General features: G+C 74.9%; 34 protein-coding genes (1 of these 34 running past the window's edge). 5 read left to right on the forward strand and 29 right to left on the reverse strand.

The annotated features are described in order from the left end of the window. The 6 genes from ACF1AK_RS34185 to ACF1AK_RS34210 all read right to left on the reverse strand — a co-directional run. Nucleotides 1-11783 (reverse strand): amino acid adenylation domain-containing protein (locus ACF1AK_RS34185; protein ID WP_391502718.1); only part of this gene is annotated, 11783 nt, incomplete at its 3' end. Further along, nucleotides 11780-16498, reverse strand: coding sequence for an amino acid adenylation domain-containing protein (locus tag ACF1AK_RS34190; RefSeq protein WP_391502719.1), 4719 nt, complete (start codon nucleotides 16496-16498; stop codon nucleotides 11780-11782). The genes ACF1AK_RS34190 and ACF1AK_RS34185, both read right to left, overlap by 4 nt. A gap of 106 nt (nucleotides 16499-16604) precedes the next feature. Continuing rightward, nucleotides 16605-16823: an MbtH family protein gene (locus ACF1AK_RS34195; RefSeq protein WP_391502720.1), complete on the reverse strand. Its 219-nt coding sequence runs from the start codon at nucleotides 16821-16823 to the stop codon at nucleotides 16605-16607. Between the two features lie 232 nt (nucleotides 16824-17055). After that, nucleotides 17056-17832: a DUF4097 family beta strand repeat-containing protein gene (locus ACF1AK_RS34200; RefSeq protein WP_391502721.1), complete on the reverse strand. Its 777-nt coding sequence runs from the start codon at nucleotides 17830-17832 to the stop codon at nucleotides 17056-17058. A 10-nt stretch (nucleotides 17833-17842) separates the two neighbouring features. Then, on the reverse strand, nucleotides 17843-18484 hold the full coding sequence (locus ACF1AK_RS34205; RefSeq protein WP_391502722.1) for a response regulator: 642 nt from the start codon (nucleotides 18482-18484) through the stop codon (nucleotides 17843-17845). Then, nucleotides 18472-19782, reverse strand: a complete 1311-nt coding sequence (locus tag ACF1AK_RS34210) for a sensor histidine kinase (RefSeq protein ID WP_391502723.1) — start codon at nucleotides 19780-19782, stop codon at nucleotides 18472-18474. The genes ACF1AK_RS34205 and ACF1AK_RS34210 overlap by 13 nt, the downstream gene beginning before the upstream one ends. 312 nt (nucleotides 19783-20094) lie before the next feature. Between ACF1AK_RS34210 and ACF1AK_RS34215 the strand changes: the two genes are divergently transcribed. Then, nucleotides 20095-21057 (forward strand): TauD/TfdA family dioxygenase, encoded by a 963-nt coding sequence (locus ACF1AK_RS34215; RefSeq protein ID WP_391502724.1) that lies wholly within the window; start codon nucleotides 20095-20097, stop codon nucleotides 21055-21057. 66 nt (nucleotides 21058-21123) lie between these two features. Beyond that, complete coding sequence (locus tag ACF1AK_RS34220; protein ID WP_391502725.1) at nucleotides 21124-21672, forward strand: cysteine dioxygenase; 549 nt, start codon at nucleotides 21124-21126, stop codon at nucleotides 21670-21672. A gap of 89 nt (nucleotides 21673-21761) precedes the next feature. Here ACF1AK_RS34220 and ACF1AK_RS34225 read toward each other — a convergent pair whose 3' ends face one another. The 22 genes from ACF1AK_RS34225 to ACF1AK_RS34330 form a co-directional block, all read right to left on the reverse strand. Further along, a complete protein-coding gene (locus ACF1AK_RS34225; RefSeq protein WP_391502726.1) occupies nucleotides 21762-22544 on the reverse strand; it encodes a BTAD domain-containing putative transcriptional regulator in 783 nt (260 codons plus the stop codon). A gap of 400 nt (nucleotides 22545-22944) precedes the next feature. Beyond that, a complete protein-coding gene (locus ACF1AK_RS34230; protein ID WP_391502727.1) occupies nucleotides 22945-23148 on the reverse strand; it encodes a hypothetical protein in 204 nt (67 codons plus the stop codon). Nucleotides 23149-23247: 99 nt separating this feature from the next. Continuing rightward, nucleotides 23248-24693: a DUF6519 domain-containing protein gene (locus ACF1AK_RS34235; RefSeq protein WP_391502728.1), complete on the reverse strand. Its 1446-nt coding sequence runs from the start codon at nucleotides 24691-24693 to the stop codon at nucleotides 23248-23250. A 34-nt stretch (nucleotides 24694-24727) separates the two neighbouring features. Continuing rightward, nucleotides 24728-26959 carry a hypothetical protein gene (locus ACF1AK_RS34240; protein WP_391502729.1) on the reverse strand — a complete coding sequence of 744 codons (2232 nt, stop codon included), beginning with the start codon at nucleotides 26957-26959 and terminating at the stop codon, nucleotides 24728-24730. Further along, complete coding sequence (locus tag ACF1AK_RS34245) at nucleotides 26956-30741, reverse strand: putative baseplate assembly protein (RefSeq protein WP_391502730.1); 3786 nt, start codon at nucleotides 30739-30741, stop codon at nucleotides 26956-26958. Before ACF1AK_RS34245 ends, ACF1AK_RS34240 begins: the two co-directional genes overlap by 4 nt. Further along, complete coding sequence (locus ACF1AK_RS34250; RefSeq protein ID WP_391502731.1) at nucleotides 30738-33941, reverse strand: putative baseplate assembly protein; 3204 nt, start codon at nucleotides 33939-33941, stop codon at nucleotides 30738-30740. The genes ACF1AK_RS34245 and ACF1AK_RS34250 overlap by 4 nt, the downstream gene beginning before the upstream one ends. Further along, the gene (locus tag ACF1AK_RS34255) at nucleotides 33938-34345 is read right to left on the reverse strand and encodes a GPW/gp25 family protein (RefSeq protein WP_391502732.1); all 408 of its coding nucleotides are present in this window, start codon (nucleotides 34343-34345) and stop codon (nucleotides 33938-33940) included. Before ACF1AK_RS34255 ends, ACF1AK_RS34250 begins: the two co-directional genes overlap by 4 nt. Next, entirely contained in the window at nucleotides 34342-34674 is a 333-nt protein-coding gene (locus tag ACF1AK_RS34260) for a hypothetical protein (RefSeq protein WP_391502733.1), read from the reverse strand. Before ACF1AK_RS34260 ends, ACF1AK_RS34255 begins: the two co-directional genes overlap by 4 nt. A gap of 13 nt (nucleotides 34675-34687) precedes the next feature. Beyond that, nucleotides 34688-35197, reverse strand: a complete 510-nt coding sequence (locus ACF1AK_RS34265; RefSeq protein WP_391502734.1) for a phage baseplate assembly protein V — start codon at nucleotides 35195-35197, stop codon at nucleotides 34688-34690. A 24-nt stretch (nucleotides 35198-35221) separates the two neighbouring features. After that, nucleotides 35222-36379, reverse strand: a complete 1158-nt coding sequence (locus tag ACF1AK_RS34270; RefSeq protein ID WP_391502735.1) for a hypothetical protein — start codon at nucleotides 36377-36379, stop codon at nucleotides 35222-35224. After that, the gene (locus ACF1AK_RS34275) at nucleotides 36372-36725 is read right to left on the reverse strand and encodes a hypothetical protein (protein ID WP_391502736.1); all 354 of its coding nucleotides are present in this window, start codon (nucleotides 36723-36725) and stop codon (nucleotides 36372-36374) included. The genes ACF1AK_RS34270 and ACF1AK_RS34275 overlap by 8 nt, the downstream gene beginning before the upstream one ends. Continuing rightward, nucleotides 36722-37369 carry a hypothetical protein gene (locus ACF1AK_RS34280; protein WP_391502755.1) on the reverse strand — a complete coding sequence of 216 codons (648 nt, stop codon included), beginning with the start codon at nucleotides 37367-37369 and terminating at the stop codon, nucleotides 36722-36724. The genes ACF1AK_RS34275 and ACF1AK_RS34280 overlap by 4 nt, the downstream gene beginning before the upstream one ends. Continuing rightward, a complete protein-coding gene (locus ACF1AK_RS34285; protein ID WP_391502737.1) occupies nucleotides 37366-38001 on the reverse strand; it encodes a HEAT repeat domain-containing protein in 636 nt (211 codons plus the stop codon). Before ACF1AK_RS34285 ends, ACF1AK_RS34280 begins: the two co-directional genes overlap by 4 nt. A gap of 14 nt (nucleotides 38002-38015) precedes the next feature. After that, nucleotides 38016-44030, reverse strand: coding sequence for a DUF4157 domain-containing protein (locus tag ACF1AK_RS34290; protein WP_391502738.1), 6015 nt, complete (start codon nucleotides 44028-44030; stop codon nucleotides 38016-38018). Next, on the reverse strand, nucleotides 44027-44353 hold the full coding sequence (locus tag ACF1AK_RS34295; RefSeq protein ID WP_391502739.1) for a hypothetical protein: 327 nt from the start codon (nucleotides 44351-44353) through the stop codon (nucleotides 44027-44029). Before ACF1AK_RS34295 ends, ACF1AK_RS34290 begins: the two co-directional genes overlap by 4 nt. Next, entirely contained in the window at nucleotides 44344-46314 is a 1971-nt protein-coding gene (locus ACF1AK_RS34300) for an ATP-binding protein (protein ID WP_391502740.1), read from the reverse strand. The genes ACF1AK_RS34295 and ACF1AK_RS34300 overlap by 10 nt, the downstream gene beginning before the upstream one ends. A 17-nt stretch (nucleotides 46315-46331) precedes the next feature. Beyond that, nucleotides 46332-47600, reverse strand: coding sequence for a Pvc16 family protein (locus tag ACF1AK_RS34305; RefSeq protein ID WP_391502741.1), 1269 nt, complete (start codon nucleotides 47598-47600; stop codon nucleotides 46332-46334). Between the two features lie 16 nt (nucleotides 47601-47616). Next, nucleotides 47617-48306 (reverse strand): hypothetical protein, encoded by a 690-nt coding sequence (locus tag ACF1AK_RS34310; RefSeq protein WP_391502742.1) that lies wholly within the window; start codon nucleotides 48304-48306, stop codon nucleotides 47617-47619. Next, on the reverse strand, nucleotides 48299-49003 hold the full coding sequence (locus ACF1AK_RS34315; protein WP_391502743.1) for a hypothetical protein: 705 nt from the start codon (nucleotides 49001-49003) through the stop codon (nucleotides 48299-48301). Before ACF1AK_RS34315 ends, ACF1AK_RS34310 begins: the two co-directional genes overlap by 8 nt. Nucleotides 49004-49041: 38 nt before the next feature. Continuing rightward, nucleotides 49042-49566 (reverse strand): phage tail protein, encoded by a 525-nt coding sequence (locus tag ACF1AK_RS34320; protein ID WP_350550005.1) that lies wholly within the window; start codon nucleotides 49564-49566, stop codon nucleotides 49042-49044. A gap of 7 nt (nucleotides 49567-49573) precedes the next feature. Further along, nucleotides 49574-51421 carry a phage tail sheath family protein gene (locus ACF1AK_RS34325; protein WP_391502744.1) on the reverse strand — a complete coding sequence of 616 codons (1848 nt, stop codon included), beginning with the start codon at nucleotides 51419-51421 and terminating at the stop codon, nucleotides 49574-49576. Nucleotides 51422-51634: 213 nt separating this feature from the next. Beyond that, nucleotides 51635-51919, reverse strand: a complete 285-nt coding sequence (locus ACF1AK_RS34330) for a hypothetical protein (RefSeq protein WP_391502745.1) — start codon at nucleotides 51917-51919, stop codon at nucleotides 51635-51637. Between the two features lie 206 nt (nucleotides 51920-52125). Here ACF1AK_RS34330 and ACF1AK_RS34335 point away from each other — a divergent pair, with 206 nt between their 5' ends. Further along, nucleotides 52126-52410 carry a DUF6355 family natural product biosynthesis protein gene (locus ACF1AK_RS34335; protein WP_391502746.1) on the forward strand — a complete coding sequence of 95 codons (285 nt, stop codon included), beginning with the start codon at nucleotides 52126-52128 and terminating at the stop codon, nucleotides 52408-52410. 179 nt (nucleotides 52411-52589) lie between these two features. Beyond that, the gene (locus ACF1AK_RS34340; RefSeq protein WP_391502747.1) at nucleotides 52590-52874 is read left to right on the forward strand and encodes a DUF6355 family natural product biosynthesis protein; all 285 of its coding nucleotides are present in this window, start codon (nucleotides 52590-52592) and stop codon (nucleotides 52872-52874) included. Nucleotides 52875-52959: 85 nt separating this feature from the next. On the opposite strand, the gene ACF1AK_RS34345 is transcribed toward ACF1AK_RS34340, so the two are convergent. Then, entirely contained in the window at nucleotides 52960-55863 is a 2904-nt protein-coding gene (locus ACF1AK_RS34345; protein WP_391502748.1) for an N-acetylmuramoyl-L-alanine amidase, read from the reverse strand. Between the two features lie 424 nt (nucleotides 55864-56287). Between ACF1AK_RS34345 and ACF1AK_RS34350 the strand changes: the two genes are divergently transcribed. Further along, nucleotides 56288-57671, forward strand: the 5' portion of a protein-coding gene (locus ACF1AK_RS34350; protein ID WP_391502749.1) for a serine/threonine-protein kinase. It continues 398 nt past the right edge of the window; 1384 of the gene's 1782 nt are visible here — the first part of the coding sequence; the start codon lies at nucleotides 56288-56290; the stop codon falls past the right edge of the window.

Raw genomic sequence — 57671 nt, forward strand, 5'->3', positions numbered from 1 at the left:
AGAGCACCCCACATCTCCCAGACGGACACGTCGAAGGCGTAGGAGTGGAACAGCGTCCACACGTCGTCCGCTCCGAAGGCGAACTGCTCGCGCACGGAGGCCAGCAGACGCCACACGTTCGCGTGGGTGAGCGTGACGCCCTTCGGCGTACCGGTGGAACCCGACGTGTAGATGACGTAGATCAGGTTGTCCGGGCGGACGTCGACCGACGGGTTGGTGATCGGCTGAGCGTTGATCGCGGCGGCGTCCTGGTCTTGGTCGAGGACGACCGTGCGGCCCTGGTGGATGCCGGTGATCAGATCGGTGTGCTGGTGCTGGGTGACGACGATCTGTGCGCGGGCGTGGTTCAGGATGTAGCCGAGGCGCTCGACCGGGTTGGACGGGTCGAGCGGGAGGTAGCCGGCGCCGGACTTCAGCACGCCCAGGATGGTGGGGATGAGGTCGATGCCGCGCTCCAGGCAGACCGCGACCAGGGTCTCGGGCCGGGCGCCCTGCTCGATGAGGTGGTGGGCGATCCGGTTCGCGCGCTCGTTGAGCTCGCGGTAGGTGAGGTGGGTGTCCTCGAAGGTCAGCGCGAGGGCATCCGGGGTCTCGGTGGCCTGGCGCTCGAAGGCGTGGTGGACACACTCCTCCCCGGGAATCGTGGCGGCCCGGTTCCACTCCTCCAGGAGCTGGGTGGTCTCCGCTTCGGGCAGGTAGCTCGCGCGGGCGTCGCCGGACGGGTCGGCGGCCATCGCCTCCAGCACCCGCCGGTACATGCCTGCCAGCCGCTCGCCGTTCGCCCGGCTGAGGACATCGGTGGCGCTGTTGATGTTGATGCTGCCGCCGGCAGCGATGATGTTGAGCGCGAAGTCGTTGACCGCGCCGCCCGAGCCGAACTGGTCCTCCACCAAGGCGGTGTCGACCTGGTGGAAGTTCAGGTACTCGAAGAGAACCGTGAGGATGCGCTCGTTGGAACCGGAGTCCCGCTGGATGGCGGGCAGCGGGTAGCGGCGGTGGCCCCAGATGGCGGTCTCCTGGTCGAAGACCTGCTCGACCAGCTCGCGCCAGGTGCGGGCGCTGCGGTCCGCCGGGAACGGGACGGTGTTGAGGTGCATGCCGAGCACCCGGTCGCCGCCGGTGGCCTCCAGGCGGCCGTGAGCCACCAGACCGGTGTGGTAGGCGGGTTCGGTGGTGAGCATGCCGAGGACCTTGACGTGCGCCGCGAGCAGCACGCTCTTCAGCGACGTCCGGGCGGCGGCAGCCAGCCCACGCAGCCCCGACTCCAGGTCGCTGTAAGGGACTTCGAGTCGGTAGTTCTCCCCGGTCGCGTCGGTGTCCTCCCAGTGCGCGGGTACGACCATGGGCATGTGGGTGCTGGTCACCTCGCGCCAGAAGGCGCGGTCGTCCTCGTTGTCGAGGGACTCCAGCTCGGCCGCGACGAAGTCCGCGTAGCGGACGGCCGGCGGCTGGGCGGACAGCGCGGACGACGCCCCGTCCAGGACCGCGCGGTAGGTGTCCAGCAGCTCCATCAGCAGGGAGTTGATGCTCCAGCCGTCCGTGACGGCGTGGCTGTGCGTGATGGTGAGCCGCCAGGAGTGGTCGGACTCCAGGTGCACGTTGAGGCGGATCAGGGGTGCGGTGGTGAGGTCGAACAGGGTGGCGCGCTCCTGGTGAAGGAGTTCGATCTCGTTGGCGCGCTGCTGGTCGGCGGTGAGCTCGCGCAGGTCGTGGACGGTGAGCGGGATCTCCACCTCGGCGTGCACCAGCTGGAGCGGCTGCGAGTATCCGGTCAGCTGCACCGAGGTGCGCAGGATGTCGTGGCGCCCGGCGACGGCGTCGAGAGCCGTCCGGAACTCCGGTGCAGAGAAGTCGAACTGATCGGCGATCACATAGCTGTTGACGTTGTGGTAGGTGTTCTGGCCGTCGCCGGCGAGCATCTCGACGAGCATGCCGGTCTGGATCTGCGAGAGCGGGTAGGCGTCGACGACGTCGGTGGGGAGGAGGGTCCGGTCCTCGTCGCTGATCAGTGTGAACGGTGCCACCGGCTCGGGTGCGGTTGCCGGGGTGCTCTCGGTGGCCAGGACGGCGAGTGCGGCGATGGTGCGGTGGTGGAAGATCTGCTGGATGCTGAGGTCGTAGCCGGTCTGGCGCAGGGCGCCGGAGAGCTGGACGGCGCGGATGGAGTCGCCGCCGAGGTCGAAGAAGCTGTCTTCGACGCTGACCTGGTCGGTGGGCAGGTCGAGGACCTGGGCCCAGACGGCGGTGATGCGCTCTTCGACGGGGGTGCGGGGGGCGATGTGGGTGGTGGTGGCGAAGGCGGAGCGCTCGGGGGCGGGCAGGGCTCGGTGGTCGAGCTTGCCGTTGGGGGTGAGCGGGATCGCGTCGATGGTCACGAAGGCGGCGGGGACCATGTAGTCCGGCAGCGTGAGGGACAGGTGGGTGCGCAGTTCGGCCGGGTCCGGGGTGCGGTCGTCGGTGGGGACGAGGTAGGCGACGAGCTGCTTTCCGCTGTCCGTGTCGTGCGCGGTGACGACGGCGTCGCGGACGTCGGGGTGTTCGGTGAGCTTGGCCTGGATTTCGCCGAGTTCGATGCGGTAGCCGCGGATCTTGACCTGGGTGTCGATGCGGCCGAGGAATTCGAGGGTGCCGTCGGGCAGGCGCCGGGCGAGGTCGCCGGAGCGGTACATGCGGGCACCGGCGGGGCCCCAGGGGTTGGGGATGAAGCGTTCGGCGGTGAGGTCGGGGCGGTTGAGGTAGCCGCGGGCGACGCCGGGTCCGGCGACGTGGATCTCGCCGGGGATGCCGACGGGCACCAGGTGGCCGCGCTCGTCCAGCAGGTGAATGCCGAGGTCGGCGAGGGGGCTGCCGATCGGGTTGCGGTGGGGGTTGGCGAGGTCGGCCGCCGTGACCTGGTGGTAGGTCGAGTGCACGGTCGTCTCGGTGATGCCGTACATGTTGACCAGGGCCGGCATTTCGGCGCCGAGGCGGTCGGTCCAGGGCGCGAGGTCGCCGATCTCCAGCTTCTCACCGGCGAAGACGACGGCTCGCAGGGCGAGTTCGTCGATGCGCGGGTCGCCGTCGGCGGCGAGGGTGGTGAGGGAGCGGAAGGCGGTGGGGGTCTGGCAGAGGATGGTGGCGCGCTGGGCGATCATGAGGTCGAGGAAGTCGTGCGGCGAGCGCAGGACCTCGAACGGCGCCACCACCAGGCGCCCGCCGTGGAGCAGGGCGCCCCACATCTCCCAGACGGACACGTCGAAGGCGTAGGAGTGGAACAGCGTCCACACGTCGTCCGCTCCGAAGGCGAACTGCTCGCGCACCGAGGCCAGCAGACGCCACACGTTCGCGTGGGTGAGCGTGACACCCTTCGGCGTACCGGTGGAACCGGACGTGTAGATGACGTAGATCAGGTTGTCCGGGCGGACGTCGACCGACGGGTTGTCCGTGGAGCGGCCCTCGATCGTCGCCGCGTCCTCGATCGAGTCCAGGACGACCGTGCGGCCCTGGTGGATGGTGCTCACGAGGTCGGTGTGCTGGTGCTGGGTGACGACGATCTGTGCGCGGGCGTGGTTCAGGATGTAGCCGAGGCGCTCGACCGGGTTGGACGGGTCGAGCGGGAGGTAGCCGGCGCCGGACTTGAGAACGCCCAGGATGGTCGGGATGAGGTCGATGCCGCGCTCCAGGCACACCGCGACCAGGGTCTCGGACCGGGCGCCCTGCTCGATGAGGTGGTGGGCGATCCGGTTCGCGCGCTCGTTGAGCTCGCGGTAGGTGAGGTGGGTGTCCTCGAAGGTCAGCGCGAGGGCATCCGGGGTCTGGGCGGCCTGGCGCTCGAAGGCGTGGTGGACACACTCCTCCCCGGGAATCGTGACGGCCCGGTTCCACTCCTCCAGGAGCTTCGTGGTTTCCGCTTCGGGCAGGTAGGTCGCGCGGGCGTCGCCGGACGGGTCGGCGGCCATCGCCTCCAGCACCCGCCGGTACATGCCTGCCAGCCGCTCGCCGTTCGCCCGGCTGACGAGGCTGGTCGAGCTGACGAGGGTCAGCCGGCCGGCCTGGGCGAGGACGCTGAAGCCGAACTCCGTCGGCGCGTCGTGGAAGGAATCCCCCAGGTCCACCGAGTCGGAGTCGACCTGGTGGAAGTCCTGGTAGTCGAACATCACGTCGAGCAGTCGCTCCGGGCTGCCCGTGGTGCGCTGGATGGCGGGCAGCGGGTAGCGGCGGTGGCCCCAGATGGCGGTCTCCTGGTCGAAGACCTGCTCGACCAGCTCGCGCCAGGTGCGGGCGCTGCGGTCCGCCGGGAACGGGACGGTGTTGAGGTGCATGCCGAGCACCCGGTCGCCGCCGGTGGCCTCCAGGCGGCCGTGGGCCACCAGACCGGTGTGGAAGGCCGGCTCGGGGGTCAGCATGCCGAGGACCTTGACGTGCGCCGCGAGCAGCACGCTCTTCAGCGACGTCCGGGCGGCGGCAGCCAGCCCACGCAGCCCCGACTCCAGATCCCCGTACGGCACCCAGAGGTGCAGGCGCTCGGGTTCCGTTCCGGACGGCTCGTCCCCCCAGCCGGCCGGAAGCATCAGCGGTGCGTGCGTGTCGGTGATGTGCTGCCAGTAGGCGCGGTCCTCTTCGCTGTCGAGGGATTCCAGTTCGGCCGCGATGAAGTCGGCGTAGCGGACGGCCGGGGGCTGCGGGAGCGTGAGGGGCACCTCGTCGCGCAGGCAGCGGTAGGCCTCCAGCAGCTCCATGAGGAGGGTGTGGTAGCTCCAGCCCTCGGTGATGGCATGAGTCTGAGTGAACGTCAGGCGCCAGGAGCCGTCGGACTCCAGGTGCACGTTGAGGCGGATCAGGGGTGCGGTGGTGAGGTCGAACAGGGTGGCGCGCTCCTGGTGGAGCAGTTCGATCTCGTTGGTGCGCTGCTGGTCGGCGGTGAGGCCGCGCAGGTCGTGGACGGTGAGCGGGATCTCCACCTCGGCGTGCACCAGCTGGAGCGGCTGCGAGTAGCCGGTGAGGTGCATGGAGGTGCGGAGCATGTCGTGACGGGCCGAGACCAGGCGGACGGCCTCGCGCAGAGCGGCCTCCGAGAAGGGCTGCTCGTCCGGGATCCGGAAAGTGTTGACGTTGTGGTAGATGTTGCGGCCGTCGCCGGCCAGCATCTCCACGAGCATGCCGGTCTGGACCTGGGAGAGCGGGTAGGCGTCGACGACGTCGGCGGGCAGCGCGGCCCGGTCCTCGTCCGTGATGAGGGCGAAGGGTGCGACCGGTTCGGTGTTCGTCACCGGTCCGCTGTGGGCGGCGTGCTGGGCCAGTGCGGCGATGGTGCGGTGGTGGAAGATCTGCTGGATGCTGAGGTCGTAGCCGGCTTGGCGCAGGGCGCCGGAGAGCTGGACGGCGCGGATGGAGTCGCCGCCGAGGTCGAAGAAGCTGTCTTCGACGCTGACCTGGTCGGTGGGCAGGTCGAGGACCTGGGCCCAGACGGCGGTGATGCGCTCTTCGACGGGGGTGCGGGGGGCGATGTGGGTGGTGGTGGCGAAGGCGGAGCGTTCGGGGGTGGGCAGGGCTCGGTGGTCGAGCTTGCCGTTGGGGGTGAGGGGGATCGCGTCGATGGTCACGAAGGCGGCGGGGACCATGTAGTCCGGCAGCGTGAGGGACAGGTGGGTGCGCAGTTCGGCCGGGTCCGGGGTGCGGTCGTCGGTGGGGACGAGGTAGGCGACGAGTTGCTTTCCGTTGTCCGTGTCGTGCGCGGTGACGACGGCGTCGCGGACGTCGGCGTGCTCGGTGAGCTTGGCCTGGATTTCGCCGAGTTCGATGCGGTAGCCGCGGACCTTGACCTGGGTGTCGATGCGGCCGAGGAATTCGAGGGTGCCGTCGGGCAGGCGCCGGGCGAGGTCGCCGGAGCGGTACATCCGCGAGCTGGCGGGTCCGTACGGGTTGGGGATGAAGCGTTCGGCGGTGAGGTCGGGGCGGTTGAGGTAGCCGCGGGCGACGCCGGGTCCGGCGACGTGGATCTCGCCGGGGATGCCGACGGGCACGAGGTGGCCCCGTTCGTCGAGGAGGTGGATGGCGAGGTCGGCGAGGGGGCTGCCGATCGGGTTGCGGTGCGGGTTGGCGAGGTCGGTGTCGGTCACCTGGTGGTAGGTCGAGTGCACGGTGGTTTCGGTGATGCCGTACATGTTGACCAGGGCCGGCATTTCGGCGCCGAGGCGGTCGGTCCAGGGCGCGAGGTCGCCGATCTCCAGCTTCTCACCGGCGAAGACGACGGCTCGCAGGGCGAGTTCGTCGATGCGGGGGTCGCCGTCGGCGGCGAGGGTGGTGAGGGAGCGGAAGGCGGTGGGGGTCTGGCAGAGGATGGTGGCGCGCTGGGCGATCATGAGGTCGAGGAAGTCGTGCGGCGAGCGCAGGACGTCGAACGGCGCGACCACCAGGCGCCCGCCGTGGAGCAGGGCGCCCCACATCTCCCAGACGGACACGTCGAAGGCGTAGGAGTGGAACAGCGTCCACACGTCGTCCGCTCCGAAGGCGAACTGCTCGCGCACCGAGGCCAGCAGACGCCACACGTTGGCGTGGGTGAGCGTGACACCCTTGGGGGTGCCGGTGGAACCCGACGTGTAGATGACGTAGATCAGATTGTCGGCACGGACATCGACGGTCGGATCGGTGGCCGGCCGGGCGCCGATGACGGCAGCGTCCACGTCCGAGTCCAGGACGACCGTCTGGCCCTCGTGGATGCTGCTCACGAGGTCGGTGTGCCGCTGCTGGGTGACGACGACGGAAGCGCGCGCGTCGGCCAGGATGTAGCCGAGGCGCTCGACGGGGTTGGACGGGTCGAGCGGGAGGTAGCCGGCGCCGGACTTCAGCACGCCCAGGATGGTGGGGATGAGGTCGATGCCGCGCTCCAGGCAGACCGCGACCAGGGTCTCGGGCCGGGCGCCCTGCTCGATGAGGTGGTGGGCGATCCGGTTCGCGCGCTCGTTGAGCTCGCGGTAGGTGAGGTGGGTGTCCTCGAAGGTCAGCGCGAGGGCGTCGGGCGTCTCGGCGGCCTGGCGCTCGAAGGCACGGTGGACACACTCCTCCCCGGGAATCGTGACGGCCCGGTTCCACTCCTCCAGCAGCAGAAGCGCCTCGGCCTCCGGGAGGTAGCTCGCGCGGGCGTCACCCGACGGGTCGGCGGCCATCGCCTCCAGCACCCGCCGGTACATCCCCACCAGCCGCTCGCCGTTCGCCCCGCTGAACACGTCGCTCGGGCAGGTCAGCGTGATGTTCCCGCCCGAGGCGTTCACGTGCAGGCCGAACTCGGTGAAGCCGTCACCGAGGGTCGCCTCCAGGTCCACCGAGTCGGTGTCGACCTGGTGGAAGTCCTGGTAGTCGAACATCACGTCGAGCAGTCGCTCCGAGCCGCCCGTGGTGCGCTGGATGGCGGGCAGCGGGTAGCGGCGGTGGCCCCAGACGGCGGTCTCCTGGTCGAAGACCTGCTCGACCAGCTCGCGCCAGGTGCGGGCGCTGCGGTCCGCCGGGAACGGGACGGTGTTGAGGTGCATGCCGAGCACCCGGTCGCCGCCGGTGGCCTCCAGGCGGCCGTGGGCCACCAGACCGGTGTGGAAGGCCGGCTCGGGGGTCAGCATGCCGAGGACCTTGACGTGCGCCGCGAGCAGCACGCTCTTCAGCGACGTCCGGGCGGCGGCAGCCAGCCCACGCAGGCCCGACTCCAGATCCCCGTACGGCACCTGGAACCGGTGGTGCTCACGCGGCCCCTCCGTGCCCCAGCCGGTCGGCAGCACCACCGGCCTGTGGGTGTCGGTGATGTGCTGCCAGTAGGCGCGGTCGTCCTCGTTGTCGAGGGACTCCAGCTCGGCCGCGACGAAGTCGGCGTAGCGGACGGCCGGCGGCTGCGGGAGCGTGAGGGGCACCTCGTCGCGCAGGCAGCGGTAGGCCTCCAGCAGCTCCATCAGCAGCGAGGTGAGGCTCCAGCCGTCCGTGATGACGTGGCACTGGGCGAAGGTCAGCCGCCACGCGTGGTCGGACTCCAGGTGCACATGGAGGCGCAGCAGCGGGGCCCGGGCCGGGTCGAAGGCGGCCGCGCGCTCCCGGCGGAGCAGCTCGGCCGCGTGGTCGCGCTGCTGGTCGGCGGTGAGGTCGCGCAGGTCGTGGACGGTGAGCGGGATCTCCACCTCGGCGTGCACCAGCTGCAGCGGCTGCGAGTAGCCGGCGAGGTGCACGGAGGTGCGCAGGACGTCGTGCCGGCCGGTGACGACGGCGAGGGCCTCGGTCAGCGCCGCCGACGAGAAGGGCCGGTCGTCGGGGATCCGGAAGGAGTTGACGTTGTGGTAGGTGTTCCGGTCGCCGTCGGCGAGCATCTCGACGATCATGCCGGTCTGGATCTGGGAGAGCGGATAGGCGTCGACGACGTCGGCGGGCAGCGCGGCCCGGTCCTCGTCGCCGATCAGCGCGAACGGCGCCACCGGCTCGACCGCCGCGACCGGGCCACCCGTCGCGGCCGCCGCGGCCAGGGCGGCGACGGTCCGGTGCTCGAAGATCTGCCGGATGCTGAGGTCGTGGCCGGCCTCGCGCAGCGCCGCGCTGAGGCGGACGGCGCGGATGGAGTCGCCGCCGAGGTCGAAGAAGCCGTCCTCCACGCCGACCTGCTCGACCGGGAGGCCGAGGACCTCGGCCCAGACGGCGGCGATCCGCTCCTCGACGGGGGTGCGCGGGGCGATGTGCGCGTCGGTGGCGAGGGCGGAGCGCTCGGGGGCCGGCAGCGCGCGGTGGTCGAGCTTGCCGTTGGCGGAGAGCGGCAGGGCGTCGAGCCGCACCAGGGCGGTCGGCACCATGTACTCGGGCAGGCGCTCCCGGATCGCGGCGCGCAGCCGCTCGGGGTCGGCGTCGCCGACGACGTAGGCCACCAGGTGCTGGTCCCGGTCGTCGTCCTCGCGGACGACGACCGCGGCGTCGCGCACCTGGGGCTGCTCGCGCAGGGCCGTCTCGATCTCGCCCAGCTCGATGCGCAGGCCGCGCAGCTTGACCTGGGTGTCGATGCGGCCGAGGAAGTCGAGGGTGCCGTCCGGCCGCCAGCGGGCGAGGTCGCCGGTGGCGTACATCCGGTCGCCGGGGTCGCCGAACGGGTCCGGCAGGAAGCGGTCGGCGGTCAGGGCGGGGCGGCCGAGGTAGCCGCGGGCCACGCCGACGCCGCAGATGTACAGCTGGCCGGGGACGCCGATCGGCGCGGGGCGCAGCCGGTCGTCGAGGACGAGCAGGCGGATGTTGTCGATCGGGCCGCCGATCGGGACGCGGGCGAGCCCGGCGAGCCCCTCGGGGGTGCAGTGCCACGCGGTGACGTCGACGGCCGCCTCGGTGGGGCCGTACAGGTTGTGCAGCCGGGCGGGCAGGGTGGCGAGGGCGCGGGCGGCGACCTGGGTGGGCAGGGCCTCGCCGCTGCACAGGACGAGCCGCAGCGACGGACAGAGCCGGCCGGTTCCGGCGGCGCTCCCGCCGTCGGTCCCGGTCCCCGCCCCGGTCCCGGCCTTGGCCCCGGCCTCGGTCCCGGTCTCGGCCTCGGTCTCGGCGAGGAAGAGGGAGAGCACGGACGGCACGAAGTGCGCGACGGTGACGCCGGCCCGGTCGATCAGCTCCCGCAGGTAGGCCGGGTCGCGGTGACCGCCGGGCAGCGCGATCTCCAGGCGGGCGCCGGCGATCAGCGGCCAGAAGAACTCCCAGACGGACACGTCGAAGCCGGCCGGCGTCTTCTGCAGGACGGTGTCGGCGGCGGTGAGCCCGTAGGTGTTCTGCATCCAGTGCAGCCGGTTGACGATGGCGCGGTGGGTGGTGACCACGCCCTTCGGCCGGCCCGTGGAGCCCGAGGTGTAGATGACGTAGGCCGCGTTCTCCGGGCCCGCGGTCCGCTCGGGGTTGTCGGTCGACTGCCCGGCCCACTCGGCGGGGTCGTCCAGGGTGAGCACCCGCACGGTGCCGTCCGGGCGGCGGCGGCCGAGCTGGTCGCGGGTGGTGAGCAGGATCGGGGCGGCGCTGTCGGCGAGCATGAAGTCCAGCCGCGCGTCCGGGTGTCCGGGGTCGAGCGGCAGGTAGGCGGCGCCGGCCTTGACCACGCCGTGGATCGCGACGGCGAGGTCGAGCGAGCGCTCGGCGCAGACGGCGACGACCGTCTCCGGGCCGGCGCCGAGCGCGATGAGCCGGTGGGCGACCTGGTTGGCCCGGGCGTTGAAGGCCGCGTGGTCGAGGGTCAGGCCGTCGAAGGATACGGCGGGCGCGTCCGGGGTGCGGGCGGCCTGCTCCTCGACCAGGTCGGCGAGCGTGCTGGTGTGCGGGAACCCGGCGTCGGTGGCGTTGAAGGCGGTGAGGATCTGCTCCTGCTCGGCGGCCGGGAGCAGGTTCAGCGCCCCGACCGGGAGCTCCGGGTGTTCCGTGACGGCCCGCAGCAGCGTCTCGTAGTGTCCGGCCAGCCGCTCGACGGTGGCGTGGTCGAACAGCGCCTCGGCGTAGGTGAAGCGGGCGTCCAGCGAGCCGTCGGCGGCCTCCTGGAGCTCCAGGGTGAGGTCGAACTTGGCGATCCGGTCGCCGTCCAGCGCCTCGACGGTCAGGCCGGGCAGGTCGAACGCCCCGGTGCGGTCCTCCTGGAGGACGAAGTCCACCTGGAACAGCGGGGTGCGGGACATGTCGCGCTCCGGCTGCAGCTCGTCGACGAGCCGGGCGAACGGGACGGCCTGGTGGTCGAACGCCTCCAGCAGGGTGTCGCGGCTGTCGTCGACGAGCCGGGCGAAGGACGGGTCGCCCTGCCACCGGCCGCGGGCGACCAGGGTGTTGATGCCGTAGCCGACGATCTGCTGAAGCTCGGGGTGGTTGCGGCCGGAGATGGTCACGCCGACCGGGATGTCGGTGGTTCCGGCGTAGCGGGAGAGCAGCAGCTGCCACCCGGTGAGCAGGGTGGTGAACAGGGTGGTGCCGTGCTGCGTGCTGAGGGCCCGGGCCCGCGCGGCCAGCTCGGCGGGGATCGTGCGGCGCACGGTGCGGCCGGCCCAGCCGCGGACGGCGGGCCGCCGGCGGTCGGTCGGCAGTTCCAGCGGCAGCACGCCGGCCAGCCGCTCGCGCCAGTAGGAGAGTTCCTTCTCCAGGCGGGGGCCGGCCAGCTGGTCGCGCTGCCAGGCGGCGAAGTCGGCGTACTGGACGGGCAGCGGGGCGAGCCGGGCGGGCGCGCCGCCGGCCTCGGCGCGGTAGAGGGCGCTGAGTTCGCCGGTGAGCAGCCGGACCGACCAGGCGTCGCAGGCGATGTGGTGGAAGGTCACCACCAGCAGGTGCTCGTCCTCGTGCAGCTTCAGCAGCGAGGCCCGGACCGGCCAGTGCCGTTCAAGGTCGAAGGGGGTGGCGAAGTCCGCCTCGGCGAGCTCCCGGGCCCGCCGGTCGCGCTCGTCGGCGGGGACGTCGCTGAGGTCGGTCACCGTCCACTGCGGGGCGGCCGGGGCGTCGACGACCTGTCGCGGCTCCTCGCCCACCAGCAGGTAGCGGGTGCGCAGGATCTCGTGGCGGGCGACCACCTGCTCCCAGGCGGCGCGCAGGGCCTCGGTGTCGAGCGCGCCGCGCAGCCGGACCGCCAGCGGCACGTGGTACTCGGCGCTCTGCGGGTCGAGGCGGTGCAGGAACCACATCTGCTGCTGGCCGAAGGACAGCGGCATCGGCCGGCCGCGGTCGACGCGCGGGATCTCCGTGCGCCGTCCGGTCGCGGTTCCGGCCAGCCGGCGGCGGAGCACCTCCTCGCGCAGTCGCGCCAGCTCCATGTCGGACACGGGGGTACTGTCGATGCTCATGCCTGGTGCTCCCTTGCCTTCGCCTCAAGAAGTTCTGCCGCGGTCATCTGCTCGATCTCGGCCCTGATCAGGGCCTCCACCACCTGGGCGAGCGATCGGACGGTGGGGTTTTCGAGGACGCTCCGGACGGAGAGGTCAATGTCGAATTCGTCCCGCAGGGACGAGGTCATGCGGATCGCCAGGATGGAGTGGCCGCCCAGCGCGAAGAAGTCGTCGTCGACGCCGATCCGCTCCCGTTCCAGGAGCGTCGCCCAGACTCCGGCGATCCGCTCCTCGATGGGGGTCTCCGGCGGGCGGTGGGCGTCGGTGGACGCGTGGACCGCGGGTAGTGCGCGGTGGTCGAGCTTGCCGTTGGACGTCAGCGGCACCGCCTCGATGACGGTGAACGACGCCGGGACCATGTACTCCGGCAGCGCGTCGGACAGCCGCTGCCGGACCGGTCCGGGGTCGAACCCGTGGCCGGGCCGGGGGACGACGTACGCCGCCAGGGACTTCTCGCCGGGCCGGGCCTCGTGGATGACCACGACGGCCTCGCGGATCCCGGGCTCGGCGGTGAGGCGGGCCTCGATCTCGCCGAGCTCGATCCGGTAGCCGCGGATCTTGACCTGGGTGTCGATCCGGCCGAGGAAGTCGATGCTGCCGTCGGGCAGCCGGCGGACCAGGTCACCGGTCCGGTAGAGCCGTGAGCCGGGCGGGCCGTACGGGTCGGGGACGAACTGCGCGGCGGTCTGCCCGGGGCGGCCGAGGTAGCCGCGGGCCACGCCCTCGCCGCCGATGTGCAGCTCGCCCGGCACGCCGACGGGGACGGGCCGGCCGGTGGCGTCCAGCACGTACGCCGTCACATTGGGCAGCGGTCCGCCCAGCGGGACCACCGCGTCGGCCGTCCTGTCGACGGGGAAGACGGTGCTGCCGATCGAGGCCTCGGTCGGGCCGTACTCGTTGACCAGGCGGCCGGGGCCCAGTGCGTCCAGCCAGTGGTTGGCCGTCCGGGCGGGCAGTGCCTCGCCGGCGACCAGCACCACGCCGGCCAGCCGGTCGAGCTGCTGCGGGGTGAGCTGGTGGGTGAGCAGCTCCAGGTGGCCGGGGGTGAGTTTGACGAAGGAGAACGGGCCGGCCTCGGCGAGTTCGGCGCCGAGCCGTCCGAGGTCGAGGTCGGCGGGCAGCAGGTGGACGGGGCGGCCGGTGAGCAGCGGGGCGTAGAGGTTGGTCGCCGGGAGGTCGAAGGCGACGGAGGAGAACAGCGGGGCGCCGCCCTCGCCGTGCACCAGGTCGCGGGCCGCCCACCGGAGGTGGTTGGCCAGGCCCCGGTGGCTGACCATGACGCCCTTCGGCCGCCCGGTCGAGCCCGAGGTGTAGATGACGTAGGCCAGCTGCTCCGGGTCGGTGTGCCGCGGCGGCGGGCCGGCTGGCAGGTCGGCGGCTGCGGCCTCGCGGTCGAGGAGCAGCCGGGTGCCGGTGAACCCCTCGGTGGCCGGGGTCAGCGTGGAGTCGCTGATCAGGACGCCGGCGCCGCTGTCGGCGAGGATGTGCTTCAGCCGCTCCGGCGGGTTGTCCGGGTCGAGCGGGACGTAGGCCGCGCCGGCCTTCCACACGCCGAGCAGCGCCTGGACGAGGCCGGGCCCGCGCCGCAGGCAGACGCCGACCAGGCGGTCCGGGCCGGCTCCCAGGGCCACCAGCCGGTGGGCGATCCGGTCGGCCGCTTGGTCCAGTTCCCGGTAGCGGATCCGCTCCGGGCCGGCGATCAGGGCGGTCGCGTCGGGGGTCGCGGCGGCCTGGGCCTCGATCAGGTCGATCACCGAGCCGGCCGGCCAGGCGGTCCGCGTGCCGTTCCAGCCGCCGAGCAGGTCCGCGCGCTCCTGGGCCGAGAGGATCTCCAGGTCGCGCAGTCCGGTGCCGGGGGCGGCGGCCGCCGAGGCGAGCAGCTGGACGAAGTGCCCGGCCAGGCGCTCGACGGTGGCGTGCTCGAAGACGGCGCTCGCGTACTCGAAGACGCCGTTCAGCGTGCCGTCGGCCTCCCGGCGCAGGTACAGGGTGAGGTCGGTCTTGGCGACCCGGCGGGAGCCGAGGAAGAGCGCGTGGTCGGCCTCGCCCGGCATGCCGCCGGTGACCTGCTCGTCGTTGTAGTTGAAGGCGACCTGGTAGAGCGGCGTCCGGGACGGGTCGCGCTCCGGGCGGAGCTCCTCGACCAGCCGGTCGAACGACACGTCCTGGTGGGCGAACGCGGCGAGGCCGGTGGCACGGACGCAGTCCAGGGCGTCGGCGAAGCCCCGGGCGGGGTCGAGGCGGCAGCGCAGGACCAGGGAGTTCAGGAAGAAGCCCACGACGGGCTCGACCTCCGGCCGGTCCCGCCCGGCGACCGGGACGCCCACGCCGACGTCCCACTGCCCGGTGTAGCGGGCGAGCAGGGCGGCGAAGCCGGCCAGCAGGGTCAGGAAGGGGCTGGCCTCGTGGCGCTGGCCGAGCGCGAGCAGCTCGTCCGCCAGCGGGGCCGGGACCGTGACGGCCACCATGCCGCCGCGGGGGTCGCGTTCGGCCGGGCGCGGGTGGTCGGCGGGCAGTTCCAGGACGGTCATCCCGTCGAGCTCGCTCCGCCAGAACTCGATTCCGGCCCGGTGGCCCTCCTCGTCGGCGGAGCGCTGCTGCCAGACCGCGTAGTCCGCGTACTGGACGACGGGGGCGGGCAGCTCGGGCGTGCGGCCGGCGTGCAGCGCGTCGCAGATCTCCCGGAACTCGCGCTCCAGCACGGTGGCCGACCAGCCGTCACAGGCGATGTGGTGGGCGGTGATGAACAGCAGCTGGTCGCGGCCGTCCTCGCGGAGCAGCAGGGCCCGCCACAGCCGCCCGGCCTCCAGGTCGAACTCCTTCTCGAACCCGGCGAGGACTGCGGCGCCGAGGTCGTGCGGGGGACAGTCGAGGACCGTCAGCTCGACCGGCGAGGGCGGCTGGACGAGCTGCGCGGGCTCGCCGTCCTGGATCAGGTAGCGGGTGCGCAGCGACTCGTGCCGCTCGCCGAGCAGGTCCAGGGCCCGGCGCACGGTGTCCGCGGTGACGTCCGCGGGCAGACGCAGGAAGAGCGGGACGATCCACTCGGCGCTGCCGGGCTTGGCCCGGTCCAGGTACCACAGCCGCCGCTGGCCGGAGGAGAGCGGGAGCGCTCCGTCCCGGGCGACGGGTTCGACCGGGCGCCCGGCGGCGGGGGCGTCGCGGAGCAGCGCGGCCTGCTGTTCCACCGTCATCGCGGTGTAGAGGCCGGACAGGTCGAGCAGCTTGCCGGTGCTCCGGTGCAGGCGCTCGATCAGCCGGGTGAGCAGCAGGGAGTAGCCGCCCAGCTGGAAGAAGTCGTCGTGGGCGCCGATGTCGTCGATGCCGAGCAGCTCGGACCAGACGGCGGCGACCGCCCGCTCCTCCGCGGTCCGCGGCTCGACGTACGGCGGGTGGTCGTCGTCCAGCAGCAGGGCCGGTGCGGTGGGCGGCTCCTGGTCCGGGGCGTCGGCGAGCCGGCCCAGGTGCTCCAGGGTGCCGTCGTTGCGCCGGCGGACGAGTTCCCCGGTGCGGTGGATCCGCTCGCCGGGCTTCCCGTACGGGTCCGGGAGGAAGCACTCCGCGGTGAGGGCCGGGCGGCGGTGGAAGCCGAGCGCGGTGCCGGTGCCGGTGAGGTGGAGCTCGCCGGGGACGCCGGGCGGCACCGGTTCGCCGGACTCGTCCAGGACCACGGTGCGTACCTCGCCGGTCAGCCGGTCGAGCGGTACGGGGGTGGCCTCGGCACCGGGCTCATGGCCGAAGGCGGCGACCGGGAGACCGCGGCCGGCGGCGCCGTGCAGGCTCTGGACGGCGGCCGGGGTGCGTCCGGCCAGCAGCCGGCACACCTCGTGGGCCGCCGTGGGGTCCGGCCCGGGGGTGTGGCACACCACGAGCCGCAGCTCGGTGGGCTCGGCCCAGGCGGCGAGGTCCGCCGCCGGGCGCAGGGCGTCGGGGGTGGTGGTGAGCACGGTGGCGCCCAGTGCGGCGGCGGTGCGCGGCAGCGCCTCGGGCCCGGCCGCCGGGTCGGCGGGCGGCGCGGTCACCACGGTGGCGCCGGTGGTCAGGGCGGCGAACAGGACGCCGTGCAGGTCGAGGTCGTCGACCGGGCCGGCCAGCAGCAGGACGTCGGAGGCGGCGAGGCCGTAGTGCTCCGCGAGCCGGCCGGCGTGCCGGGCCGCGTCGCCGGCGTCCAGCACCCACCCGGTGCCGGTGCGGCCGTAGCCGATCAGGGCGGGGGAGGCGGCCTCGTCGGCCGGCTCCACGAACTGCGGGGGCTCCACCGGCTCGGCGGGGCCGGCGAGGCGCTCCGGCCAGCCGGGCTCCAGCCGGAGGTGTTCCGTGCCGGGCGGCACGGGCAGCGCCGTTCCGGCGGTGATCACCGCGTCGGGCCGGGCGTCCTCCAGGAGGAGGGCCAGGCGCTCGGTGGGGGCGTCCGGGTCCGCCAGGACGGCGGCGGCTCCGGTCCGGTGCACCGCCAGCAGGGCGGTGGCCAGGGTGGAGCCGGGGGGCAGACCGAGGGCCACGGTCCTGCCCGCCCGTACGCCGTGATCCCGCAGGAGGCTCGCCAGGCGCCCGGCATTCACCTCCAGTTCCCCGTAGCCGACCTGCCGGCCGTTCTCGATGAACGCCACGGCGTCGGGGGATTGCGCCGCGCGCTGCGCGACGATGTGGTGCAGAAGCGAATGCCGGGCCACACGGACTCCTGTGATCGACAGTGAAAAGGCAAGCCGAAACGGCATGGCTGGACGGAGCGGCCGGGATCTTTCCCGGCAGCTCCAGGGGGGATCGGGTGGGAATTCCCTAGCGGGCGAGTTCCCCGGCCATCCGCTCGCGCAGGCTCAGCGGGCGCATGTCGGTCCACACCTCGGAGATGCGGGTGAGGCACTCCTCGCGGGTTCCCTCGGTGCCCTCGGCCCGCCAGCCGGCCGGCAGGGCGCGGTCCGCGGCCCAGATCGAATACTGCTCCTCGTCATTGAGGACCACACAGAAGATGTCCTGGTTGGACGTGTTCTCAGACATTGCCACTCCTCGCGATTCGGGTCCGTACCGGCGTGGAATCCGCTGGGCACGTCGGCGCGACGCCATGACGTCCTGCGCCGTACTCCGGGAAGTCTGTGCGGGTGGGCTATATCTGTTCTATCGGGCAGCTATACAGTGCGGACGCGACGAGGCCCCGGTGCGCGGCGGCCTCGTGGGCCGCCCCGCACCGGGGCCTCGCATACCGTCCGACGTGCTGTTCTCCGGCCTGCGGTCAGGCGGAGCGGACGCTGACGTCACCGGCGTCGGAGTGCGCGGTGATCGTGCCCGGCCCGGCCGGGGCCTGGGCGACGTCGACGTCCTTGCGGCCGGCCTTGGTGTCGGCCTCCACCTTGTACTGCTGCCCGTCGCGCGGCACCGTCACCTTGACGTTCCCGGCCTGCGAGCGGGCGGTCACCTGGGACGGCGCCTTGACGAACCCCAGGTTCAGGTTGCCCGACTGGGTGTCGGCCGAGGCGACCCCGGAGCTGAGGCCGCCGGCGGAGATGTTGCCCGCCTTGGTGGACACGGAGAGCCGGCCCGCGGCGTCGGACACCTTGATGTCCCCGGCCCCGGTCCGCAGCTCCTGGTCGCCCTGGATGGCCTGGGCGTTGATGGTGCCGGCCTCGGTGAGCGCCTTGACCGCCACGGCGGTGGGCAGCCGCACGGTGTAGTCGGCCGAGCAGTGCCGGCCGTCGCAGGTGCTGGTGATCTTCAGGACGTTGCCCTGCCACTCCTCGGTGAAGGAGGGGCGGTCCTCGGTCCAGGTCAGCTTCCGGTCGATGCCCACCCGGTCCTGGTCACCCGGCGTCAGGGTGATGTTGCCGCTGTCCAGGTGGAACTCGATGCGCTCGATCTGGTGGTCGAAGGAGACCTGCTGGGTCTCGGTCTGCGTCGACGCAAGGCCCGAACATCCGGCCAGGGCGGCGCCGGCGACGATCACGGCGGTGCCGGTCACGCCCGCTTTCCGGGCGGCCCCGAGCAACCCCATCGGCTTGTTCTGTGGCGACATGCTTCCCCTCTTATCCGTTCAGGAACTTCAGGACGGCCAGGACCCGGCGGTGGTCGTAGTCGGCCGGCGGGATGTCCAGCTTGCTGAAGATCCCGTTGATGTGCTTCGCCACGGCGCTCTCGCTCACCACCAGGGCGGCGGCGATCCCGGCGTTGGAGCGGCCCTGCGCCATCAGGACGAGCACATCGCGCTCACGCGCGGTGATGCGCTCCAGGGGGTCGCCCTGCTGGCGGACCAGCAGCTGGGAGACCACCTCGGGGTCGAGGACGGTCCCGCCCTCGGCCACCCGCCGCACGGCGTCCAGGAACTCGTCCACATCGGCCACCCGGTCCTTCAGCAGGTAGCCCAGCGCCCTGGTGCGGCCGGACAGCAGCCGGACGGCGTAGCGCTCCTCGACGTACTGGGAGAGCACCAGCACCGCGACCTCCGGGAACCGCTCCCGGATCTTCAGCGCGGCCTGCAGGCCCTCGTCCCGGAAGCCCGGCGGCATCCGCACGTCCGTCAGGGCCAGCGTGGGGCGGTGCTCCTCGACGCTGGCGAGCAGGGCCTCGGCGTCGCCGACGGCGGCGACGACCTCGTACCCCTCGGCCTCCAGCAGCCGCACGATGCCCACCCGCAGCAGCACCGCGTCCTCGGCGATCACGATCCGCATGGCAGCTCCGCGGTGATCACGGTCGGCCCGCCGACCGGGCTGTCGATGTGCAGGGTTCCGTCCACTCCGCCGACCCGCTGCACGAGGCCGCGAAGTCCGCTGCCCGCCTTCTCACTTGCGCCCCCACAACCGTTGTCCGTGACTGTCACCTTGATGATCTCACCCCGCGCGGGGTCCTCGATCTGCTCGACGCTGACGGCCACCTCGCTCGCCCCGGAGTGCTTGGCGACATTGGCCAGCGCCTCGGAGACCACGAAGTACGCCGCCGCCTCGATCGTCCCCGACGGCCGCTGCGGCAGGTCCACCCGCAGCCGCGCGGGCACGGGGGAGCGCGCCGCGATGCCGGACAGGGCCGCGTCGAGGCCGAGGTCGTCGAGGACGGCCGGGTGCAGCCCGCGGACCAGCTGCCGCAGGTCGGCCAGGGTCTGCTTGGTCTGCTCGTGCGCCTGCGCGAGTGCCTCCCGCGCGGGCTCCGGCATGTCCTTGATCTTCCTGCGGGTGATCCCCAGGTTCATCGACAGGGAAACCAACTGCTGCTGGACCCCGTCATGGAGGTCGCGTTCGAGACGGCGGCGCTCCGAGTCGGCCGCCTCGACCACCTTGGCCCGGGCCTCGGTCAGGGTGACCACCCGCTCCGACAGCTGGTTCGCCCGGTCGCGCTGGCTCGGCCCGAGCAACTGCCGGGCCAGGGCGAGGTCCAGCTGCGCCACGCCGCGCGCCACGCTCAACGACAGCTGCAGCACCGCGATCCCGGCGACGGTGAGCACCACCAGCAGGACCTGGTGCAGGCCCATCGTGTAGGGCAGGCCGCGGCCGAGCCCCGTGGTGTCCAGGTAGACGGTGGCCATGGCCAGGCCGGCCGCCCACAGGCCCAGCAGCAGGGCGGCTCCGAGCACACCCCCCGCCCCCGCCAGCGCGTGGTAACCGAGCCACCGCCAGGTGGCCGACGCACGGGCCTCGGCCAGGACCCGCCGCGCCCAGCCGCCCTCGGCGGGCGGCGCGGCCGGCTTCTCCAGCACCAGGTCGACGCCGAGCAGGGCGGCGAACCTGGCCCGCTGGAGGCCGACGAGCCCGCGCGAGCACCGGAACAGGGCGGCGAGCAGCGGCAGCGCGAACACCCAGGTCACCGCCAGCCCGGCGGTGAGCCCGCCGAGGACCAGCAGCACCGCGCAGGTCAGCAGCCCGACCGGCAGGCCCAGCAGCACGTGCAGGACGAGCCGCCACGTCCTCGCCGACCAGGGCGCGGACAGCACGCTCGGAAGGCTGTCCGCGACCCGGCGCACCCCCCGTTGTTCCATGGCATCCACTGCGTACCCGTCTCCTCTGTGCTCGTCCTCGTCCGCCGTCGCCGGGCCCCCGGGCCCCGTGTGCCCGACGTTCCCCGTCCGTCGTCCGCCGTCCGTTCCGTCCCGGACGAGTCTCGTCGATCGCGGCCGTCCCGTCAGGTACGGAGGTACCCGTCTTGAGGGTGGTACCAGGTACAGGGTCCCGGGCGCCGCGACGGCCGCCCCCGCCCCGGATCCGGCGCGATATCGAGGAAATATGGGACCCGGTCGCAGGATGTCGCCCGAAACGCACCCGCATTGTCGGCGATCAGGCAGGGGATCGACGTGACCAATCAGCACGAGCCGTGGCAGCCGCTGGAGATCAGCCCGGAGAGCGTACGGGCGGCAGCGAGCGCCGAGGGCCTCACCGCGTACCTGGAGGAGGCCGGTGACCTCCACGAACTGCTCACCGCGCACAAGGCCCTGGTGTTCCGCGGGTTCGGGGTCGGCGAGGGCGAACTCGGGCCGGTCATGGACCGCCTGGTGCCCGGCCGGCTCGCCTACGTGCACGGCAACTCGCCGCGCAGCAAGGTCGGCAGCAACCTCTACACCTCGACCGAGTACCCGAGCGACCAGACCATCTCGATGCACAACGAGCTGTCCTACGCCCACCGGTGGCCGACGCGGCTGATGTTCTGTTGCGTGGCCGCCCCGGAGACCGGCGGCGCGACCCCCGTGGTGGACGGCGCGCGCTGGTTGGACTCGCTCGACGACGAGGTGCGCGAGGCCTACGCGGGCGGCGTCCGCTACACCCAGAACCTGCACGGCGGCGTGGGCCTCGGCAAGAGCTGGCAGGACACCTTCGAGACGGACCGCACCGAGGTCGTCGACGAGTTCCTCGCCGCGACCGGGGCCACCTGGGAGTGGCGCCGCGGCGGCGACCTGCGGGTGAGCCAGGAGCGGCCGTCCACCCTGCGCCACCCGGTGACGGGCGTCGAGGTCTGGTTCAACCAGTCCGACCAGTGGCACCCGTCGGGGCTGGGCGACGAGACGGCCGCCGAGCTGATGAAGCTGCTGCCGGCCGACGAGCTCCCGCAGTCGGTGACCTTCGCCGACGGCCGCCCGATCCCCGCCGCGTACATCCGGCAGGTCCGTGACCGGGGGCTGGACGCGGCCGTGGACGTGGACTGGCGCCGCGGGGACCTGATGGTCATCGACAACGTGCTCGTCGGGCACGGGCGCAGGCCGTTCACCGGCGGTCGCCGCGTCCTGGTGGCGATGACCGACCACGCCCCGGCCGCGGCCTGACCCGGGCCGTTCCGGGTTCCGGGCACCACTCCGACTCGTCCTCGTACTCATTCAGGTGGACCCTCCATGCTGCCATCGAACACGATTGAGATTCCCGTCGGCATGCGCCGGCTCGTCACGTCGATCCAGGAGGTCGTGGACCGGGGCCTGCCGGACGACCGCACCGCACCGCTGGTGGCGGAGCTGCTGCGCGCGGCGCTCCCGGAGGGCGAACTGCTCCGGGAGCGCGACCGGACCGGCTCGCCCGACGGCTACACCCAGCACGTGCTGCACGTGGGCGACGGCGGCGGGTTCTCCGTCGTCGCCCTGGTGTGGCTGCCCGGCCAGTGCACCCCCGTCCACGACCACCTCTCCTGGTGCGTGGTGGGGGTGCTGGAGGGCGAGGAGACCGAGGTGGTGTTCGCCCCGGACGCGGACGGCCCGCCGGGGTCGCTCCGGGTGGTCGGCGAGCAGCACAACCCGACCGGCAGCGTCGGCTGGCTCGTGCCGCCGGACGACATCCACGTGGTCCGCAACGACGGCCCGGGCCTGGCGATCTCCCTGCACGTGTACGGCGCGGACGTCTCCCGGCTGGGCTCCAGCATCCGCCGGACCTACCGGCCGGCGGGTTCCTAGGACCGCCCCGCACGGCCTCGGAGGCGCCGGTCGGAAAGGCGCCTCCGAGGCCGTGCCGTGCCGCGAGCGGCGAGGAGCCGGCGAACGGCCTAACTCGCCAGAGCCGCGCCGGCCATGATCTCCCGTGCCATCCGCGGGAATTCGCGGTCGCCGGCCAGCACCGCCTCGTGCACCCGGCACAGGGTCGGGCCCGGGTCGATGCCCAGCTCCTCCGCGAGGATGCGCCGGCCCTCCCAGAAGACGCCGAGCGCCTCGCCCTGCCGGTCGCCCAGACAGAGCGCGATCATGAACTGCGCCCGCAGCCGCTCCCGCAGCGGATACATCATCACCAGCCCGGCCAGCTCGGACACCAGCGCCCGGTGGTCCGCCATCGCCAGGTCGGCGTCGATCCGGGCCTCCAGCGCGGAGATCCGCTCCTCCTCCAACTGCGGGCCGTGGACGTCCCGCAGGACGTCCGTGGTGTCGGCCAGCGCGGGCCCGCGCCAGAGCTGCAGCGCGGCCCGCAGCCGCGCCGCCGCCCGCCGGTGGTCACCGGCCCGCAGCTCGCGGTCGGCCTGGGCCGCCATCCGCCGGAACTCCCTGTGGTCGAAGCGCGCGGACCCGAGGCGCAGCAGGTAGCCGGACGACTGGCGGACGATCTCGGCGTCCGCCCCGACGTGTTTGCGCAGCCTCGACACATGCGTGTAGATCTGCGCGGAGTGCGTCACCGGCGGCCGGGGCCCCCACAGCCAGGTGCTCAGCTTCTCGTCCGAGACGAGCTTCTCGTTCGCCATGAGGAGCCCGGCCAGGATGGTCTTCTGCTTGGCCCCGCTCGGCGCGTGGTCCTGGCCGCCCGAACGGACCAGGACCGGGCCGAGGATCGAGAACTCCATTTCCGTCCCCCTGAGAAAATGACCTGCCACCGCCGGGACCGTCCACACCTGGCCCCGGGGCCTGCTGCGACGGGGTTCGGCCCGGCAAAGCGGCCGATCCGTCGTAGGCTTATCACTCTCGGTCGGAGCTCTATATTTTTTCTATTTCAACTTTGTTGCGCGGGATTTCCAGGATTCATTCACGAGTATTTCACCGGAATTCCGGGAGCGTCCGGCGCGGGGCCGTGACGCTCCGCCGGGGCCGTCCCTCCCCTGGCTGCGACGGCGGGGCCTAGGTACGTTGGTCCAAGTGCCGGGCATAAATTCTTCAGAACATACAAACGCGGCCGGGTGGACGCCGCGCGCCCAGGACCCCGACTTCACCCTGCGCGCCTGACGGGGGCGGGTGCGTGCCCGCCCGTCAGCAGGTCCCGGGGCGCAGACGGCGCAGGGCCAGGCGGAGCCGGCCGGCGGCCGGGCGGCCGGCGAGGACGGCCTCGAAGCGGCGGTGGTCGCGGGCCGAGCGCAGTACCGCGAGGTCGTGGGTGCCGGGCAGGGGCGGGGCGGGTTCGGCGTGCCGGGCGGCCCGGTAGCTGTCGAGGAGGTGCTGGTGCAGCGCGTTCATGGGCCCACCCTGCACCCCGGCGGCCCGGTGGGTCCCGCCGATTGACGGCCCTCGTCAACCGGCGCGGCGCGCGGCCCCGGCAAGGATCCGGGAGAGGACCTAGGCGGTCAACGGCCCGAAGGTCCGCCGCAGGTCGGTGGCCTCGGCCGGGCCGGTCACCCAGGCGAGGGGGGCGTGGTGCACCCGGATCCCGGCCGGGGGCTGGAGCAGGGCCTCGCCGGCCGCGTTGCGCGGCCACTCCACCGAGCCGGTGGCGGTCCTGGCGGGGACGAGCCAGTAGTCGCCCCGGGTGTAGGAGCCGTCCGGCCGGAAGTACACCTGGACGCCGTCCTCCAGGTCGAGCCAGCGCCCCTCCCGGAGCCGCAGGGCGCCGCCGGCCAGCGGCAGGGCGTCCCGGCCGCGCAACTCCCGGTGGTCCCAGCGGCGCAGGAAGGGGTGGCGCCCGGCCTGCCGCCCGACCTCCGGCACCGGTTCGGCGGACAGCCGCACCCGGCGGCCCGGCAGGTCGGTCTCCTCCACCTGGAGCAGCTCCGTCACCTCGTCCCGGCTGACGGACGCGCTGTCCGCGACCTCGACCAGGTCGCCGACCGAGAGCCCGAGCCTGTCGTCGTCGCCCAGGGTGCCGAGGCCGACCCAGACGCCCTCGACGGAGACGATCGGGAGGACGACCGAGCCGTTCTCCCGGGACCACTTGAACGTGGCGTCGCCGCCGGCCCGGCCGCCGTGGTGGACCTCCACCCGGTACAGCTGGTTCTCCGGGCCCCGGTAGCGCGCCTCGGGGTGCGCCAGGCACGGGTCCTCGCCCGCCCGCTCCGGGCGCCGGGCCCGCGCGGCCAGCCGGGCGACGGGCCGCTCACGCGCCCCGGCCCAGGCGTCGAAGGCCTCCCGCACCCCGGCGGGGCCGCCCTGCGGAACGCTCAACTCCGAGGCGGGCAGCGCGAGCACCTGCCAGACGACCTTGGCCCGGGCCGCGGTGTCGGGCTGCGCGGCGCCGAGCGCGACCTCGCGGAGCTCGGGGTCCTCGACCGCGGTGACGCTGCGCTCCCAGACCTTCAGGTAGACCAGGAACGGGAAGGCGCCGGGCAGCCGGTCACCGGGGCGCTCCTGGTCCCGGTAGGCGTCCGGCTGGTCCCAGTACGTCCAGCCGGCGGGCTCCTGGTGGGCCTCGTCGGCGTCGGAGGCGCCGGTGGAGGGGCCGGCGGCGGGGCCGTCGGACGCACCGGCGGCGCCGTCCTCCGGCGCGGCCCGGCCGGGCGCGGGCCGGCGGGCCTCGCACAGGATGCCGTCGACGTAGTAGCGGCCGGCGCCGATGGTGAGGTCGTCCACGTCGTGACTGCCCGGCACGTGGCCGATCGCGAACCCGGCCGCCGCGGCCGGTCCGCCGTGACGGCCGATCAGGTCGGCGGCGAGGGTGCGCAGCTGGTACCGCTCGATCGCGGCCTGCTCGTTGGCGTCGGCGTCGAGCTGGACCCGGCCCTGCTGCGTCAGCACCGCGGAGTAGTGCTTGCCGGGCCGGAAGGTGAGGCGCGAGAAGTCTGCGTGCACGGTCGTCCTCTCGGGAACGATGGGCGGGGGCGGGTCAGGTGACGAAGAAGATCCCGGCGTCGGCGCCGGCCGGCGTGTACTCGGCCAGCCGCGCCCGCAGGTTGTCCTCGCGCTGGGGCTGGAACAGGTCGTGGAAGGCGCCCAGTTCGGAGCGGTCCTCGGCGCCGCGGGTGATCTCCGGCGCGCACCCGGCGGCGAACCGGCCGTAGTCGGGCGTGCCGTAGCGGAGGCTGCTGAACAGCGGGCGGACCCGGGCGGTCTCCAGTTCGCGCAGCCGGGCGGCCCGCTCCGGGGGCAGGTCGCCGCGCTCGACCAGCTCGGTCACCGCCGAGCGGACCAGGTCGGGCTGGCAGGCGTAGCGGCGCGGGGTGCGCGAGCCCGGGGGCACGTAGCAGAACCGCAGGCAGCCGGCCGAGCGGCGGGCCACCCGCAGCCGCCCGGTGAAGACGCAGTCCTCGGCGACCGGCACCGCGTGGGTGTGCACCTCGCCGGCCACGGTGGTGCGGTGCGCGTGCAGCAGCGCGTGGGCGTGGGTGCAGTCGGGCCCGGCGAGCGCCGGGCGCCGGGGCCCGGTGGCGTCCAGGACGCTGTCGCTGAGGTGGATCTCCAGCGGGTCGGTGCCGGCCTCGTCGCCGACGACCTGGATCGCGCCCAGGATGCTGTGCTCGATCCGGACGCAGGCCGTGGTGCGGTCCAGGACGAGGCTGGGTTCGTGCGGCGCGTGCGGCGCGCAGTGCGGCTCCAGCGACCAGCCCGGGACGAGGGTGCAGTGCCGCAGGGTGACGGAGGCCAGCGGGCCGGTGACGTTGACACCGCGCCCGGTGACCAGCAGGCCGTCCAGGACCAGCCGCCCGCCGGGCACCACGCCCCGGACGTTGAGCGCGTCCGGCCGGTTGCTGTACCAGTCGAGCAGCCGGATCACCGGCCGGGTGCCCTCGGCGGCGCGCAGTTCGAGGCGGTCGTCGGCCCCCAGGTCGAAGTCCAGCTGTTCCTGGTGGGCGCCGCTGTGGGTGATCTCGATGACGGCGTCGCCGCCCGCGCGGCCGGCCCGCTGGTCGGCGCGCCACTGCTCGTAGGCGTCGTCGATCCGCTGGTACGGCCCGCCGGGGCCGACCCGGTAGAGCGTGCGGTGCCGGCCCTCCGGGCGCTCGCGCGGGTACTCCCCGCCGCCGGTGTCGTCGCCGAACGCGTAGTGGTGGTCGACCCAGACGCCGCGGCGCGGGGCGGTGCGGGCGCCGAAGGCGATCCGGCCGAGCACCGGGTCGACGGCGACCTGGCCGCGTGCCGGCCGGTAGGTCCAGCCGGTCAGGTCGGCCACCGTGATCTCGGCGGGCGGGACGGGCTCCCGGGCGCCGTCGCGCCAGAGGGCGAAGCTCTTGCCGGGCCCGTAGTAGTCGGCGAGCCGCTCGGCCAGCTGCCGCCGCCGGATCGGGGCCGGCACGTTGTCGAGCGCCGCGAGGTGGGAGGCCGAGGGCTCCGGTTCGGGCCTGGTGAACAGCGGGGCGTCGTTGCCGAGCACCGAGAAGGTGAACAGGTTCCTGGCCCGGTCGATGCAGTAGGCCGGCGCCCGGGTGACGGAGTACGGCTTCAGCCGCCACACGTACAGGGCGACCCCGGCGGGCGTGCGGCCGCCCGGGCGGCGGGCGGAGCCGGCCCGGCGGACGTCGGCGGTGTGCGCCTGCTCGTCGAAGGGGCCGCCGAGCAGGTCCAGCGCGGTGCCGTCCCGCAGGTCGGCGAGCCGGCCCCGGCCCGGCCGCCGCCCGGCGGCGGGCTCCTCGTCCGGGCGCAGCAGTCGCACCGGCGGGGTGCCGGCGAGCAGCCGGGAGAGTTCCACGGCCCGGGCGGGCCAGTCGGCGACCGAGGCGGACAGCTCCTCCAACAGGGCGAGGGTGCCCTTGCGGCGGCGGTGGGCGACGGTGTTGGCGACGTCGTGCCGGGGCGCCAGCCGGGCGGCGAGCCGGTCGCGGGCCGCGGCCCGCTCCGGGGAGGCCGCGCCGTGCAGGCCGGTCGCGAGCACCTCCTCGTAGCCGGGCAGGATCCGGTAGCCGACCAGGTCGCCGAGGTAGGCGACGGCCCAGTCGGCGGCGGTCTCCACGAACCAGTCCCGGTAGCCCTGGTCGATGCCGCCGCGCACGAGGTCGGCCTGCTCGGCGATGACGGCCAGCAGCGCGCGCAGCGGCTCGCCCGCGTCGGCGTCCCGCAGCCGGTGCCAGCGCGGCAGCAGCTCCAGCAGTCCGTCCGGGTCCCGCTCGCCGGTGTCGCTCATCCGCGGATCTCCTTGAGGATCAACGTGTCGGGCAGGTTCGGCGCCAGCATGACCAGCTGGGCCGGGCGCAGGCCGCGGAAGACCGTCAGCACCCGGCCGGGCGGCAGCGGGCGGGTGTCGGTGACGTCCGGGTTGAGCCGCAGCAGCTCCGCGACCGTGATGCCGTGGCGGGCGGCGACGGCGGTGAGGCTCTCCCCGGCGGGGTCACGGACCCGGTGGCGCTGCTCCTCGAAGCGGGCGAGCGCGGCCGGGACGCTCGGCTGCGGCCGCGCGAGCCGCTCGGACAGCTGCTCCAGGCCCTCCGGGGTGAGGCTGCCGGGCACACCGGTGAAGGCCTCGACCTCGACCCGGGCCACACCGGGCACGGCCTGGGCGGTGGCGAGCACCTCGGACAGGTGGGCGCTCCGGCCGAGTTCGCGTCCGGCGAAGCCCAGGCGGTCGAGCAGGGCCCGGCGCAGCGCCGGTTCGACGGCGTCCCAGGAGTGGTCCGGGTCGAGCTCGACGCCCGCGGCGACGATCAGCAGCACGAGTTCGCGCGGCGCGACCTCGACCGGCAGCCTCGGGTCGCCGTGGGCGGTGAGCGCGGAGCGCAGGGTGCGGACCAGGTCGGAGTCGCCGGTGAGCGGGATGTCGTCCACCCCGGCCACCGTGACGTGGACCAGTTCGCGCCCGCCGTCCGGGAGCAGGGCGGCGGCGGCGCGCCCGATGCCGGCCCGGGAGCGGGTGAAGTCCTCGTAGTCGGGCACCGAGACCAGCCGGTCGAGGGCGGTCACGGCGAGCGGGACGGTGCGCCGGGCGAGGCCGGGGCCGTCCGGTCCGGCGCCGCCGGTGGCGGGCAGCGGGTTGACGACGGCGGAGACGCCGAGCGGACGGGTGGTGAGCTGGGTGATCCGGCCGGCGCCGACGTTGCCCGCCGGGCCGATGCCGATCCGGTAGCGGGCGCGGACGTTCTCCCGGCCGGTGGGCAGGCGCGAACCGTGCACGCCGTCGCCGAAGGTGACGGTGGTGCGGCCGTCGCCCGCGGTCGCGGTGACGTAGACCCGTTCGTCGGGGCCGCGCCCGGCGAGGCTGTCGACCTCGTGCCAGAGCACGCCGTCGACCCGGACCTCCAGGGTGCTCCGGGCGCCTGCGGGGGTGTCGGCGGCCAGCCAGGTGAGCGGCGACTGCCAGAGGGCGAAGCGCTGGCCGGGGATGCCGGCGTCGCCGCTGCCGAGGGCCTCGTCGCGGGTGGCGCCCTGGGTGGCGCGGACGACGTTGCCGAGGACCTGGACGGTGTCGCGCCGGTAGCGGTGGGCGAGGCCGGCGCTGAGCGTGATCGTGGTGCGGACGGTGTCCCCGGGCAGGCGCGGGTCGACGCTCTGCCCGACCCCGGCGATCATGGCCAGTTCGGTGCCCCGGACGCCGGTGGTGCCCGGGATGTCGGTGCGCTCGCCGCTCACCGCGACGAGCCGACCGGGGGTCAGCCCGTCGTAGAGCCGGGCGAGTTCGATCCGGTCGCCGTGGACGTCCTCGGTGACGGGCTCGTCGGCGAGCCGCAGCGACTCGCCGCGGGCGTAGACGGTGGCGTCCCGGATGTGCGAGAGCTGGGTGTCCTGGTCGTCCAGCCAGGGCTGCTGGAGGGACAGCTCGGTCACCTTGCCGGTGATGCCGAAGTCGGCGCGGGAGACCACCCGCACATCGGTCACCCGGGTGATGACCTCGGCGAGGTCGCGGCTGCCCGGGATGCCGCCGTCGAGCCCCTTGCGCGGGCGCTGGACGACCACCCAGCTGCCGGGCGCGATCTGGTCGTACACGGCGTCGAGGGTGAGGACGGTGCCGGAGACCGGCTGCAGCTTGGTGGTGAACACCACCTCGACGGCGGGCGGGGACTGCTCGGTGGCCGGGTGGCGGTGCATCCGGACGGTCAGTTCGCCGGACTCGCCGGTGGCCTCCTGGCCCGGGTCGAGCCGGTGGTCGAGCACGGGGCCGGGTCCGCCCTCGACCCTCACGTGCACGCGGCCGTCGGCCTGCGGGCGGGAGACGAGGACGGTGCGTTCGGGCAGCCGGGCCAGGAACCGGGCGCTGACGCCGGGCTCCCGGCCGGGTGCGGGTGCGGGTGCGGGTGCGGGCGCGGGTTCGGCGGAGGCGTGCGGGTCCGGCGGCGGCGGTTCGGTGGTGGTCACCTGGACCTGGCCGGGCCCGAACGGGAAGGTGTGGTCCCACGGCAGGGAGAACCCGCTGTGCAGCAGGCTGCCGGCCTCGACGTAGGTGAAGTCGGCGGTGGTGGGGACGGCGCCGGCGGTGTCGAAGCCGACCCGCACGCCGATCAGCGTGCTGCCGGAGAGCGGCCAGTCCACGTAGCGGTCGATCCGGCCGTCGGCGCCGTACACGGGTTTGAGCGGCGCGGTGGCGCCGAACGGCGTGGCGACCACCCGCATCGCCTGGATCTCGTGCACGGCGAGCGGCGCGGTCAGGTCGACCCGTTCCCAGGCGCGGTAGAGGCCCGCGCGCAGCCGGGGGTCCAGGGCGGCCAGCAGCTGCGGGCCGAGGTCCGAGCCGGCGGCGAACAGGCGCCGCGGGTCGCGGGCGAGGTCGCGGGCGCTGAGCGGGAGCCGGGCGGGGGTGGTGCGCAGCGCCGCCAGCAGCGGGCCGAGGCCGCGGACGGCCGGGTCGGCGGCCGCGGGGCCGGGCGGGTGGGGCCCGGGATCGTCGGGGGGCTGCGGCGGCTCCAGCTGGTGGGCGCGCTCGCGCAACCGGGCCAGCTCCTCACCGAGGGCCCCGAACCACTCGGCCACCGCCCGCCGGGGGCGGGCCAGTTCGGCGGCCTCGGCCGCCCGCGCCGCCACCGGGACGAGCCGTTCGGCGAAGTCGGCCGGGGTGCTCAGCGGACCGTCCGGCCGGTCGAGGTCGGCGCGCAGCGGGGCCAGCACCTGCTCGTCGAACTCCCGGACGATCCGGCTCCGCCCCGGCCGGGGGCGGGGGGCGTGCTCGGAGACGGTGATCCAGTCCGTCAGCTCGGCGCGCAGGTCCTTGAGGGTGCGCAGGTCCCGGGGCAGCCCGATCACGGTGACGTCGTTGTCGCGGTCGATCCGCACCTCGGGCACCAGCCGCAGCACCCGGTGGACCGGATCGGCGGCCCGGTCGGCGCTGAAGACGAACAGCAGCCGGTCGCCGGGCCTGAGGTTGTTGGCGGTGCCGGCGACGAACAGCTCGGCCCGGCCGCCGGGGTTCAGCTGCCCGGGCGTCAGCTGGTAGGGGCGGCGGCGCAGCACGGCCAGCTCGTTCCAGGCCGGGCGGGCGGTGAGGTCCTCCGCGGTCTCGAAGGACTGCGGGTCCTCGCCGGGGCCGGGGACGCTCTGGCTGCGGGCGCCGCGCGGTACGGTGACGGCCGGGTCCTCGACGGCCCGCGGGTCGTGGTCGAGGGTGTAGGCGAGGTGGGTGTCGGCGGCCACGCCGGGCCGCGGCCGGTGCCCGACCAGCCGGCCGAGCAGGGTGAGCGAGCCCTCCTCGGTGGCGGTGCGCAGATACCCCTCGTCGGCGATCCGCTCGGAGTGGAAGGCGAGCACGTCGGCGAGCACCGCCCAGGCGTCCAGCAGCGCGATCGCCGGGTCGTCGGGGGTGCGGACGGTCAGGTCGCGCAGCGCCGGGTACGCGGGGCCGGACAGCCGCGCCAGCATGCTGTCGAGGAACTGCCCGTACCGGCCGACGCGGTGGTCGAGGGCGGCCAGCCCGGGCGGGTTGAACAGCGGGGCCGGGGTCGCCGTCGCGGTGCCCGTGCAGCCGCAGGTGCACTGGCCGTTCACCGGCCACCTCCGATCACGATCGAGAGCCGGCCGTTCTCCGGCCGGTCGGGGTCGTCGTCGCACGCGGCGACCTCCAGTGCGCCGAGCCGCAGCAGTCCGGCGTCCGGCTCGCCGTCGTCCCGCCCGAACTGCCGCCGCAGCCGGGTGACCCGGGCACTGACCACGCCCGGCACGGCGGCCGCCGCGGCCACCAGCCGGGAGGCCCGCACCGGCTCGCCGAAGCCCAGCGCGTCCGGGTGGAAGAAGCCGAGGCGCCCGTCCGGCAGCGCGCGGCTGCCCAGCACCCGGCGCAACTCGGCGAGGACGTGGCCGCGTTGGTACCCGGCGGCGGCACAGATCCGCAGTTCGGCGTCGAGCGGCACCAGCAGGGCGGGGCGCACGACCAGCGCGTGGCCGATCCGGCGGTACGCCTCCAGCGCCTGGCCGACCGCCTCCAGCAGCGGGCCGTCCGCGCGGGCCTGCCCGTACGGCTCGACGGCGACGTGCACCTCCTGGCCGCTGCCGGTCCAGCGGAGTTCGGCGGCGGCCCGCCGGACCCCCGGCAGACCGGCGGCCAGCTCCGCGTAGTCGCCGGCCGTGACGGCGCGCAGCCGGCGGCGGCGCAGCGCGAGCGGCGCCGACTGCCGCACCAGGGCGAGGGGTTCGGGTCCGGTGCCGCCGGTCGCGGGCAGCGGGTTGCGGACGCGCAGCACCGCGTCCTGCGGCCGGGTGGCGGCCTCGTCCCGCGGGGGCCGGCCGACCACCAGGTGGTTGACGGCCTCCGCGCCCACGTTCCCGGCCGGGCCGTTGCCGAGGCGGTAGGCGACCCGCAGCTCCGCGCCGGGCCGCGGCGGCCGGCCGTGGCGGCCGTCGCCGAAACGCAGCGCGAGACGGCCGTCGTCCTCGAACTCGCCGACGAAGTGCCGGTCCCGGGGGCCGTCGGCCAGCAGGTCCCGGCGGGGCGTCCACTCCAGGCCGTCGGCCGTGGCCAGGACCGCGGGCAGGGCGGCGCGCGGATCCTGGACGGCGGCCTCGCCCGCCGGGCCGGCCAGCGCGGGGGAGCCGGGGTCGAGCCCGGCCGCGTACCGGGCGCCCCAGCTCCGGTCCACCTCCCAGACGCCGGAGCGCCGGAGCACCACGCCGGAGCGGGTGCGCGCGAGGAGCACGTCGAGGCGGCGCAGCTTGCCCGCGAGCAGCCGGGTGCGGCGGGCCAGCAGCTCGCGCAGCCCGTCGGCGGGCCGCTCCGCGAGGCGCAGCTCCTGCACCACCCGGGCGCCGAACAGCACCGTCAGTTCGGCGAGTTCGGCGCGGGAGAGGCGGTGGCCGCCGCGCGCGCGGTGCCACAGCTCCTCCAGCCGCCGGCGGACCCGTTCGGGCACGGCGGCGAGCAGGGCGGCCTGTCCGGCGCAGACGTGGGCCCGGTCGGGGTAGGCGGCCGCCCGGGTGACCGGCGTGCGGCGCAGCAGCGGTCGGAAGGGCTGCGCCAGGACGGGGTAGCGGGTCTGGTCGAGCAGCGTCTCCAGCACCGCCGCCTGGGCGTCGGCGGTGGGCGGCTCGACCTCGGCGCCCCCGCCGTCCCCGCCCTCCGCGCCGGAGCCGGGCGCGAGCCGCACCCGCAGCCCGGCCCGCCGGACCGCCGCCGCGCCGACCAGCGCCTCCAGCTCGCGGACCTGCCGCGGGCCGAGCTGCCGGCCGCCGCGGGCGAGGCCGAGCAGGTCCTGGACGGCCTGCGCGGCCGGGCTGTCCCCGGCGCCCTCCGCGCCGCCGCAGCCGCAGCCGCCCGGTGAGCAGGGCGCCACCCGCACCGGCTCCGGCGGCACCGGGAAGGTCTCCGGGGCCCCGCCGCAGAAGGTGAGGGAGCGGCCGTGGTCGGCCAGGACGACATTGCCGCGGGCCACGCTCACGTCGGCGACCGGGCCGCAGCCGCTGCCGCCGTGCGCGGACAGGCAGACCGGGAAGGACAGCGCGTCCTGCGGCGCCCAGGCGACCTCGACCAGCGGCTGCCCGTACAGCTCGTCGACCAGCGGGGTGACCGCGGTGAGCCGCACGGCCTGGCGGTGCGCCGGATCGGCGTCGGCGGCGGCGCCGGTGCGCGGGCCGAGCACCTCCTCGACGACCAGCAGGTCGCCGGGGCGCAGCGCCAGCTGCCGGCCCCGCTCCTCCGGGCGGCCGGACGGGTGGTGCCACTCGTCGCGCAGCGTGGCGCCGGTCGCGCCCGCGGGCAGCACGCAGTCCTGGTCGCCCCAGGTCCAGAACCGGATGGCGTTGTGGGCGGGGTGCAGCGCCACGTCCGCCCCGCCGAGCGGCTCGAACACCTCGACGGCGGCGGTGCGCGCGAGCGCGTCCAGGTCCTCGTCCGGGATCACCGCGCCGAGGTCCGGGCGGTCCTGCGGGCCGAGCCGGCCGACGTCGACGGCGGCGAAGCGGAAGGTGCCGTGCCGCAGGGTCAGCGGCCGGTCCACCGTCAGCGCGACGAACGCCCGGGCGTTGCAGCCGTCGTGCATCGGGTAGTCCGTCAGCCGGACGTGCCGGCGCACCGACACCCGGCGGCGCGCGGTGTCGAGGTACGCCTCGGTGGCCACCGCGTCCTGCTGGTAGGAGAGCAGGTCGGCGGTGTGGGCGAGCAGTTCGACCAGGGTGATGCCGAGGTCCGGCAGGTGCCGCTCGGACCAGCCGGGGACGGTGAGGCTCATCCGGTCCAGCACCAGCCGCCGCAGGCTCTCGTAGTCGCGGGCCGTGTAGTCGGTCACCGGGGCCGGGCGGACGACGGGCGGGCAGCTCTCCTCGGCGCGGCAGTCGAAGGGGGAGGGGCGGCCGGCGCCGAAACAGAAGGCGGTGCTCGCGTACCTCGGGTCGAAGTCCGGGTGCGGGCGGGTGCCCGGCCGGCCGTGGGCGTCCGCCCCGACCACGGTCAGCCGGTAGCGGGAGGTGTCGCCGGAGCGGTCGAGGGTGACCCGCATCAGGTCGTCCAGCTCCGGGTCGTCCGCGCGCTCGATCTCGACGCGGACGGCGCGCAGGCCGGTGATCCGCCGGCCGCCGTCGATCCGGAGGTTCTCCGGGCCCAGCCCGTCCGGCGCCCGGCCGAGGAAGGTCACCTCCAGCGTGCGCCCGTCGTCGCCCGGCTCGGCGCCGTCCAGGCCCAGCAGCCGCGCCGCGCGCACGTCGGCGCGCCGCAGCTCCGTCCCGCACCGGGCCCCCGGCCCCTCGCTGCGCCCGGTCATGCCGCCACCCCGCCCTCGAACACGTCCTGCCGCTGGGTACCGGTGCGGCGCACCACGTACGCCAGCCGGACCCGCACCACGTCGTCCTCGCTCTCCACGTCGAGCGAGCCGACCTCGATCACCTCGCCGAGCCACCGTTGCAGCGCCGCCCGGACGGACAGCTGCAGGGTGGCCGCCAGCTCGGGACTGTTCGGCGCGAAGACCAGGTCGAGCAGTCCGCAGCCGAAGTCCGGGTGCATGACCCGCTCGCCGGGAGCGGTGAACAGCAACTGCTCGATCAGGTCGCGCACGTGGTCGTCGTACCCGGCCTCGGCGGTGCGCCCGCGCCGGTCGATCCGGAACGGGAACGCCGGGTCCGTGCGGGCCGGTCCGGCGCCGTCGCCGGGGTACCCGGTGGCGTTCATGTCCCCTCCGCGCGCTGCTGGACGACGGTCACGACCGGCGGCCCCTGCGGGACCTGCTCGGCGCTCTGGCACAGCCCGACGGCGGAGCTCGGCAGCGCGGGGGAGCCGTTCACCCGGATCCGGGCGGACGGCACCACCCAGCGGACCGTGACGCACGGCTGCGCCTTGCCGGCCACGGTGAACGGGCAGCCGGTCACGGTGTACGGGTCGGCGGTGCCGGTGACGGCCTGGCCGGCGACCAGCACCCGGGCCTGGGCGGGCCGGGCGGTCGCCCGGGCCCCGTGCGGGCAGAGCACCGTGGCGTTGACGTGCAGCAGATTTCCGGGCACGAGGTCCTCCCCGTCAGGTCACGCTCAGCGCGTCCTGGTTGATGGAAACGGTGGCGCCGACGAGCGCGATCGAGGCGCCCTGGCCGTTGCTGATCCGGATGCCCGAGTCGTTGATCACGATCGAGGCCCCGCCCGGGGTGCGCAGGGTGATCCCGGTGACCGGGTCGTCGGACAGCACGATCACCCGCCGCCCGGTGGTCTCCAGCACCGTGTTCGGCACACCCGGCGGGCCGGTCGACGCCTCCACCGGGACCTCCGCGGCGGAGCCGTACCAGCAGCCCGTCCAGACCGGGTAGCTCTGGTCGCCCTGCTCGAACTCCAGCCACACGCCCGCCCCGACCGGCGGGAGCGCGTAGTGCCCCATGCCCGGGCCGGCCACCGGGAAGCAGGGCATCGCCCAGGTGGAGACCGCCTCGCCCAGCACATCGGGCACCTGGGCCTGGATGCGGCCGATCCCCAGCGGGTCGGCGTTGTTCACCACCGTCCCCCGGAACTTGCCGAGGTAGCGGGTCGGTTCGGCCATGCGGGCAACTCCTGACTGTGGCGGCTACGGGACGACGGCCGGCTGGAGGGCGATCAGGCCCTCGCGGGTCAGCGTGAAGTTCTGGGTGTACGAGCCGCGCTTGAGGTCGTGGGTGACGCTCTTGACGAAGTACAGGCCGTCGTAGGTGAGCCCGGCGCCGCGGACGCCGACCAGCTCGCGCGGCCGCAGCACGTGGCCGTACCGCACGACGTCGAGCCGGCCGGAGCCCGAGACGGCGTCCGCCGACTGCACCGCCTGGGCGATGATCTCGGCCACGGCCTGGGTGGAGTCCTTCTTGGCGGTGTCGGCGACGACCTTCTTCTTCAGCGCCGGCGCGGGCCGCAGCGCGAGCGGCGGGCGCAGGACGCTCACCTCCGGCACCGGCAGGACGGCGGACACCTTGGTCGCCGGGAGCTGGATGCGGGCCTCCGGCTCCTCGCGGGCCGTCCCGTCGAAGGCGAAGGTGAGCTGGTCGACGTTGGACAGCGCGTCCATGTTCACGTTCAGCGCGTGCTGCGGGACGCCGAGGCGGTTCTCCGGCCCCCAGTAGGCCCGGCTCGCCCCGGGGACCGGGCCGGGGTCCAGGTAGAACACGTACCCGTTGGCCTTCGCCAGCTCGTTGACGTAGCCGAGGTCGGTGCCCTTCTGGAAGTCGATCCGCCGGGTGGGCATCGGCGTCTGCGGCACCAGCTCCGGGATCACCAGCGGGACGATGCCGTACTGCCCGTACTTGCCGATGATCGCGGCGACCCGGGCTGCCGGGGACATCGCGGGGAAGGGCACCCCGGCCTGCTCCTCCAGGTCCATCAGCACCGTCAGGTCCTCCCCGGTGACGGTCAGCGTGGACTGCCCGGGCTGATTGCTGATGCCGACCTCCTGACGGATGATCACCCCGTCCATCAGCACGCTCGGGGTGCCGGTGACGGTCACCATCAGCACCACCCTGGTCTTCGGGTCGAAGAAGCCGCCCGGCAGCAGGGCGGTGTTGATCGGACCGCGCTTCGACAGGTCGAAGGCCAGCTGGAACCCGGAGCGCTGCCCGGACGCCACCGTGACCTGCGCCGACAGCAGGGCGTCGGTCACCGGCTGCGGCACCGGCACCGGGATCCGCGGGCCCATCAGCAGACTGAGCCGGATCGAGCCGACCGGTCCGCCGCCCGTGACGGCCGGGGCGTCAGCCATGGTCCGCCCCCGCTCCCGCGCCGGGCAGCGCGATGACGATCCGCCGGCCCGGTGTCGCGGTCAGCTCCCGTGGATCCAGCGCCGGGTTGGCGTCGGCGATCCGCCACCACTGGTCGGCGCTGCCGAGGTAGCGGTCGGCGAGCAGGTCGAGGCGGTCGCCGGCCCCGACGATGTGCTCGGCGAGCGGCGTCAGGCCGTCCGTGCGCGGCAGCAGCCGCCGCCGCAGGTACGGCACCTGCCGCCCGTCCGGCTCCGTGTGCAGCGCCGGCGGGATGCCGTGGTACCGGCTGCCCGGCGGGTACGGCGAGGGCAGTGGCAGCGCGTCGAACGGGTCGCCGGCGGTCATCGCAGCCCTCCGCCCGGCCCGAGCGCCCCCGGCCGGCCGTCGGCCCCGGCGGTGACCAGCCGCTCCTTCTGCGCGAGGTGCGCGAGGTAGAGCTCGGCCCCGCGGTGGCCGGCCGGCAGATCGCTGACGGTCAGGACGCGCAGGCCGACGGCGACGGCCGCCCTGACCGGGTTCAGATCCATGTCGAACGCCTCCTCGGTGATGGTGAGTTCGGTCAGCCGCACCGGCAGGATCCGCTTGCCGCCCCAGGTGAACAGGGTGAGCGGCGCCTCGACCGGCGCGATCTCCAGGGTGCCGAGCGCGGCCAGCGCCTGGCCGGCCCTCAGCTGCGCACTGGCCGGCTGCACCAGCGACTCCAGCGCGGCCAGCTGCGGATGGATGCCGTTCGGGGCCGGCACGTCCAGCTGGTCGGTGGAGTCCAGCTCCGCGGTGAACTTCCACGTCTCCACGGCCGGTCCCTTGAGCCGCAGCGCCTCCGTGCGGTCCCCGCTGCCGTCCGCCCCCGCCGCCTGCGGGGCCAGCGACCGCTCCAGGCTGTCCGGGTTGAACTGCAGCACGATGACCCGCTGCGGCGTGCCGCGCTGCGGATCGACGACGACCAGCCCGGAGCGCACCGGCCGGGGGGCGTCCGTGTAGGGCATCAGGAGCCGCCTTCCGTCCGGGCGAGGCCCTCCAGCAGGACCCGGGCGTTGTGCCGGACGTGGTCCGCCGGGTCGGTGCGGCCCAGCTCCTCCACCAGGGCCACCAGGCCGGGCCAGGGCAGGTAGCCGGTCGCCACCACCACCGCCTGCCGGATCCCCGGATCGTCGTCGCGGGCGGCGCCGGCGAACGCCTCGACCACCGCGGGGTCCTCCGGGCCCTCGGCGGTCAGCGCGGCGGCGTAGAGCGCGACGAGCCGGTCGTTGCGGTCGACCGGGCCGGCCCGGTCGACCGCGTCGGACCGGTCGCCCGCGTCGGACCGGTCGCTGCGTCCGGCGGCCCGGCGCAGCGCGGTCAGGGCCTCGTCGAGGGTCCACACCCGGCAGCGGGGCCGCAGTTCCGCCTCGGTCTCCGCCGCGCCCTCGCCCCGGATCGTGACGTACCGCAGGCCGGTGGTCCGGTCGTCGACGTAGTGCACCTCGGCCCTGCCGTCCGGGGTGAGCCAGCTGTCGACGACGGCGCCGTCCTCCTTGCGCCCGAGGTCGAGCAGGTTCCAGAAGAGGTCCCAGACGACCAGCTTGAAGTCGTGCTCGCCGAACTCGGGCCTGAGGACCAGGCGGATGAACGATCGGGTCATTCCGGTCTTCTCTCTCATGTCAGGCCGTAGAAGTTCCGCAGGAAGTCCTGGACGAGCTTCTCGCCCTTCCTGACGGTCTCGTCCTCCGTGGCGGCGAGGATCCCCAGGCCGCCGGTGTGGGCGCGGGCCCAGGCCTCGCCGAGCTGCAACTCGCGGAAGCGCAGTTCGTCGCGATCGGCCTTCGCGGCGTCGAAGCCCTTCTGCTGACCGGCCTCCTCCTGCTTGAGGGCGCGGGCGGCCGGCACGGCTTTCACCATCGACATCGGGAACCGCCCCCGTTCGCCCCGGCGCTTGCCCTCGTACTCGGCGAACGCCTGCGTCCGGTCCAGCCCGCCGGCGTTCGGTCCGCGGGCCAGGAGATCGGTCGTCATCGCCGCGTAGCCGAGGTTGGCGGGGCTCCGGACGGACTCCCGCACGAACATCAGCCAGTGCGTGCTGCGCACCAGGGCCCGCTGCTCCGCCGTGAACGAGGGCGGCAGGTGGCTGTTGGTGCTGTAGGCCCGCAGCGCCATGGCGAAGTCCATGTCGGTCAGGCCGACGCGCTTCAGGTCGCCGACGAGCTCGTGGTATTTGGTGACCCCCATGGTCATCGAGTTGAGGGCGCCCCGCTTCTGCTTCTGCTCGCCCACCGGTTCGGCGTCCGGACCGACCAGGTAGCGGTCCACCCTCCCGGTGCCGATGGCGTACGGCGGGACGACGAGCGGACCGCCCTGGGCGGCCGAGAGGTGGAGGGACGAGCCGCGCTCCCGCAGGTACCTGACGACGCCGGGGATGTCCTTCGACCCCTGGATCACCAGCGCCTGGTTGACGGCGTCGGCCTGGGCCCGGTACTTGACGAGCCGCAGGCGCACCGCGACGTCGATGACGTCGGCGCGGTCCAGCAGGCCCTCCGCCTGCTTCCGGATGATCGCGCGGATCTCCGCGTCCGTCAGCTCGAAGCCGCCCCCGGCCGTGGCCTTCGGGTTGAGCAGGGCCTCGACGGTGAAGGCCGGCCCGCCGGCCTCCGCCAGCCCGGTGAGCCGGTACCAGGCCCGCATCCCGGCCAGCACGGGCCGCAGCACCAGCTGCCGCACGCCGCGGGCCAGCAGCCGCCCGATCCGCGGCCGGATCCGGGCGACGATCAGGTCCAGGCGCTGCTGCTTCGCCCGGGGCGAGTTCTCGCGCTCGCGGCGGGCGGCGCGCTGCTGCCGCCGCCTCTGCCGCCAGTCGCGCAGGCGGTCGCGCTGCTTGCGGTAGGCGTCGCGGATCCGCCGGGCGCCGGTGGTGAGGGCGCGGCCGAGCCTGCTGCCGAGGAGCTTGCGGCCGAGGGCGCGGGCGGCGGTCCGCACGCGGCCGAGGGCGGCCCGGACGGTCCGCCGGGAGGCGTGGAGCGCGCGGGCGACGGCGGAGGCCGGGCGACGGGGCGCGGCCTTCGGGCGGGCGGCCTCGCGGTGCGGGCGTCCGGCGGCGGCGGGGCGCTGCGGGTGCCGGACGGTGGGCCGGGCCGGCCGTACGGGCCGGGCCGGCCGCCCGGGGGAGGGGCGGAGCGCCCGGGTGGCCCGGCGCAGGCTCGCCCGGGCCCTGTTGACGGCGCTTCCGGCCGCCTTGCGGGCACCCCGGCCCGCCCTGGCCAGACCCTTGAGGATCTTCTGGGCGATCCCCCTGAGCCTGGCGCCGACCGCCCTGCCGGCGCTCTTGAGCCTGCCGAGCAGGAAGGTGGAGATGAAGTCCAGCAGCGCCACCACGCCCGCCGCGACCGCGTCGGCGAACAGGCACGCGGCCGACCCGGACTTGACCGCCTTGAGGAAGGCCACGAACTTCCCGATCGCGGCGACGATCCTGCTGACGCTGTTCCACGCCGCCACCAGACCCTGGATGACGGCCAGCACCGCGCCCGCGGCCGGCACGATCAGCGACACCAGCTTCTCGACGACGATCGAGACGATCATCCCCGGCAGTGCGGCGACGATCGCCTGCCAGGCCATCCGGCCGATCCGCGCCATCGTGAGGCAGCCCTTGACCAGGACGTCGACGAGCGTGGAGGTCAGGCCGACGACCGACTCCACCTTCTGGTCGAACCACTGCCTCACCGCGCGCTTGACCGCACCCCACAGATGCAGCCGGACGCCGTCGACCGCCGCCGTGCCCAGCTTCTTCAGCCAGCCGCCCGGATCGGCGGCGACGTCGCCGATCAGGACGGCGAACTCGCCGAAGACCGCGATCGCCTTCCGCACGAAGTCGATCGCGTCCAGCACGGCCCGCCGGACCGCCTCGACCGCGGCCTTCAGCCCCGCCTCCAGCGCGTCCAGCAGGGCGTTCAGACCGGCCGCCAGCGCGTCCAGCAGCGTGTTGACGGCGTTCCTGAGCCCGTCCGCCCACGCGTCGACCTTGGCGACGGCCCGGTCGCGCCACTCCTCGATCCTCCTGCGGAACCGGTCCCGCAGTTCGGGGAAGGCCGCCAGCAGGACGTCGCAGATCCTGATCAGCGCGTCCGCCAGCCCGTTGATCAGCTCGACGGCGAACTTCCGCACCTGGTCGATCGCCCGGTTCGCGAAGCTGCGGAAGCCGTCGATGATCGCGTTGACCAGGCCGCGGAAGTGGTCGAAGACCTTGGTGACCGCCTCGACCAGCGCGTCGAAGGCCGCCTTCACCTTGGACTTGACCCAGCCCCACCAGCCCTCGGACTCCTCCTTCTTGCGCTCCTTCTCCCGCTGCGCCTTCTCCTCGGCCTCCCTGCGCCTGTCCTGGATCCTCCGGTTGTCCTGCTCCCGGCGGTCCTCGACCTCCCGGTCGGCCTCGGCGCGCCTGCCGTCGATCCGGCCGGTCCTGTCCCGGTGCTCGGCGCCGGCCTCCTGGTCCGCGGCGGAGATCCGCTGGTCCTGCTCGCCGCGCCACTGCTCGCGTTCGGCCCGCACCTTCGCCGCGGCGTCGCTCCGCTCACCGGCCTGGGCCTCGGCGTTGTCGGCCACCGCCCGGTCGACCTCGGCCTCGTGCCGGCGGCGCGCCTCGGTCTCGCCCTGCCGCTGTGCGGCCTGCTCGGAGCCCAGCCGGTCCCGGCCCCGGCCGGCGGCGGCCCGGAGCTGCGGGCCCCGCTCCTGCTGGGCCACGATGCCGACCCCGGGGCCGGCGTCGGGGCCGGCGTCGACGGTGCGTCCGGGACCGGCGGCGCGCGGGCGGCCGCCGCCCGGGACGGAGGCGGTGAGGGTCTCCTCCGGCACGGCCGGGTCGATCCGGTCCTCGCCCATCGGCCTGGCGGCGTCCTCCCGGCCGACGCCGAGGATCCTGGCCGCGCTGTCCTTGAGCTTCGCCGCCTGCGCGTCGGTGCGCGCCGGATCGCTCTCGCCGGTCAGCTCCACCCGGGGCGCCGGGCCGACCGTGGTGTTCAGCGCCGGGTCGGTCGAGGGCACGCCGTCGACGGCGCCCTGCAGCCGCTGCACCTCCTGCGGCGAGACCCGGGTGCTCGCGTCGTCGGCGACGTGCGGTGCGGTGACCCGGTCACCGGGGTTGCGGCCCCCGGCCTGCCGGGACGGGCCGGCCTCCTGCCGCGCGCCGTCCGCGCCCGCCGGGCCGACCCGTTCCAGCCGCTCCGTCACCGCCCCGGCCGGCGGCGCGGCCTCGGGCGGGCCGGACCGGGTGCGCGGGGCCCCGGACGGGCGCCGCAGGGACGGCGGGGCCGCCCGCAACCGGGCGTGCTGCTCGGTGACCGTGCGGTCCACCGACCCGTCCACGCCGTCCAGTGCGGCGGCCATCCGGTCGGGCGGCAGGCTCGCGGCGGTGGCGAGGGCGCTCGGCGGGTCCTGGGCGGAGACGTCGGGCGCGGCCGGCTGCTCCTGCGGCCCGGCCGGGGCCCCGACCGCGCCCCCCGCGGCGCCCCCGGCCGCGCAGACGCCGCCGTCGGCGGGAGCACCGGCACCGTCCGGCTCCGCCTCGGTGGTGGGCTGCGGCGGGCCCGCGCAGGCGCCGCCGCCGGATTCCAGGGAGGCCTCCGGGGCGGGCCGGACGGTGGGCTCGGCCGGTGCGTCGGTCCGGTCGGCCGCCGGGCCGGGAGCGGGGGCGGGGGTCTGCTCGGGGGAGGCGTCCGGGGTGTCGCCGCCGACCGGCGCGCGGGTGGCGGCGGGGGAGACCGGCGCGGCGGTGCGCTCCGGGGCGCCCGGCTCGGGCGGGGGCGCGGGCTCGGCGGGCGCCTCCGGCTGCGGGTGTGGCTGCGGTTGTGGCTCGGGCTCCGGGGCGGCGGGTTCGGCGGGTCCGGCGGCGGCCTGGGTCTCCGGTTCTTCCGGCCGTTCCGGCCGGAGGCCGCGGCCGGCCCGGTCCTCGTTCCCCTCGCTCTCCTGGGTCTCCTGGGTCTCCTCGGCTTCCCCGGTTGCGCGGCTCGCGTCGGCGGCCGGTGGCGGCGCGGTCCCGGGCTCGGCCGGTCCGGGGGCCGGCGCCGGGTCCTCCTCGGCCTCCGGCCGGCCCGCCCGCTCGTCCTGGACCTGCTCGGCCCTGGTCGCGGGCGGCTCGGGGAACGCCGGTGCCGCGGCCGCCGTGGCCGGCAGGCCGTCCGCCGAGGGCTGGATCCGGTCGAGGGTCGGGACGGCGGACATCTCGGGGTCCGCCGTGGGGAGGAAGTCCCCGGGCCTCAGCTCCGGCCCGGGGTCGGTCGGCAGCGGCGGCTGCCCGCGGTCCGCGCCGGCGGTGTCGGGCACCTCGGCGTCCGCGCCGGGCTCCAGGCCCAACGGCCGCTCCTCGTCCCGGACGTCGCCCTGCGGGCCCTCGCCCTCCAGCAACCCGTGCCGGGCGAGCGGGCCGTCCGGGGCCTGCGCGACCGCGTCCAGCCGCTCGGGCCTGACCGGCGCGGGCTGCGGCGGCGGGCCGGCGGCGGGCTCGCGCGGCGTCGTCCCGGCCGAGGGACGGGTGGCGGCGTCCGGCTGCCCGGCCTCGGGCGCTCCGGCCTCGGACGCTCCGGCACCGGGGGCGACCGCCTCCGGCGCGGGCTCCGGTCCGGTCCCCGGTGTCGCGGCCCCGGGGGCGGCGGCCCCGGGGCCCGCCACGGGTGCCTCCGGCGCGCTCGTCGGCTGTTCCGCCGGCTCCGCGTCCGGCCGAGCCTGCTGGGCGTCCTGCTGCTCCTCCGGCGGCCCGGTCTCCCGGTCCGGCGGCGGGGTCGGCCCGTGCTCGTGGTCGCTCTGGTTGCTCTGGCCGCTCTGGCCGGTCTGCGACGGCGACTGCTCGGTCTGCTCGGCGGGTTCGGCCGGTTCGGCGGGTTCGGCCGGTTCGGTGCTCTCGGTGACCGGCGCGGGCGTCTGCGCGCCGTCGACGTCGGCCGGGCGGTGCTCGGCGGCCTCGACCAGCTCCAGCACCCGGGTGTAGTCCGAGGACGGCAGCCGGTCCGCCAGCCGGGCGAGCACCGAGGCCTGCAACTCCGGCGCGAAGCGGGCGAGTTGCAGCCGGACCCGGCCGGAGGAGTCGGTCGGGTCCCCGCGCAGCGAGCGCAGGATGCCGGCTGCCAGGCGGTCGACCAGCGTGGCCGGATCGAGCCGCTCGGTGCGGAACCGGTCGGCGTCGACGGTCGCGTACCGCAGCCAGCCGGGGGTGGCGCCCGGTGTCGCGCTGGCCGGACGGTCGTCGCGCGCGCCGCGCTCCGCCTCCCGTTCGACCGCGTCCTGCGGCAGGCTGACCGCGCCCAGGTCGCGGCCGGCCCGCAGCACACCGAGCGGATCCGGGGCCTGGACGGTGTGCAGCAGCTCATGGGTGAGCAGTCGTCGGCCGTCCTCGGCGGACGGCCGGTACTTGCCCTCGCCGAAGAAGAGGTCCGGGCCGACGGCGACGGCGTCCGCGCCGAGCAGCTCGGTCAGCGCGGCGGAGTCCCGGTCGGTGTGCACCCGGACCCGGCCGAGGTCGTGCCCGAGCCGTGCCTCCAGCTCCCGGCGCACGCCCGGGTCGAGCGGCTGGCCGGCGCCGGAGACGATCTCCTTCGGTTCGGGTGTCCGGGCCCTCGGCGCCCTGGTCCTACGCCGGTCCGCGCCCTGCTCGGCATCCTTCGGGGCCGCGGCGGTGGCGGCGATCCGGGTCATGGCCGCCCCCGTTCCGGCGGCCGGCCCCCGCCGGACAGCCCGGTGTGCACGGCGCGGGCGAGTGCCTCGCCGAGCCGCCGGGGGGAGGCGCCGGCCGGCAGCGGCGGCAGCCCGGAGACGGAGTCCAGCGCGAGGTCACCGCCGGTCGCGAGCGGCACGCCGCGTGCCGCCACCAGGCGGGTGAGCTCGCTGTGGAACGCCGCCGTCAGCCGGTCGTGGTCGATCCGCGCGAAGCCGTCGAGGACCAGTTCGCCGATCTCGACCTCGATCCGCCCGCTCGGCCCCCCGGCCGTTCCCCCGGTCGATCCTCCGGTCAGGTCCATCCGCAGACCTCCGAGGGCGTCAGGGAGCGCTCCAGCTTCAGGTACTCGGTGTGCGCGGCGGCCAGCAGGTGCCGCATCTGCAGGGGGCAGTCCTCGTCGGCGGCCCGGAAGGCGGCGGCCAGCGCGATGTTGCGGATGGAGCCGCCGGTCACGGTGAGCTGGGCGAGCCGCTCCGGGTCGAGGCCCCGGCTGGGCGTCTGCGCGGGGATGACCCGCCGCCAGATCTCGGCGCGCTCCGGCACCCCGGGGAACGGGAAGTCGACCACGAACCTGATCCGCCGCAGGAACGCCGGGTCCAGCGCTTTCCTCATGTTGGTGGTGAGCACGGCCAGGCCCCGGTAGGCCTCCATCCGCATCAGCAGGTAGCTGACCTCCAGGTTGGCGTAGCGGTCATGGCTGTCCCTGACCTCGCTGCGCTTGCCGAACAGCGCGTCGGCCTCGTCGAAGAGCAGCAGGGCGCCGCCGCGTTCGGCCGCGTCGAAGACCCGACGGAGGTTCTTCTCGGTCTCGCCGATGTACTTGCTGACGACCTGGGAGAGGTCGATGACGAACAGGTCGACGCCGAGCTGCCCGGCGACCACCTCGGCCGCCAGGGTCTTCCCGGTGCCCGACCCGCCGGCGAACAGCGCGGTGACGCCGAGGCCGCGGCGCAGCACCGCCTCGAAGCCCCACTCCTGGTAGACCGTGCCGCGCCGGCGGACGTGGGCGACGATCTCGCGCAGGGTCGAGCGCTGGCGCTCCTCCAGCACGAGGTCCTCCCAGCCGGCGCGCGGTTCGACCCGCCGCCCCAGCTCGTCCAGTGACATCCGGGCCTCCGCCAGCCCGGCGTGCCAGGCGAGCGGGCTGATGTCCCGGCCGTCCTCGGCGGCCCGCCGGGCGGTCGCCGCGGCGGCCCGGATCACATGGCCCGGCAGCGAGAACTGCGCGGCCAGGGAGCGGAGTCCGCCGTCGGTGAGGCCGGGGGCGCCGTCCAGGGCGGCGGTCCAGACCGCGAGCTGCTCCTCGGGGCCGAGCGGGGGCACGGTCAGCCGGGCGCGGTCCGAGACCCCCGCGGGCGCGGGCTCGTCGCCGGACACGACCAGCGGGACCGCGAGGCTCCCGAGGAAGGACTCCACGGCGTTCGGGGACGGCGGACGCTCCCGGTCCGGTTCGCCGCCCTCCACCAGCAGGGCGGCCGGGATCAGGATCGCCTCCCGCTGCCAGAGCCGGGCGAGCCGCTCGCGCTCCGCGGGCGCGGTGGGCAGGTCCTCGCGGTGCACGGCGTAGAGGGCGAGGCCGGCGCGGTGGGCGGCCGCCGCCGCGATCTCCCGGCGGGTGCGGCGGTCGGCGCCGGTCAGTTCGGCGTGCGGCGGGCCGGCCGGTCCGGCCGAGGTCCAGGCCCGGGCCAGCTCGGCCGCGCACCGCTCGTGCGGGCCTGGCAGCCCGCCGGGCGGGCCGATCCGGGTGAGCAGGCCGTGCAGCCGCGCGTCCAGGTAGGGCACGCCGACCAGGAAGTGCAGCACCCGCTCGTCGATCCGCAGCCGGGAGGTGGTGAGCGCGGTCTCGTCGTCCGGTTCGACCAGCCGGAACCGGCGCAGCGGACCCACCGGGGTCAGCGCGCTCCAGTGCGGCCGGTCCAGGGCGGCGAGGGCGAGCGAGAAGGTGGGGTGGGCGCGCCCGGGGTCACCGCCGGCCGCGGCGCACCGGGCGGTGGCGGTGGGGTCGACGGCGGGGGCGGCGGCCAGCACCAGGACGTCGCGCTCGAACGGGGTGAGCCCGAAGTCCGCGGTGAGGGCGTCCAGGGCCGTGGCGGGCGCGGAGGCGGGCGGCGGGGGATCACCGGGCCGCGGGGGATCACCGGGCGGCGGCCGGTCGGTGCGGCCCGCCGCGTGCGCGTCGATCCTTTCGAGCACGGCGGCGACCGCGGCCGACAGCGCCTGCCGGTGCGGCTCGTGCGGGTCCTGCCCGTGGCTCGTGCTCATCGCTCCCCCCTCTCCGGTCAGTGCGTCAGATCCACGGCGGGGCCGCTGAAGGACCCGTCGGCGGCCACCGTCAACGCGCTGGGCACGCCGTCGACCTGGACCCGGGCCAGGTACGCCGTCGGGCGTACGCCGGTGACCGGCACCCGGACCTCGTACGGGTCGGGGCGCGGCCGGGACGGTGCGGGGGCCCGGAACCGGTGGCTCGCCCCGGGCCGCCCGGGGGGCGGGTGCGACTCGTCCAGCAGCAACAGGACGTGCTGGTCGTCCTGCAGCGGAAGGTCCAGCCGGACGGTCAGCCGGGCCGACACCCCGTCCGGTCCGACGCGCCGGTCCGTGGTGCCGATCGGGGCGACGATCCGCGGCTGGCGCGCGAAGCTCTGTGCGTTGGACTCCACGGCGAGGTGGTCGGCGGCGGGCCGGCCGTCCAGCGCGAGTCCGTGCAGCACCTGCACCTGGTGCACGCCGGGCGGCAGGTCCTCCGGTACGGCGACCACCAGCCGGTCGTCGCGGACGCCGTCCGCCCCGACCGGGACCCGCCGCTCGCCGAGCCGGGCCACGACCAGGTCCGCGCGCAGGCCCGTGCCGTCCAGCACCAGTTCCCGGTCCCTGGTCACCGGCCCGTCCTCGGGGGTGCCCCGGGACCCGGCCGGCCGGGAGCGCACCCGCTCGACGACCGGCCCCCGGGACGGCACGGCCCGCACGGTGCGGCGCAGCACGGGCCGTCCGGCCACCGGGTCGGCCCTGCCCTCGACGAGGACGGCGGTGGCCTGGTAGACGACGGACAGCGCGTAGGGGGTCTGGAACAGGGTGGTCCACAGCTTGGACAGCTCGTCGACGTCCATCGGCGTGGGCGTGAGGCGCACCCGCTGCGGGGAGGCCGCCAGGTCGCTCCCCGCCAGGTACGGCCGGTCGGCCGCCTCCTCGATCAACCGCCGCGACAGCACCGGCTGTTCGGTCAGCGCCCGGACCACGCAGCCGAGCAGCCGCTGGCCGACCAGCTGGGACTCCTCGCCGTAGCAGCTGATCAGGTAATGCAGGTCGAGGGCGGCGGCCGGGCGGGTCAGCAGGGTGCCGTCGGCCGCGCGGGTGGGTGCGTCGAGGTTGCGCAGCGAGGCGTTGGGCGTGACCTGGTAGAGGAAGACGGTGACGGTCGGGTCGGCGGGCGGCTCGGTCGGCGGTTTGCGGGTGCCGACCTCGACGGCGAACGGGATGTCGGGGGAGAGCGCGCGGGTGATGAGCAGCCGCAGCGCCTCGCTCACGGTGGCGATCGCGAGGTGGTTGCTCATGGCCGCACCCGCCCGGTCATGAGGGCTCCCGGGAGAGGTAGGTGTCCAGGCCGACGGCCGGGGCCGGCCGGGTGGCCGCCGGTCCGCGCGGTGCGGCCGGGGCGGGTTCGGCGGCCCTGACCTCGACCCGGCCGATCCGGACCCGCACCACCCGTTCGGCCGGCCGGGGTTGGCGCCGGGCGCCGGTTCCGGCTCCGGCCGGGTGACGCGGGGCGGCCGGTCCGGTGGTCCGCCGTCCGGGCGCCGGAGCGACGGCGGGCCGTGCCGGGGCGGGCGGCGCCCCGGCCGCCGGTCCGGCGGCGGCGAGGGGCGGTGCGGCGTCGGGCGGCACGGCCGTCGGCCGGGCGGTCTCCGCCCGCAGCGCCGGTGCGGCGCCCGGCGCGGGGGCGGGGGCCGGGGCCACCGGTGGCGGGACCAGCAGCGGTGTGCGCGGCAGCGGAAGGACGGGCGGGGCGGGCGGCCGCGCGTCGCCGGCCGCCGCCGGGGGCGCCCCCGGCGGTGCCGTCGGGCGCGGCTCCGCCGACGGCCGGGCGAGCGGTGCGGGCGCGGGCCGCCGCTCCGGCGTGCCCGGCTCCTCGTCGGCGGCGGGCAGCGCCGGCCCGAGCGTCTCGATCCGTTCGAACGGCCCCGGCAGGCGCGGACGCACCCGCACGCCGGCCCGGTCCGGGTCGCTCTTCGCCAGCAGGCGGTCGAAGTGGTCAGGCATCGGCACACAGCTCCAGGTAGTAGCGGCGCCGCAGCGGGCTGAGCGCCAGGACCTCCGGCTCGCTCCAGCCGTAGGCGGTGGCCAGCAGATGGACGTCGAGCAGGGTGGCCCGGGCCCAGTCGTCCAGCTCCTCCCAGAGGTAGGAGGCGATGTCCAGCTCGGCGAGGGCCTGCCGGCCGCACCCGGGGCAGTCGAGGTTCAACCGGATGTCCGCGCAGGGGTCGGCGGCGGCCGCGGCCTCGGCCATCCGCCGTTGGACCGGTCCGGGGAGCTGCCTGGCGGCCACCGGCTCCCCGTCGTGCTCCGCGGTCAGCACGCACCGCTGCAGCAGGACCGCTCGGGCCCGGCCGGCGGGGGCCTGTTCGGCGGCGGCGAGGTCACCGGGGGTGGCCGGGCGGAAGCCGACCCGCCAGCCGTCCAGCTCCACCCGCAGCGGCCCGGGCACCGGCCGTGCGGCGCCGGCCACCTGCCCGGCGTCCAGCGTGAACTCCAGCTCCTCCGGGCAGCCCGGGCAGCCGGCCCGCATGGTGAGCCGCTCGCCGAACAGCGCGGTGCGCAGGCCGAACAGTTCGGCGTCCCGCTCGCCGAGCGGGACGGCCAGGAGCTCCTCCGGGCCGGCGCCGGGACGCGCGACGCTGTGCAGCAACAGCGCCCGCCCGGTGCGGCCGGCCGCCAGTCCGGCCTCCCAGATGGCCAACAGGGCGTCCTGCCCGCCGGGTTCCACCGTGCCGCCGCTCAGGCCGGCTGCTGGAAGGACGGTTCTTCGGGCTCGGGCGTCTCCTCGTCCCGCTCCCAGCCCTCCACCTCCAGCTTGAGGCTCTGGATCGCCACCGCGTTGGCGTTGGCGTCGAGTTCGCCGAGCACCTGGTACTCGCTCGGCCAGGCGCGGTACAGCTTGTGGGCGACCGCCACCTGGCCGGCCTCGTTGAGCACCTGGATCACCAGGTCCTTGCGGAAGTCCCGCAGTGACACCTCCGCCCCGCGGCCCGCGCCGACCATCCAGACCTTGTTGGCCCAGCGGTCGAACTCCGGGTCGTGGGTGACGCCGCGCTCCAGGGTGACGGCCTCGAAGTCGGTGCGGCCCGGCGACTTCCGCGGCGCGCTCGGATCGCCCCCGCTGCGGTGCTTCACCACCTCGGTGGTGCGTTTGAGCGGGCTGACCTTGCTGACCCCGGCGACCACCCGGCCGTCCCAGACGACCAGGAATTTGAAGTTCTTGTACGGATCGAACCGGTGCGGATTGACGGTGAACTCGACCATGGAGATCCTAAACCTCGAACTGTCCGGCGAGCTGCTCGATCTTGACGATCACGAATTCCGCGGGTTTCAGCGGCGCGAATCCGACCACGACGTTCACCACGCCACGATTGATGTCGTCCTGCGTGGTGGTGTCCTTGTCGCACTTGACGAAATAGGCCGAACGCGCGGAGGTGCCCTGGAACGCGCCCTGCTGGAACAGCGTGTGCAGGAACGCACCCACGTTCAGCCGGATCTGCGCCCACAGCCGCTCGTCGTTGGGCTCGAACACGACCCAGGTGGTGCCGCGGTAGAGGCTCTCCTCCAGCATCAGCGCGAGGCGCCGCACCGGCACGTACTTCCACGGCGAGCCCAGCACGTCGGCGCCGGCCATGGTCCGGGCGCCCCACACCACCGGGCCCACCACCGGGAACGTCCGCAGGCAGTTGACCGCGAGCGGGTTCAGCAGGCCGTTCTCCCGGTCCGTCAGCGGCACGGTCAGTGCGCGCACCCCGGGCAGACCGGCCTCGGTGCCCGCCGGGGCCTTCCACACGCCCCGCTGCCCGTCGGTGCGCGCCATCACCCCGGCGACGGTGCCCGAGGGCGGGAAGGCGCGCAGCCGGCCGGTGAGCGGGTCGACCAGCTCCAGGTGCGGGAAGTACAGCGCCGCGTGGTCGCTGCGCACCGAGTCGAAGGCGGACAGGCCCGCCCGGGCGGCGTCCAGCGTCGTCCACGCCTGCGGCGAGTCGACGATCAGGAACATCCGCTTCTCCGCGCAGAGCGCCTGCGCGGCCGAGACCACCGTGACCGCCTCGTCGAGGTCGGCGTAACCCGCCAGTTCCGGCAGCACCAGCAGATTGACGTCCTGCACGTCACGCAGGGCCTGGATGCCGGTCTTGCCCGCCTCGCTGCCGATCAGGTCGGTCAGGCCGGGGGCCCCGCCGTCCCGCCCGCCGGTGAGGGCGAGCACCGGCGGGCTGACCGAGCCCTCCAGCCCGAGGTCGTTGGCGGCCTCGCCGAGGAAGCGCACCACGTCGGCCGGGTCGGTGGACCCCGCGACGACCTGCACCTGCCGGCCGAACACGCTGACCCGGGTGCCGGCGAAGGCCCGCCGGCCCGGCGCGTCCGGCAGGGCGCGCAGCTTGCGCTCCAGCAGGAGGGCGAGTTCGGCGACACCGGCCGGTGCGGGCCCGTCCACCGCCGGGTCGTGGATCCTGACGGTCCGCGCGACGTCGCCGATCTTGACCTGGATCTCGTGGGTGAGGTCCGGCAGCGTGGCCGGGAACGGCTTGGAGACGGTGCCCACCGGGTCCGGCCGGCTCGCCGCCAGGACCTTCACCCGGACGACGGCCGAGCCGCCGTTGACCACCGTCTCGGCGAACCGGGGGTCGGCGGCCCGCACCGAGAGGTCCGTGAAGGACTCCCGGACGGCGCCGGAGGTGTCGGAGACCTGGAGGTTGAAGGTCTCGGCCGGGGTCGGCGTCCGGTAGTCCACGGCGACCCGCAGCGCCGCGCCCCAGAGCCCCGGTTCGACCGCGGTGACCTCCAGGACCGGGGTGGCGGCGGAGGTCTGGGTCGAGCCGAGCGTGACGCCGGCGGCGGCGCCGGTGCCGGCCGCGGCGACCCGGACCACGACCGCGACCGAGCCCCCGTTGAGGAAGAACTGCTGGACGGCGTAACTGACCGGGCTGTCGCTCGCGAGCCCGCCGAAACGGCGTTCGAAATCCGCGAAACCGGTGATGGTGACGGGCTGGTCGAGCGGTCCGCGCCGGGTGGCCCCGACGAAGGCGGTCACCGACGTGCTGACCGCGGTGACGGTGCGCACGCCACTGGGAAGCTCTTCGATGTAGACGCCCGGGTAGGTCGGTGTCGTCGGCAATTCCCCCTCCGTTCACTTCGTGCATCAAGGGTCCGGGGAAATGGCGCTCCAGGAGATCCTGATGCAGGGATCGGCAGGCTCAGTGTGATATTCCGGCGACTGCCCGTCAAGGGCTTTATTGAAAAGGGTAATTGTCATACCGCGCTTGGTATTCGGGGTTGCGGATCAGGTCGCTCCGCAACCCCACGGCGATGAGCGGTACCGGATTCCGGGTCAGCCGCCTTCGGGGACGTCGAGGTCCTCGGACCGGGCCGGTGCGGGGGCCGCGGACCGGTACGCCGGCGGCCGGGCGGCCCCCAGGAACCACCCCCAGGCCGCGCCGAACCGGTGCTCCAGGAACCGGAACGCCGCGTAGTAGGCCGTGCCGAAGCCGGTGACCAGCGCGGCGGTGAGGGAGGCGTTGTCGAGGTCGACGCCGAGCCGCGCGGCCTGCACCACGAGGAACGCGACGACGTACGGGACGCACGTGCGCCACAGGGAGAGGGAGAGTTGGTACATCGGTCCTCCTCTGCCGACGGTTCTGCCGTCGCGGTGCTGCCCGCCGCATCCGCCGCCCACACGCCCTCCGCCCGCACGAGCCCCGGCGCACGGAATCGGACTCCCGGTCGCACCCCGCGCCGCACGCCCCCCGGCCCGCCTTCCGGCCGGTGCGCGCAAGGGTCGGTCGTAGAGGAAATATAGGGCCGGGGCGCACCCTGACGGGCATGTCTATGTCGAAGAACTCCTTGAGGGCGGGCCTCGCCGCGATCGTGACCGGGGCCGCGCTCCTGGCCCCGGCGGCCTCCGCCGGGGCAGCCGCAACGGATCTCCCCTGCGGCCAGTACACCAGCGGCGGGTACGAGTACTACCGGAACTGCGAGGACCACGCGGTCAAGGCTCAGGCGCAGTACTGGGACGGCTGGCACTCGTGGGCGTGCGTTCAGCCGGGCCAGTCGGAGCTGTTCGGTTCGGACGTGTGGCTGATCATCAAGATCGAGGACCACTGCTGAACCGCGACCGGGCCGGCACGGACCCGTAGGACGTCGCCGCCCCCGGCGGACGCGCGTCGGGGGCGGCGGCGCGTGCGGGGAACGGCGGGGCGCCGCGCACGCCCGCGGCTGCCTACCGGCCGGTGCGCGCAAGGGTCGGTCGTAGAGGAAATATAGGGCCGGGGCGCACCCTGACGGGCATGTCCATCTCGAAGAACTCCCTCAGGGCGGGCCTCGCCGCGATCGTGACCGGGGCCGCGCTCCTCGTCCCGGCGGCCCCCGCCGGGGCAGCCGCAACGGATCTCCCCTGCGAGCAGTACACCAGCGGGGAGTACAAGTACTACCGGAACTGCGAGGACCACGCCATCACGGTCGAGGCGCTGTACTTCGACGGCTGGCACGCGACGAGGTGTGTCCAGCCGGGCCAGTCGGCGCTGTTCGACTCGGACGCGTGGATCATCTACAAGATCGAGGACCACTGCTGAACCGCGACCGGGCCGGAACGGACCCGTGGAACGCCGCTGCCCCCGACGGATGTCCGTCGGGGGCAGCGGCGCGTCCGGGGACCGGTCAGGCGCCGGCCACCGTCACGGTGGTGGCCGGGTCGATCGGGCCGGCCGCACCCGGGGCCTGGGTGTCCATCCAGCTCGACCAGCGGCCGAGGGCGTAGTCGCCGTTGGCGCAGACGACCCGGCCGTTGTAGATGCCGAACAGCCGGAGGTTGGTGCCGGTGAAGGTGGCCGAGAGCCTGCTCAGCGGGGCGGTCTGCCCGGTGACGGCCGAGACGTCGCCCCAGCCGCTCCACCGGCCGGCCGCGTAGTCGGCGGTGGCCTGCTTGACCTTGCCGTCGACCAGGGCCAGCACGTGCTGCTGCGAGCCGACGGCGACGGTGGTCAGGCCGGTGATCGTCCCGCTCAGCGGGCCGGCCGCGCCGGTGACGTCGCCGAAGCCCCAGACGCCGCGGTTGTAGTCGGCCTCGGCGCTGTAGACGTGGCCGTCGGTGCCGACGCCGTTGATGTACATCACGTTGCCGCTCGCGGTCGCCGCGATCCGGGACAGCGCACCGGACGACAGGCCGAGCACCCCGGAGATGTCGCCCCACGGGTACCAGCGGCCCGCGGAGTAGTCGGCGGCGGCCTCCAGCAGCCGGCCGCCGGAGACTACGACCACGTGCATCTTCGTCCCGGTGGCCGCGACCGCGACCTCGGTCACGGGGGACGACAGCGGTCCGGCCGCGCCGGTGACCTGGAGGTCGTACCAGGGCGTCCACGCGCCGGTGTAGAGGTTGCGGTCGGCGGTGTAGACGTGCCCGTTGGCGACCGTCACCGCGTGCAGCTGGCTGCCCATGTACAGCGCGCCGAAGCTCTGGTTCGGGTCCGCCGGGCCGGGGACGGCCGGCATCGCGTGGTACTTCTCCCACACGCCGCGGGTGAAGTTGGCACCGGCGTTCACCGGGCCGCTGCCGGTCTGCGCCAGCAGCTGCACCCGCTCGCCGCTGGCCAGCACGTCGGTCTGGGCCGGCACGAGGTCGACGTCGGCGGCCGAGACGAAGGCGAGCCGGTGGTTGTACCGGATCGGGTAGTACGTGACGCCGCCGGTGACCCAGCTGCGGTCGTACGGCGCGCTGCCGTCGACGGTCGGGGCGTAGTAGAAGGCGCCCGCCACCGGCGTGGTGGAGGCCGGCACGTAGAGCTGGCCGGCGGGCAGGGTGTAGTCCAGCGCGACGATGTTCGGGCTCGGCGCCGGGACGTGGAAGTAGTCGTAGGCGGCGTACTCCGGGTACGAGCGGCCGTACACCGCGACACTGCTCAGGCCGGCCTTCGGGGTCAGCACGTACTGGCCCGGGCGGTTGTCGGCGGCGGCCATGGTGCCGTCGTTCCAGAACCAGGCCTTGCGGCCGTTGTACCAGATGGCGGTCCACTGGCCCTGGATCTCGGCGACCACGTAGCTGGCGCCGGCCACCGCCTTGTCGGACCAGTCCGAGGCGTTCTGGGTGCCGTTGCCGATCAGCGGACCGCCGGGCGAGCTGTACAGGTAGACGAAGTTCGCCGGCTGGGACGCGACGTTGTTGATCGTCGGCCGGTAGGCGTTGGAGAACGGCGGGTTGATGGTGATCCGGCCGCCGACCGTGTAGCCCGGGTCCGGCGTGACGTGCCCGCCGACCAGGTCCATGTAGTGGTTCCAGTCCCAGAACGTGCCCGGGTCCCAGTGCATGCCGCTGACGGAGCTCTGGACCGGTCCCGGGACCTCGTCGTGGCCGATGATGTGCTCGCGGTCCAGCGGGACCCCGAACCGGTCGGCCAGGTAGCGGGTGAGCGTCGCCGAGGACTGGTACAGCTGCTCCGAGTACCAGCTGGCCCCGCTCAGCGCGTAGCCCTCGTGCTCGATGCCGACGCTGTTCATGTTGAAGGTCTTGTTGCCGGCGTGCCAGGCGATGTTCTTGTTCGCCACCATCTGGGTGACGTGGCCGTCGCTGGAACGCAGCAGGTAGTGCGCGCTCGCCAGGGTGGCCGGGTTCTGGAAGGTCGCCAGCGAGCCCGCGTAGCCGCCCTCGGTGTCGTGGATGACGATGTAGTCGATGTCCACGCCGGAGCGGCTGGCGACGGAGTAGTTGCCGAAGTCGGTGACGTCGGCGCTGTTCTTCGCGTAGCCGGCCGGCCGGAAGTCGCAGCCCAGCGTGGCCGGGCACTCGATCGGGTCGGCGGCCGCGGCCGAGGGGGCGGCCGGTGCCGCGGCGGGAGCGGCGGCGAGCGCGGTGTCCCGCGATCCGGGCTGCCGCTCGACGCCGCGCGCCACCCCGCGGTCGACCGCCGGGCTGTGCGCGGCGGCGGCCGGGTCGGCGGCGAGCGCCACCCGCTGGCCCTCGGAGGTGGTCCGGACCGCGCCGACCTTGAGGGTGCCGAACACGCGGTCCGCGAACTCCTGGCCCTCGGTGGAGCCCTGACCCTGCGAACCGCCGTTGCTGAAGCGGACCACCGCGTCGTACCAGGCGGCCGGGTCGGCGGACTGCGGCTTCTTCGCCCCGCGCTGCTGCTCGGCGAGGAGCGCCGCGCCGCCGCGGATGCTCTGCAGGGTGTTCTCGCGCAGCTCCGCCTCGGGCCGCCCGATCAGCTTGGCCGCGGCCTCCAGGGTGTGCAGCGCGGGGCTGTCGGCCGGGGGCGCCGGGACGGGGGCCGCCGCCCGGCGCGCGGCCGGGGCGTCGCCGTCACCGCGCAGGTCGACCTCCGGCAGGCCGGCGGCCTGGGCCGCCGCGACCGCCGCCAGGTCGACCTGGGTGAGACCCATGACGTTGTAGTTGCCGGTGGTGCTCGGCAGGCCCTGGTGCGACTCCCAGCGGGTCTGCTGGTAGGAGACCGCCAGCAGGACGCTCTCGGGGACCTTGAACTCCTTGGCCGCGGCCGCGAACTGGGCCTGCAGCCCGGCAGCCGGCGCGGCCGGTGCCGCTGTGGCCGCCGTGCCACTGCTCGCGGCCATGCCGAACGCTGCCGCCGAGGCCGCCACGGCCACGGCCGTGCGCAGCGGCGAGCGTGGCCGCCGTATACGGGATGGATGAGTCAACGGTCGGTACCGACCTTCCTGTTCGACCGGATTGGATCGACGGCGAACGTACCAGCGGTGGCGGACAGGAACGTACTCGGGGCGGGCAGCGTAGCACCGGTGATCGCGCCGGCGCGGGCGGCTCGACGGCGCGCCGGCGACGCCACGGGAAATTCGCGGGGAAGGGCCTGGGGGGAGGGCGGACTGACGGGGGGTCGGCAACGCGGGGGTGCGCGCCTATGATCATCTGACGGTCCTCCAGGGCCGTGATCCTGTCCCGGGGGCGGTGCCGGACCGCCGGTGTCCGGCGGGACGCGTGAGGCGGGGACGGCCGCGCCGGTCGTTCGAGGGGAGGGTGGCGATGGAGCCGCTGGCGGCGGACGATCCGCGACAGGTGGGCGGGTACCGACTGCTGCGGCGGCTCGGAGCGGGCGGAATGGGCCGGGTCTACCTCGGGCGGAGCACGGGCGGGCGGACCGTCGCCGTCAAGGTGGTCCGCCGCGACCTGGCCGGGGACGCCGAGTTCCGGGCCCGGTTCCGGCAGGAGGTGGCGGCCGCCCGGCGGGTCGGCGGCACCTGGACCCCGCCGGTCCTGGACGCGGACACCGGGAGCGGGCAGCCCTGGGTGGCCACCGGCTACGTCGCGGGGCCCGCGCTCACCACCGCCGTCCGGGAGTTCGGACCGCTGCCGGAGCCCGCCGTCCGCACCCTCGGCGTCGGCCTCGCCGCGGCGCTCGCCCATGTGCACGGCCTCGGGCTGGTGCACCGGGACGTCAAACCGTCGAACGTGCTGCTGACCCTGGACGGGCCGCGGCTGATCGACTTCGGCATCGCCCGCGCCCTGGACGCCACCTCCGCGCTCACCCGGTCCGGCCAGGTGTTCGGCTCACCGGGCTTCATGTCGCCCGAGCAGGCGAACGGACTGCCCGCCGGGCCGGCCGGTGACGTCTTCTCGCTCGGCGCGGTCCTCGCGTACGCGGCGAGCGGCACGATGCCCTTCGGCTCCGGGGTGAGCGCGCCGGTCCTGCTCTACCGGGTGCTGCACGAGGAGCCCGACCTCTCCGGACTGGCCGGCCCGCTGTACCCCCTGGTCCGTGACTGCCTGGCCAAGGACCCGGCCGCCCGCCCGACGCCCGCGCTGCTGCGGGAACGGCTGGACCCCGACGGCGCGGCCGCCGCCCGGCTCGGCCACGGGCACTGGCTGCCTCCGGCGCTGGCGGCGGCGGTCGGGCGCAGCGCCGTGCAGCTGCTGGACCTGGAGGGGGAGCGGACGGCCCCGGCCGGGGCGGACACCGGGAGCCGGATGCCCGCCGGGCTGCCGGGAGCCGCCCCGGGCGGCGGCGCCCCCGCGGTCCCGGCCGCGCCGCCCGGTTCCGGCCCGCCCGCGCCGGGCTTCGGCCCGCCGGCCGCGGGGCCCGCCGGTCCGGCCGGAGCGTACGGGGCGGCGCCGCCCCCCGCGGCGCCGTACGCCTCGGCCCCGTACGCCTCGGCCCCGCACCCGTCGGCCCCGTACTCCGCACCGTTCCCGACGCCGCCGGGCCCGGTCGCCGCCCCGGGCCACGGGCCGTACTCCCGGCCGCCGCGCCGTCGGCGCGGGTACGGCGTGGTGGCCGCGGTGCTGGCCGTCGTCCTGCTGCTGGGCGGCGGATACCTGCTGATCGAGCGGCTGGGGGACGACGGCGCGAGGACCGCCGCGGCCGGGGAGCGGACGGCCCCCGCCGCCCCGCCCGCCCCCGCCGCGACCG

It is taken from the genome of Kitasatospora sp. NPDC015120, assembly GCF_043080305.1.
GTDB lineage: Bacteria > Actinomycetota > Actinomycetes > Streptomycetales > Streptomycetaceae > Kitasatospora.

Excerpts from the sequence above, each read along its gene's own strand:
- ACF1AK_RS34305 (WP_391502741.1), bottom strand. The coding sequence starts at position 47,600 with ATGAGCAACCACCTCGCGATCGCCACCGTGAGCGAGGCGCTGCGGCTG.
- ACF1AK_RS34210 (WP_391502723.1), bottom strand. The coding sequence starts at position 19,782 with ATGGAACAACGGGGGGTGCGCCGGGTCGCGGACAGCCTTCCGAGCGTG.
- ACF1AK_RS34275 (WP_391502736.1), bottom strand. The coding sequence starts at position 36,725 with ATGACCGCCGGCGACCCGTTCGACGCGCTGCCACTGCCCTCGCCGTAC.
- ACF1AK_RS34225 (WP_391502726.1), bottom strand. The coding sequence starts at position 22,544 with ATGGAGTTCTCGATCCTCGGCCCGGTCCTGGTCCGTTCGGGCGGCCAG.
- ACF1AK_RS34220 (WP_391502725.1), top strand. The coding sequence starts at position 21,124 with ATGCTGCCATCGAACACGATTGAGATTCCCGTCGGCATGCGCCGGCTC.
- ACF1AK_RS34255 (WP_391502732.1), bottom strand. The coding sequence starts at position 34,345 with ATGAACGCCACCGGGTACCCCGGCGACGGCGCCGGACCGGCCCGCACG.
- ACF1AK_RS34295 (WP_391502739.1), bottom strand. The coding sequence starts at position 44,353 with ATGGACCTGACCGGAGGATCGACCGGGGGAACGGCCGGGGGGCCGAGC.
- ACF1AK_RS34300 (WP_391502740.1), bottom strand. The coding sequence starts at position 46,314 with ATGAGCACGAGCCACGGGCAGGACCCGCACGAGCCGCACCGGCAGGCG.
- ACF1AK_RS34335 (WP_391502746.1), top strand. The coding sequence starts at position 52,126 with ATGTCTATGTCGAAGAACTCCTTGAGGGCGGGCCTCGCCGCGATCGTG.
- ACF1AK_RS34310 (WP_391502742.1), bottom strand. The coding sequence starts at position 48,306 with ATGCCTGACCACTTCGACCGCCTGCTGGCGAAGAGCGACCCGGACCGG.
- ACF1AK_RS34250 (WP_391502731.1), bottom strand. The coding sequence starts at position 33,941 with ATGACCGGGCGCAGCGAGGGGCCGGGGGCCCGGTGCGGGACGGAGCTG.
- ACF1AK_RS34205 (WP_391502722.1), bottom strand. The coding sequence starts at position 18,484 with ATGCGGATCGTGATCGCCGAGGACGCGGTGCTGCTGCGGGTGGGCATC.
- ACF1AK_RS34330 (WP_391502745.1), bottom strand. The coding sequence starts at position 51,919 with ATGTACCAACTCTCCCTCTCCCTGTGGCGCACGTGCGTCCCGTACGTC.
- ACF1AK_RS34320 (WP_350550005.1), bottom strand. The coding sequence starts at position 49,566 with ATGGTCGAGTTCACCGTCAATCCGCACCGGTTCGATCCGTACAAGAAC.
- ACF1AK_RS34285 (WP_391502737.1), bottom strand. The coding sequence starts at position 38,001 with ATGACCCGATCGTTCATCCGCCTGGTCCTCAGGCCCGAGTTCGGCGAG.
- ACF1AK_RS34340 (WP_391502747.1), top strand. The coding sequence starts at position 52,590 with ATGTCCATCTCGAAGAACTCCCTCAGGGCGGGCCTCGCCGCGATCGTG.
- ACF1AK_RS34270 (WP_391502735.1), bottom strand. The coding sequence starts at position 36,379 with ATGGCTGACGCCCCGGCCGTCACGGGCGGCGGACCGGTCGGCTCGATC.
- ACF1AK_RS34240 (WP_391502729.1), bottom strand. The coding sequence starts at position 26,959 with ATGAGCGACACCGGCGAGCGGGACCCGGACGGACTGCTGGAGCTGCTG.
- ACF1AK_RS34200 (WP_391502721.1), bottom strand. The coding sequence starts at position 17,832 with ATGTCGCCACAGAACAAGCCGATGGGGTTGCTCGGGGCCGCCCGGAAA.
- ACF1AK_RS34195 (WP_391502720.1), bottom strand. The coding sequence starts at position 16,823 with ATGTCTGAGAACACGTCCAACCAGGACATCTTCTGTGTGGTCCTCAAT.
- ACF1AK_RS34230 (WP_391502727.1), bottom strand. The coding sequence starts at position 23,148 with ATGAACGCGCTGCACCAGCACCTCCTCGACAGCTACCGGGCCGCCCGG.
- ACF1AK_RS34345 (WP_391502748.1), bottom strand. The coding sequence starts at position 55,863 with ATGGCCGCGAGCAGTGGCACGGCGGCCACAGCGGCACCGGCCGCGCCG.
- ACF1AK_RS34265 (WP_391502734.1), bottom strand. The coding sequence starts at position 35,197 with ATGGCCGAACCGACCCGCTACCTCGGCAAGTTCCGGGGGACGGTGGTG.
- ACF1AK_RS34290 (WP_391502738.1), bottom strand. The coding sequence starts at position 44,030 with ATGACCCGGATCGCCGCCACCGCCGCGGCCCCGAAGGATGCCGAGCAG.